46 protein-coding genes (2 of these 46 running past the window's edge) are annotated in these 57,671 nt (G+C 68.5%); 18 read left to right on the top strand and 28 right to left on the bottom strand.

Features of this window, described 5'->3' with window-relative positions; translation table 11 throughout:
• Positions 1–138, top strand: partial view of a hypothetical protein gene (locus LFM09_RS03805; RefSeq protein ID WP_414094830.1) — the 3' end only. 183 nt of this gene lie to the left of the window's left edge; only the last 138 of its 321 coding nucleotides appear in the window; its start codon lies beyond the left edge, outside the window; its stop codon occupies positions 136–138.
• 78 nt (positions 139–216) lie between these two features.
• Here the strand turns inward: LFM09_RS03805 and tuf are convergent, their stop codons facing one another.
• Together tuf and LFM09_RS03795 are read right to left on the bottom strand one after the other, a co-directional pair.
• Positions 217–1,401, bottom strand: a complete 1,185-nt coding sequence (gene tuf / locus LFM09_RS03800; protein ID WP_414094829.1) for an elongation factor Tu — start codon at positions 1,399–1,401, stop codon at positions 217–219.
• A gap of 206 nt (positions 1,402–1,607) precedes the next feature.
• Positions 1,608–2,477 carry a LysR family transcriptional regulator gene (locus LFM09_RS03795; RefSeq protein ID WP_414094828.1) on the bottom strand — a complete coding sequence of 290 codons (870 nt, stop codon included), beginning with the start codon at positions 2,475–2,477 and terminating at the stop codon, positions 1,608–1,610.
• Positions 2,478–2,547: 70 nt separating this feature from the next.
• Here LFM09_RS03795 and LFM09_RS03790 point away from each other — a divergent pair, with 70 nt between their 5' ends.
• The 6 genes from LFM09_RS03790 (at position 2,548) to LFM09_RS03765 (ending at position 6,489) form a co-directional block, all read left to right on the top strand.
• Positions 2,548–3,543: an FAD-binding oxidoreductase gene (locus tag LFM09_RS03790; protein ID WP_414094827.1), complete on the top strand. Its 996-nt coding sequence runs from the start codon at positions 2,548–2,550 to the stop codon at positions 3,541–3,543.
• Between the two features lie 5 nt (positions 3,544–3,548).
• Positions 3,549–4,169 carry a response regulator transcription factor gene (locus LFM09_RS03785; RefSeq protein WP_414094826.1) on the top strand — a complete coding sequence of 207 codons (621 nt, stop codon included), beginning with the start codon at positions 3,549–3,551 and terminating at the stop codon, positions 4,167–4,169.
• Between the two features lie 70 nt (positions 4,170–4,239).
• Positions 4,240–4,608 carry an ATP-binding protein gene (locus LFM09_RS03780; protein WP_414094825.1) on the top strand — a complete coding sequence of 123 codons (369 nt, stop codon included), beginning with the start codon at positions 4,240–4,242 and terminating at the stop codon, positions 4,606–4,608.
• A 16-nt stretch (positions 4,609–4,624) separates the two neighbouring features.
• Complete coding sequence (locus tag LFM09_RS03775; protein WP_414094824.1) at positions 4,625–5,641, top strand: PAS domain S-box protein; 1,017 nt, start codon at positions 4,625–4,627, stop codon at positions 5,639–5,641.
• Entirely contained in the window at positions 5,638–6,033 is a 396-nt protein-coding gene (locus LFM09_RS03770) for a response regulator transcription factor (protein WP_414094823.1), read from the top strand. Before LFM09_RS03775 ends, LFM09_RS03770 begins: the two co-directional genes overlap by 4 nt.
• 78 nt (positions 6,034–6,111) lie before the next feature.
• Positions 6,112–6,489: an STAS domain-containing protein gene (locus LFM09_RS03765; RefSeq protein WP_414094822.1), complete on the top strand. Its 378-nt coding sequence runs from the start codon at positions 6,112–6,114 to the stop codon at positions 6,487–6,489.
• Between the two features lie 6 nt (positions 6,490–6,495).
• Here the strand turns inward: LFM09_RS03765 and LFM09_RS03760 are convergent, their stop codons facing one another.
• From LFM09_RS03760 to LFM09_RS03725, 8 genes are all read right to left on the bottom strand, one after another.
• The gene (locus tag LFM09_RS03760) at positions 6,496–7,602 is read right to left on the bottom strand and encodes a glycosyltransferase (RefSeq protein ID WP_414094821.1); all 1,107 of its coding nucleotides are present in this window, start codon (positions 7,600–7,602) and stop codon (positions 6,496–6,498) included.
• 60 nt (positions 7,603–7,662) lie between these two features.
• Positions 7,663–8,742 (bottom strand): nucleotide disphospho-sugar-binding domain-containing protein, encoded by a 1,080-nt coding sequence (locus LFM09_RS03755; protein ID WP_414094820.1) that lies wholly within the window; start codon positions 8,740–8,742, stop codon positions 7,663–7,665.
• Between the two features lie 52 nt (positions 8,743–8,794).
• A complete protein-coding gene (locus tag LFM09_RS03750) occupies positions 8,795–9,313 on the bottom strand; it encodes a TetR family transcriptional regulator (RefSeq protein ID WP_414094819.1) in 519 nt (172 codons plus the stop codon).
• Positions 9,314–9,378: 65 nt separating this feature from the next.
• Positions 9,379–10,299 (bottom strand): hypothetical protein, encoded by a 921-nt coding sequence (locus LFM09_RS03745; protein ID WP_414094818.1) that lies wholly within the window; start codon positions 10,297–10,299, stop codon positions 9,379–9,381.
• Between the two features lie 29 nt (positions 10,300–10,328).
• The gene (locus LFM09_RS03740; protein ID WP_414094817.1) at positions 10,329–11,249 is read right to left on the bottom strand and encodes a hypothetical protein; all 921 of its coding nucleotides are present in this window, start codon (positions 11,247–11,249) and stop codon (positions 10,329–10,331) included.
• 142 nt (positions 11,250–11,391) lie between these two features.
• On the bottom strand, positions 11,392–14,139 hold the full coding sequence (locus LFM09_RS03735; protein WP_414094816.1) for an AAA family ATPase: 2,748 nt from the start codon (positions 14,137–14,139) through the stop codon (positions 11,392–11,394).
• A gap of 89 nt (positions 14,140–14,228) precedes the next feature.
• Positions 14,229–15,209, bottom strand: coding sequence for an LCP family protein (locus LFM09_RS03730; RefSeq protein ID WP_414094815.1), 981 nt, complete (start codon positions 15,207–15,209; stop codon positions 14,229–14,231).
• Complete coding sequence (locus tag LFM09_RS03725) at positions 15,206–15,712, bottom strand: SigE family RNA polymerase sigma factor (RefSeq protein WP_414094814.1); 507 nt, start codon at positions 15,710–15,712, stop codon at positions 15,206–15,208. The genes LFM09_RS03730 and LFM09_RS03725 overlap by 4 nt, the downstream gene beginning before the upstream one ends.
• A gap of 138 nt (positions 15,713–15,850) precedes the next feature.
• Here LFM09_RS03725 and LFM09_RS03720 point away from each other — a divergent pair, with 138 nt between their 5' ends.
• Positions 15,851–17,461 (top strand): RICIN domain-containing protein, encoded by a 1,611-nt coding sequence (locus tag LFM09_RS03720; protein WP_414094813.1) that lies wholly within the window; start codon positions 15,851–15,853, stop codon positions 17,459–17,461.
• Here LFM09_RS03720 and LFM09_RS03715 read toward each other — a convergent pair.
• Genes LFM09_RS03715 through LFM09_RS03705 form a run of 3 tightly spaced genes read right to left on the bottom strand, consistent with a single transcriptional unit; the run spans position 17,458 to position 19,838 of the window.
• A complete protein-coding gene (locus tag LFM09_RS03715) occupies positions 17,458–18,261 on the bottom strand; it encodes an SAM-dependent methyltransferase (RefSeq protein ID WP_414094812.1) in 804 nt (267 codons plus the stop codon). The genes LFM09_RS03720 and LFM09_RS03715 overlap by 4 nt on opposite strands.
• A 58-nt stretch (positions 18,262–18,319) precedes the next feature.
• Positions 18,320–19,366 (bottom strand): hypothetical protein, encoded by a 1,047-nt coding sequence (locus LFM09_RS03710; RefSeq protein ID WP_414094811.1) that lies wholly within the window; start codon positions 19,364–19,366, stop codon positions 18,320–18,322.
• Positions 19,356–19,838 (bottom strand): sigma-70 family RNA polymerase sigma factor, encoded by a 483-nt coding sequence (locus LFM09_RS03705; protein WP_414094810.1) that lies wholly within the window; start codon positions 19,836–19,838, stop codon positions 19,356–19,358. Before LFM09_RS03705 ends, LFM09_RS03710 begins: the two co-directional genes overlap by 11 nt.
• Before the next feature lie 445 nt (positions 19,839–20,283).
• On the opposite strand from LFM09_RS03705, the gene LFM09_RS03700 reads away from it, so the two are divergent.
• Positions 20,284–26,535, top strand: coding sequence for an SdrD B-like domain-containing protein (locus LFM09_RS03700; RefSeq protein ID WP_414094809.1), 6,252 nt, complete (start codon positions 20,284–20,286; stop codon positions 26,533–26,535).
• A 59-nt stretch (positions 26,536–26,594) separates the two neighbouring features.
• On the opposite strand, the gene LFM09_RS03695 is transcribed toward LFM09_RS03700, so the two are convergent.
• Positions 26,595–29,729: a TIR domain-containing protein gene (locus tag LFM09_RS03695; RefSeq protein WP_414094808.1), complete on the bottom strand. Its 3,135-nt coding sequence runs from the start codon at positions 29,727–29,729 to the stop codon at positions 26,595–26,597.
• On the bottom strand, positions 29,729–32,779 hold the full coding sequence (locus LFM09_RS03690) for a hypothetical protein (protein WP_414094807.1): 3,051 nt from the start codon (positions 32,777–32,779) through the stop codon (positions 29,729–29,731). Before LFM09_RS03690 ends, LFM09_RS03695 begins: the two co-directional genes overlap by 1 nt.
• Positions 32,780–32,873: 94 nt before the next feature.
• On the opposite strand from LFM09_RS03690, the gene LFM09_RS03685 reads away from it, so the two are divergent.
• A complete protein-coding gene (locus LFM09_RS03685; RefSeq protein WP_414094806.1) occupies positions 32,874–33,401 on the top strand; it encodes a DUF4262 domain-containing protein in 528 nt (175 codons plus the stop codon).
• A 224-nt stretch (positions 33,402–33,625) separates the two neighbouring features.
• Here LFM09_RS03685 and LFM09_RS03680 read toward each other — a convergent pair whose 3' ends face one another.
• On the bottom strand, positions 33,626–34,579 hold the full coding sequence (locus LFM09_RS03680) for a helix-turn-helix transcriptional regulator (RefSeq protein WP_414094805.1): 954 nt from the start codon (positions 34,577–34,579) through the stop codon (positions 33,626–33,628).
• A gap of 86 nt (positions 34,580–34,665) precedes the next feature.
• Between LFM09_RS03680 and LFM09_RS03675 the strand changes: the two genes are divergently transcribed.
• Positions 34,666–35,139, top strand: a complete 474-nt coding sequence (locus tag LFM09_RS03675) for a VOC family protein (RefSeq protein ID WP_414094804.1) — start codon at positions 34,666–34,668, stop codon at positions 35,137–35,139.
• On the opposite strand, the gene LFM09_RS03670 is transcribed toward LFM09_RS03675, so the two are convergent.
• The 4 genes from LFM09_RS03670 to LFM09_RS03655 are packed head-to-tail and all read right to left on the bottom strand — an operon-like array spanning position 35,123 to position 39,016.
• Positions 35,123–36,499 (bottom strand): NAD(P)/FAD-dependent oxidoreductase, encoded by a 1,377-nt coding sequence (locus LFM09_RS03670; protein WP_414094803.1) that lies wholly within the window; start codon positions 36,497–36,499, stop codon positions 35,123–35,125. The two genes, LFM09_RS03675 and LFM09_RS03670, sit on opposite strands and share 17 nt — an antisense overlap.
• A complete protein-coding gene (locus LFM09_RS03665; RefSeq protein WP_414094802.1) occupies positions 36,500–37,714 on the bottom strand; it encodes an MAB_1171c family putative transporter in 1,215 nt (404 codons plus the stop codon).
• Positions 37,701–38,258, bottom strand: a complete 558-nt coding sequence (locus tag LFM09_RS03660; protein ID WP_414094801.1) for a hypothetical protein — start codon at positions 38,256–38,258, stop codon at positions 37,701–37,703. Before LFM09_RS03660 ends, LFM09_RS03665 begins: the two co-directional genes overlap by 14 nt.
• Positions 38,259–38,305: 47 nt before the next feature.
• Entirely contained in the window at positions 38,306–39,016 is a 711-nt protein-coding gene (locus tag LFM09_RS03655) for a hypothetical protein (protein WP_414094800.1), read from the bottom strand.
• 214 nt (positions 39,017–39,230) lie between these two features.
• Here LFM09_RS03655 and LFM09_RS03650 point away from each other — a divergent pair, with 214 nt between their 5' ends.
• From LFM09_RS03650 to LFM09_RS03640, 3 genes are all read left to right on the top strand, one after another.
• Positions 39,231–40,160, top strand: a complete 930-nt coding sequence (locus tag LFM09_RS03650) for a diguanylate cyclase (RefSeq protein ID WP_414094799.1) — start codon at positions 39,231–39,233, stop codon at positions 40,158–40,160.
• A gap of 76 nt (positions 40,161–40,236) precedes the next feature.
• Positions 40,237–41,361, top strand: a complete 1,125-nt coding sequence (locus LFM09_RS03645; RefSeq protein WP_414094798.1) for a hypothetical protein — start codon at positions 40,237–40,239, stop codon at positions 41,359–41,361.
• A 9-nt stretch (positions 41,362–41,370) separates the two neighbouring features.
• A complete protein-coding gene (locus LFM09_RS03640; protein WP_414094797.1) occupies positions 41,371–43,302 on the top strand; it encodes a right-handed parallel beta-helix repeat-containing protein in 1,932 nt (643 codons plus the stop codon).
• Here LFM09_RS03640 and LFM09_RS03635 read toward each other — a convergent pair.
• The 4 genes from LFM09_RS03635 to LFM09_RS03620 are packed head-to-tail and all read right to left on the bottom strand — an operon-like array spanning position 43,293 to position 46,999.
• Positions 43,293–43,898 (bottom strand): DsbA family protein, encoded by a 606-nt coding sequence (locus LFM09_RS03635; RefSeq protein ID WP_414094796.1) that lies wholly within the window; start codon positions 43,896–43,898, stop codon positions 43,293–43,295. The two genes, LFM09_RS03640 and LFM09_RS03635, sit on opposite strands and share 10 nt — an antisense overlap.
• A gap of 43 nt (positions 43,899–43,941) precedes the next feature.
• A complete protein-coding gene (locus LFM09_RS03630; RefSeq protein WP_414094795.1) occupies positions 43,942–44,547 on the bottom strand; it encodes a TetR/AcrR family transcriptional regulator in 606 nt (201 codons plus the stop codon).
• The gene (locus LFM09_RS03625) at positions 44,544–45,659 is read right to left on the bottom strand and encodes a glycosyltransferase (protein ID WP_414094794.1); all 1,116 of its coding nucleotides are present in this window, start codon (positions 45,657–45,659) and stop codon (positions 44,544–44,546) included. The genes LFM09_RS03630 and LFM09_RS03625 overlap by 4 nt, the downstream gene beginning before the upstream one ends.
• 29 nt (positions 45,660–45,688) lie before the next feature.
• The gene (locus LFM09_RS03620; RefSeq protein ID WP_414094793.1) at positions 45,689–46,999 is read right to left on the bottom strand and encodes a DUF2252 domain-containing protein; all 1,311 of its coding nucleotides are present in this window, start codon (positions 46,997–46,999) and stop codon (positions 45,689–45,691) included.
• A gap of 172 nt (positions 47,000–47,171) precedes the next feature.
• On the opposite strand from LFM09_RS03620, the gene LFM09_RS03615 reads away from it, so the two are divergent.
• On the top strand, positions 47,172–48,551 hold the full coding sequence (locus LFM09_RS03615; protein WP_414094792.1) for an SdrD B-like domain-containing protein: 1,380 nt from the start codon (positions 47,172–47,174) through the stop codon (positions 48,549–48,551).
• Positions 48,552–48,874: 323 nt separating this feature from the next.
• Here the strand turns inward: LFM09_RS03615 and LFM09_RS03610 are convergent, their stop codons facing one another.
• Both LFM09_RS03610 and LFM09_RS03605 read right to left on the bottom strand, forming a co-directional pair.
• The gene (locus LFM09_RS03610) at positions 48,875–50,905 is read right to left on the bottom strand and encodes a glycosyltransferase family 39 protein (protein ID WP_414094791.1); all 2,031 of its coding nucleotides are present in this window, start codon (positions 50,903–50,905) and stop codon (positions 48,875–48,877) included.
• Positions 50,902–52,119 carry a glycosyltransferase gene (locus LFM09_RS03605; RefSeq protein WP_414094790.1) on the bottom strand — a complete coding sequence of 406 codons (1,218 nt, stop codon included), beginning with the start codon at positions 52,117–52,119 and terminating at the stop codon, positions 50,902–50,904. Before LFM09_RS03605 ends, LFM09_RS03610 begins: the two co-directional genes overlap by 4 nt.
• A gap of 159 nt (positions 52,120–52,278) precedes the next feature.
• Between LFM09_RS03605 and LFM09_RS03600 the strand changes: the two genes are divergently transcribed.
• The 3 genes from LFM09_RS03600 to LFM09_RS03590 all read left to right on the top strand — a co-directional run bounded on the left by LFM09_RS03600 (position 52,279) and on the right by LFM09_RS03590 (position 56,434).
• Positions 52,279–52,947 carry a response regulator transcription factor gene (locus LFM09_RS03600; protein ID WP_414094789.1) on the top strand — a complete coding sequence of 223 codons (669 nt, stop codon included), beginning with the start codon at positions 52,279–52,281 and terminating at the stop codon, positions 52,945–52,947.
• Positions 52,944–54,290 (top strand): ATP-binding protein, encoded by a 1,347-nt coding sequence (locus tag LFM09_RS03595; protein WP_414094788.1) that lies wholly within the window; start codon positions 52,944–52,946, stop codon positions 54,288–54,290. The genes LFM09_RS03600 and LFM09_RS03595 overlap by 4 nt, the downstream gene beginning before the upstream one ends.
• 62 nt (positions 54,291–54,352) lie before the next feature.
• Positions 54,353–56,434, top strand: coding sequence for a M6 family metalloprotease domain-containing protein (locus LFM09_RS03590; RefSeq protein ID WP_414094787.1), 2,082 nt, complete (start codon positions 54,353–54,355; stop codon positions 56,432–56,434).
• On the opposite strand, the gene LFM09_RS03585 is transcribed toward LFM09_RS03590, so the two are convergent.
• Both LFM09_RS03585 and LFM09_RS03580 read right to left on the bottom strand, forming a co-directional pair.
• A complete protein-coding gene (locus tag LFM09_RS03585) occupies positions 56,431–56,919 on the bottom strand; it encodes a hypothetical protein (RefSeq protein ID WP_414094786.1) in 489 nt (162 codons plus the stop codon). The two genes, LFM09_RS03590 and LFM09_RS03585, sit on opposite strands and share 4 nt — an antisense overlap.
• A 50-nt stretch (positions 56,920–56,969) precedes the next feature.
• Positions 56,970–57,671 carry the end of an LLM class flavin-dependent oxidoreductase gene (locus LFM09_RS03580; RefSeq protein WP_414094785.1) on the bottom strand. The gene runs 762 nt beyond the window's last position, so the window shows 702 of its 1,464 coding nt (coding positions 763–1,464); the start codon falls outside the window, past its right edge — the gene reads right to left on this strand; the stop codon is at positions 56,970–56,972.

Here is a 57,671-nt window from a genome sequence, read left to right as displayed (position 1 = left end):
CTCCACCTGGCCCTGATGTCCTTGCCCGCCAAGGCGGCCCGCGAGTTGCGTGCGCTCGTCAGGCCGCTCGACGAGCTGTTCCTGGCGCGCTCGATCCCCAGTCCGGGGCACGCCTACCTCCGCGGCCTCGTCGAATGAGAAAGCGCGGCGGGACAAGCGTCCCGCCGCGCTTCCATCAAGGCAGCGCGACCACCTTCTCGGGCCGTCGCCACCGCCCTAGGCGAGGATCTCGCCGACCGTGCCGGCGCCCACGGTCTTGCCGCCCTCGCGAATCGCGAAGCCGAGCCCGGTGTCCATCGCCACCGCCTTGCCCAGCTCCACCGTCACCTCGATCGTGTCGCCCGGCATAGCCCGGACCCCGTCCGGAAGCTCCACCACGCCGACGACGTCGCCGGTGCGGAAGTGGAACTGCGGGCGGTAGTTCGACGCGATACCGGTGTGCCTGCCGCCCTCGGCGTGCGACAGCAGGTACACGGACGCGCGGAACCGGGTGTGCGGCGCCACGCTGCCGGGCAGGGCCAGCACCTGGCCGCGCCTGACCTCGCCGCGGCGAACCCCGCGCAGCAGGACCGCGGCGTTGTCTCCCGCCTGGGCCTGTTGCATGGGCTTGCCGAACGTCTCGATGCCCGTGGCGACCGAGGTCACCGCGGCACCCAGACCGATCACCTCGACCGACGCGCCAACGCCGAGCACACCGCGCTCCACCGCACCCGTCACGACGGTGCCGCGACCGGTGATCGTCAGGACGTTCTCGATCGGCATCAAGAACGGGCCGGACAGATCACGTTCGGGCACCGGCACGTGCTGGTCCACCGCGTCGAGCAACGACACCACCGACTGCACCCACTCCGGGTCGCCCTGCAAAGCGCGCAGGCCGGAGACCCGGACCACCGGCGTGGCGTCGCCGTCGAAGCCGTACTGGGAGAGCAGGTCGCGGATCTCCAGCTCCACCAGGTCGAGCAGCTCCGGGTCGCTCACCGCGTCGGCCTTGTTCAGCGCCACCACGACAAAAGGCACGCCCACCCGGTGCGCCAGCACCACGTGCTCGCGCGTCTGCGGCATCGTGCCGTCCTCCGCGGACACCACCAGGATCGCACCGTCCAGCTGTGCCGCACCCGTGATCATGTTCTTCACGTAGTCGGCGTGGCCGGGCATGTCGACGTGCGCGTAGTGACGCGTGGGCGTCTCGTACTCGACGTGCGCGATGTTGATGGTGATGCCGCGGGCCAGCTCCTCCGGCGCGCGGTCGATGCGGTCGAACGCCGTGAAGGTGGTGCCCGAGGGGTCCATTTCGGACAGAACCTTGGTGATGGCCGCGGTCAGGGTGGTCTTGCCGTGGTCGACGTGACCCATGGTGCCGATGTTGAGGTGCGGCTTGGCGCGCACGAACTCCTGCTTCATTGCCCTAATTCCTCGAAAGAACAGCTGGAGGGTCAGAACCGATCGACTGCTACAACCCTCCTCCAGCGGTCCTGGAGGATGGACTGGAGAAGGGTCAGATTCGAGCGCCGGCCAGCTGTGCCGAGGCAACGGCGAGCGCGCCCGCAGGAACACCTGCGAACGTGTTGCACTCAGCCGTCAGGAACATGCCGATGATCGTGACAGAGTCAGAGATTCGCTGTCACGTGGTTTTCCGCCAGCCGGATCAACGCCCGTGCGGCCGGGCTGTGCGGACCCGAAGCACGCCACGCGAAGGCCAACCGGCTGGACGGAGATGGGTCGATCCGCACCGCGTGCAACCCCTCGGCCATCGACAACGCCAGGATCGCGGGCCCGAGCCCGCATTGCGCCAAGGTGATCACCATCGACGGCGCGGACGCCTCGAACGCGATCCGCGGCTGCCGCCCGCCACAGGCCGCGTCCAGCGCCCCGCGCAACCCGGTCCCCGGCGGCAGGCAGATCAACCCGCGCGACAGCAGCTCGTCCAATGACACGGATTCCCTGCCGTACCAAGGGTCTTCCGGAGCAACCGCGGCGACCAGAGGCTCGTCGGCCAGCACCCGCACCGACACCCCGTCCGGCTCGGACCCGGCGTACCCCACCAACGCGAAGTCCAGCTGACCGTCCAAAAGGGACGAGATCAACGCATCGGAGTTGGCTTCCACCAACGTGATTTCCACATCGGGATGCGAGGAGTGGAAGGACGACAGCAGCTCCGGCAGGTCCACGATCCCGCACGACACGACCATTCCGACGCGCACGACCCCGCGCACCAGCCCGGCCAGCTCTTCGACGGTCCGCCGCGCCGACTCCACCGAGGCCAGTGCTGCCCGCGCCAACGGCAGCACCGCCGCACCCACGTCGGTCAACGTCACGGTGCGCCCCGACCGGTCCAGGAGGTCGTGCCCGAGCTCGCGCTCCAGCCGCCGGATCTGCGCGCTGATCCCGGGCTGCGCGACGTGCACCCGCTCGGCGGCCCGCGTGAACGAAGCCTCCTCGACGACCGCGACGAAGTACTCAAGCTGGCGAAGCTCCATAACCAACGATTATAGAATCAAGCACAACCAGATCTTGGACATATAGAACCAGCTCAACCACGCTGAAGACATGCAGATCTTCCACCCCGGAGACCCCGGTTACGACGACGAACGCAGCGGCTTCCAGACCGGCAGGAAGCACGAACCGAGCGTGATCTTCGCCGTGGAGAACGCCCAGGACGTGCAAGAGGCCGTCACTTACGCGGAAACCCGCGACCTCGACCACGCCGTCCAAACCACCGGCCACGGCCTGACGACGGCGACCACCGGCGTCCTCATCTCCACCAAGCGCATGAACAAGGTCGAGATCGACCCGGCGACGAGGACCGCGAGAACAGAAGCAGGCGCGGTGTGGCAGCAGGTCATCGAGAAGGCCGCACGACACGGCCTCGCCCCGCTCAGCGGCGACGCGAGCGACGTCGGCGTCATCGGCTACACCCTCGGCGGCGGCTACAGCGTCCTCGCCCGCGAGTTCGGCTTCGCCCAGGACCGCGTCCGCGCCACCGACAAGATCGGGAACGTCATCACCGCGATGGAGTTCGAGCTCCTGCGCGTCGACGAGGTCCACGCGGGCGAGATGCACTTCGACGCCCAGCACGCCGAGGCGGTGTTCGACGCGTTCCACAAGTGGGACCTGCCCGACCACGTCACCACAACGATCACAACTCTCGGCGACGTCGTCAGGCTGACTTGCACGAGCACGAAACGGTTCGACATCGACCATCTCCGCGTAGCGCCACGTCTCAAAGACGAGTTCGCCCGCAAACCGTTCGCGGAAGCCGCCGGCGCCCCGCTGCCACCGCACACCTACAGCGGCGACAACGTGCTGCTGAGCGACCTCCCACTGGACGCCCTGCACCGCGCCCGGACCAAGGCCGAGAACGCCGGCGTGCCGATCTTCCTCAGCATCATGCCGCTGGGCGGGGTCCTCAACACCGAAGCCACCCACCTCCTCAAGCTGATCTCGCCGCAGCTGAACGTCGAGGAGCACTACGAAGAGGTCTTCGACGAGGTGCGGCCGTTCGTGCTCGGCAAGTCGCGGAACTTCAGGTACGCCGTAGGCTGAGTCATATGACCCGAGTGGTTCTCGTGGAGGACCACGACATGGTGGCCGAGGCGATCGGGCTGGCTCTGGAACGTGCCGGGATCGAGGTGATCGCCCGCTCGGTCACCGTGGCCGCGGCCCGCGCGGACACCCGCCGCGGCAAGCCCGACGTGGTACTCCTCGACCGCAGGCTGCCCGACGGTGACGGCACTGCGCTGATCCCGGAGTTCGTCGGCGACGGCGCCAAGGTGCTGGTGCTCACGGGTGAGGCGATGGCATCGGTCGCCGCGCGCGTTGCCGAGGCCGGTGCGGCCGGGCTGATCCTCAAGACGGCACGGCTGGACGAGCTCGTCGAAGCGGTTCGCAGGGTCGCGGCAGGCGAGGTGGTCTTCGAAGCCAAGCTGCTCGCCGGCGTGCTGGACCGGCTGACCGGCAGGGTCAAGGTCGCCGGCGCCACCCTCACCGCGCGGGAGCAGGAGACGTTGCTGCTGCTCGCGGACGGTGCGGGCACCGACCAGATCTCCACCAGCCTGGGCGTCGCCCGCAACACCGCGCGCAACCACGTGCAGCGCGTTCTGGACAAGCTCGGCGCGCGGTCGAAGCTGGAGGCGGTGTCCATCGCTCGCCGCGAGGGCCTGCTCGACTGATGCAGCTGCACTAGACGGCTTGGGTTACCTGCGTCTGCACGCCTCAACGCCGTTGGGTCACTGTTCTTCTGTGGCCACGAGTTCGCTCACCGAAGCGGTGTTCTCCCTCCCGGAGCACGATCGCGGCGGCGTGGCACTCGCCCGCTTCTTCGCCCGGCGCACCGCGCAGAACTGCGACTACCTCGGCAACCACGACGACGTCGTGCTGGTCGTCAACGAGCTCGCCACCAACGCCGTCTCCCACGGCAGCGGCCGCCCGCTCGTGCGCATCACCGGAGGCCAGGGCCGGGTGCTGGTCGAGGTCTCCGACGACAACGCCACCTGGGTCGAGCCGCGCGGCAGCGGCTGGGGGTTGCAGCTCGTCGCCCAGCTAGGCGCGAGCTGGGGCGTGACAGAACGCGGTGATCAGAAGGTCGTCTGGTGTGAGTTGACGGCGTAGCCCCCATGATGAGGCTGTGCAGCGCGAAGAGTCCGAGTTGTTCCGGCTGCTCGTGCAGGGCGTCCGGGACTACGGGATCTTCATGCTCGACCCCGGCGGTCACATCGTGAGCTGGAACGCCGGTGCCGAGCGGATCAAGGGTTACACCGCCGACGAGATCATCGGGCGGCACTTCTCCACGTTCTACCCGCCGGAGGACGTCCAGGCCGACAAGCCCGGCTGGGAGCTGCGGGTCGCGAGGGCCGAAGGCGCGCTGGAGGACGAGGGCTGGCGGGTGCGCAAGGACGGCACCCGGTTCTGGGCGAACGTGATCATCACCGCCCTCTACGACGACACCGGCGAGCTGCGCGGGTTCGGCAAGGTCACCAGGGACATGACCGAGCGGCGGCGCGCCGAGCAGCAGCTCACCGACCGGCGCCGGCTGCTCGCCCACCTCGTCGAGGCGCAGGAGCGGGAACGCCAGCGCATCGCGTGGGACGTCCACGACGACACGATCCAGGCCATGGTCGCCGTCGACATGCGACTGCAGCTGCTCGCCCGCAAGCTGCCGGAGGAGCACCGCGAGGTCGTCGAGCAGCTCGACGACGCGGTGCGCGACTCGATCAGGAGGCTGCGCAACCTGGTGTTCCGCGTCCGCCCGCCCGGGATCGACCGGCAGGGCCTGCGCGAGTCGCTGATCATCTACCTCACCGACACCGGCATGCACGGCGAGGTCAGCGGCTCGTTCGAACGCGAGCCCGGCGACGACGCGGCCATCACGATCTTCCGTGTCTGCCAGGAGGCGCTGACCAACGTCCGCAAGCACGCGCACGCTTCGTCGGTCGCACTTGATCTGTCCACAGTGGACAGGGGATTCCTGGTGCGGGTGACCGACGACGGTGTCGGCCTGCCCGACCTCGACCCCAACGCCGGTCACTTCGGCCTCATCGAGATGCGGGAACGCGCGGAGGGCGCGGGCGGGTGGTGCACCGTGAGCAGGGGCGGCAACGGGGGCACGGTGGTGGAGTTCTGGCTTCCGGACGTTCGGCCGTGACCGTCAGGATCCTGATCGCCGACGACGATCCGCTCATCAGGGACATCCTCCGGGACGTCCTCGACGACGAACCGGACCTGGAGGTCGTCGCGGTCGCCTCCGACGCCCGCGAGGCGGTCGAGCTGGCCGAACGCCACGCGCCCGCAGTGGTCGTGCTCGACGTCCGGATGCCGCACGGTGGCGGGTCACACGCTGCGACCGAGATCTTGCAGCGTGCGCCCGGCACGCGAATTCTCGCGTTCTCCGCGTACACCGATCCGGGCGCGGTGGATGAGATGCGTCGCGCCGGCGTGACGGACTACCTGGCCAAAGGCGTGCGCAACACCGAACTGGTCGCCGCGGTCAGGCGGCTGGGCGTCCAACAGGTTGTGGTGTGGAAGGAACCGCCGTAACGTCGATGGGGTAGGCCGGGTTCAGCAGTGTGCTCGGAGTCCGGGCAACGTGTGCTTCGGCCACCGGGGAGTGCTGGTGTGAACGAAGATCAGTTCAAGGAATCACCACTGCTCACGGTGCGTGCCGCAGATGTCGCCGGCGTGGTGGTCGTCGCGGTGGAAGGTGAGATCGACGTCGACACGGCCGATGTCGTGCTGGACGCGTTGCGTCTCGGCTTCGAGTCCGGTGGTGCCGCGGTGGTCGCCGATCTCACGGCGGTCAGCTTCTTCGGCTCGACCGGCATCTCCACGCTGATCACGGCCCACGAGCTCGCCGAGGGGCACGGCATCGTTCTCCACGTCGTGGCACCCCAGCGCGCCGTGAAGAGACCGTTGCAGGTCACGGGCGTCGCCGACGTGCTGTCGCTGCACGACTCGGTCGACCACGCCCTGTCCGCCCTGCAGCAGACCTCCTGAGACCTGTTAGCCGGCGAGTTCGACGAGCTTCGGCACGACGTCGTCCGGGTGCGGCATGTCCGCGATCTCGGCCGCGATGCCGGCGACGGCGGTGCGGACGCCGGAGTCCTGCAGGATCTTCAGGGCGGCCTCGTAGGTGGCGTCCGAGGTGAACTGCTCGCCCACGAGCTGCGCGCCGAGTCCGGCCGCGACCACGGTGTCGGCGTTGCGGAACTGGTCCGCGCCCTGCGGCAGCACGAGCTGCGGCACCCCGAGCGTCATCCCGCTGACCGTCGTGCCGCTGCCGCCGTGGTGCACGACGAGATCTGCGTGCGCGAGCAGATCCGCCTGAGGCACCCACGGCAGGACGTGCACGTTGGCCGGGACGTCGGCGATCAGCGAGGCCTCGACCAGCGGCCCGGTGGCGACCAGGACCTCGGCGTCCAACCGGGACAGACCGGCGATCGCGGTCTTGATCAGTTCGATTCCGGCGAACGCCGTGCCGAACGTCAGGTACACGAGCGGCCTGCGGTGTTCACTCACCCAACCGGGCAATTCCGCCGGTTCGGCGAACGGCACCGGGCGCAGTGGAATGCGCTCGACGTCCTTCAAATACGCCAGGTCCTGCAAAGACGGCGGGAAGATGTCCAGATAAGGTGATCCGAGACCGTAATGCTGCCCATTCGGCACACTGATGCCGAGTTCGTCCAGATATCCGAGCAGCAGTTCGACCATTGGTGGCGGCACCATCGACTCGTCGACCTTGCCGAAGCCGTGGCAGACGACCGGAATGCCGGCCTGCATCGCCGCGATGCCGGCACCGGGGTTGATGATCTCGAAGACGACCAGGTCAGGCTTGTTCCGCTCCAGCACCGGCGCAAGATCCTCGGCGTACTTGCGGGGCAGCAGCGAACCAAAGGCGTCGACGGCGGTCTGCCGCAACATCTCGCGCTTGAACTCCGGCGTGCCGTGCAGGTCGTTGGCGAGTTTGAATGCGTCACCGATGCTCATGCCCGCGTCGACGACTCCGAAACCCAGATTTCGCACCGGTTCCTGCAAACCCGGGTCGACGGCGTAGGTGATGTCGTGTCCCTGCTCGCGGGCGGCGATCGCGAGCGGGAGTAACGGATACATGTGTCCGTGCGAGCCTAAGCTCGAGAAGAGAATGCGCACCGAACCACGATAGGTGCTCTTTTATTTCAGCGGTGCTACTTTCTCCCACCGCTGCACGACCTCCGCGGGCGTCGGCATGGTGGCCATCTCGTCGCGCACCTCGCCTGCCGCGCGCTGCAGCTTCGAGTCCTCGATCAGTCGCGTGAGCAGCTCCGGCGTGACGTCTCGCGGACCCGCCGCGAGCCCGGCTCCGCGCGCCGTGACCAGGTTGGCGTGCACGGTCCGATCGCCGGGTCCCGGCTCGACCAGCTGCGGCACCCCGGCCGCCAGCGCGCCGAGCAACGTCCCCGCGCCGCCGTGGTGCACGATCCCGTCGCAGAACGGCAGCACGCGCGGGATCGGCACCCACCCGACCGTCCTGACGTTGTCCGGCAGGCCTTCCGCGCGTTCCGGCCGCACCAGCACGAACTCGGCGTCGACGTGGGGCGCTGCCTTGACCACGGCCGCCATCATCCGGCCCGCACCGGGACCGGGGGCCGTGCTGCGGCTGACCAGGATGCGCGGCTTGCCGCTGGGTTCGGCGAGCCACCGCGGCACCTCACCGTCACCGCTGTAGGAGACGAACCGCATCAGCCGGCCGCCCAGGAACTCCGCGAGGCTCGGCGGCGCGGTGCGCAGAATCGTGAGGGGAGGAGGCACGTGGGCCTTCATCCGCGCGCCGACCGCGGCCGTCAGGTCCAGCCCGTCGAACAGCGACACGTCGTGGATGATCGACGGCACCCTCAGCGCGGATCCCGCGGCCGCCAGCGGTTCGTGCACCACGACGTCCGGCTTCCACTTCGCGGCAAGCGCTTGCAGCGGTGCGGTCATCGCGTCGCCGACCGTGCCGAACAACCTCGACACGAAGTCCAGCCTCCCGCTGCCCCGCAACTCCCGCCTGGCCACCAGCGGATGCCTGAGCATGATCCGCAACGCGATCGGTCCGAACCGGACGTTCGCCGGCACCACGTCCTCGACGTGCAGCCCGGAGTCACGCACCCGCAGCGCCTCGCCGCCGGTCGCCACCACGACGTCGTGCCCCGCCTCGCGCAACGCCAACGCGAGCGGCATCAACGGGAACACGTGCCCCAGCAACGGCGCAGCAACCACAAGAACGCGCATACCCCCAGGCTAACCGCGCTTTTCCAGGTGTGGCGGGGATTCCCAGGAGCCTCTAAGGCTCGACCAGCCGCCGCACCGCGTCCTCGACGGTCCGCCGCCGCACCACGTGATCCGAACAGCTGGCCGCGTTCGACCACATCGACGCGATGGCCAGCACGAGCACCAGCACCTGCTCGGCGGTGAAGCGGTTCGACACGAGTCCCTGCGCCTGCGCCGCCCGGATCGCCTCGATCTCCGCGGCCCGGCTGACCCGCCCCGGCCGTTCCAGCCGGCACCAGGTGGCGAGCCGGGCGAACTCCGGGTGCTCGTGCTGCCGTTCGTACAGCCGGGCGGCGTATCCTGGCAGGTCAAGAGCGTCGAACTGCACGAACGCCGCGTCCACCACCTCGGACTGCACGGCGTCGAAGAGCTCTTCCTTGCCGCCGTAGTAGGTGTAGGCGAGGCCTGCTGAACACCCGGCGATCCGCGCGATGCGTTCCATCCGCGCGCCGGCGATCCCGTAGGCCGCGAACTCGACGAACGCGGCGTCCAGCAACCGGCGGCGGGTCTGTTCCCGATCGCGGGTGGCCATGTCGATCAGGTTATGGCGAAGGGCCGCACTCCTTGAAGAGTGCGGCCCTAGAACCGGTACAGGACTTACTTGGCCATGTCGAACCAGTTGAAGCCCTCGACCATCTGACGCGTGGTGTCACTGATGTAGCGCGGGCCGGAGAGCTCCCAGCGCTGCACGTAGCGGTACGTGCCCGGCTGCAGCGACTCGTCCTCGCGGGTGTTCTCGTCGTCCTTGACCGGGACGTACTCGTAGATGTTCTTCCGGACCAGGTACACGTCGAGGGACTCGTACTGCGACTGCGTGTGGAGGTAGTCGCCCTGGCCGCTGTCCAGCGCACGTCCGGGGTCGGCGAGCTTCAGCTGGACCGTGGTGTTGTTGAACGTGCCGGACGCGGCGACGACCGTGACGATGTGGCCGCCGCTGCGCTGCAGCGAACCGGCCTGCGGGCCGTCCTTGTAGCGGCCGTACACCAGCTGCAGCGGGCCCTTGTCCAGCCGCTTCGCGAGCTCACCGGCGAAGTCGATCTGTTCGTTGGTGCTGACGACACCGCGGCTGGTGGTCCAGCCCGCGTCGCGGGCGGGCTTGGTGGCGATGTCCCACGCGGTGCGCAGGTTGGTGAGGCTGGTGCCGCCGTCGTACTTCGCGTCGACACCGATCCGCCAGATCGAGTTGGTGATGACGTTGTAGTCGCTCTGGGCCATCGGGTTGAGGTTGCCGACCTTGGTGGTCAGCCAGCCGACCGGGGCGTTCTTCTCGTGACCCCAGTAGTGCAGGACGTTGTACAACGACGCGGGGCCGCAGTAGGCGTTGCCGTTGTTCTCCAGACCGGCGCGGAACTGGTCCACATCGCTCACGCCGCACTTGCGGACGTTGAACACCGGGCCGACCAGGTCGGAGGCGCCGACGCACGGGGCCGGCTGACCGGCGATCGGGTTCGCGAGGGCGGTTGCGGGGGTGAGGACGGCCGTGAGGACGGCGGCGGTGAGCAGAGCATTGCGGATCATTTCGGCTTCTCCTTTCTTGTTCACTCAGCTCACTTGGCCATGTCGAACCAGTTGAAGCCCTCGACCATCTGACGGGTCGTGTCGCTGACGTAGCGCGGGCCGGTGAGCTCCCAGCGCGTCACCCACTTGTAGGTGCCCGGCTCCATCGACTCGTCCTCGGCCGTGTTCTCGTCGTCCTTGGCGGGCGAGTACTGCTGGAACGCGCGCCTGGTCAGCGTGACGTCGAGCGCCTCGTAGTCGGACTGCGTCTGCAGGTAGTCAGGGGTCTTGTTGTGGTCCCACGCGCGGCCCGGGTCGGCCAGCTTCAGCTGGATGGTGTTGCCGCCGAACGAGCCGGTGGCGGACACGACCGTGACGATGTGGCCACCGCTGCGCTGCAACGCGTAGGCGCCGGGAGCGTCCTTGTAGCGGCCGTACACGAGCTGCAGGGGTCCCTCGTTCAGCTTGCGGGCGAGCTCACCGGCGAAGTCCGGGTTCTCGAGCGTGCTGACGACACCCCGGGAGGTCTGCCAGCCGGCGTCACGGGCGGGCTTCGTGGCGTTGTCCCACGCGGTGCGCAGGTTCGTCAGGTTGGTGGCGCCGTTGTACTTGGCGTCGAAGCCGATCTTGGCGATCGCGGCGGTGTTGAGGTCGTAGTCGCTCTGGTCCTGCGGGTCGATGTCACCGACCCGCGTAGGCCCCCACCCGATCGGGGCGCCCTTCACGTGCGCCCAGTAGTGCAGGACGTTGTAGAGCGAGGTCGGGCCGCAGTAGGCGTTGCCGTTGTTGTCCAGGTTGACGCGGAACTGGTCCACATCGCTCACGCCGCACTTGCGGACGTTGAAGTCCGGACCGGTGAGGTCGGAGGCGTTCACGCACGGGGCCGGACCACCCGAGATCGGGTCCGCGTTGGCCGCGGGGGCGACGATGGCGGTGAGAGCGGCGGCGGCGAGCAGAGCGTTGCGGATCATTTCGGTTCCCCTTCGAGATCTTGTGTTCCCCTGTGGTGACACAAGATTCGCCGGGGTGAACCCCCAAAGGCATGAGGGACGACCCCTCAACCTCTGCAGCCGAAAGTTGGGTGTATCAGGACCACCCCCACGTGCGTCTGTATTAGGCGAGCACGCGCGCCAGATCGCGTCTACCTGCGATTCCGAGCTTCGTGTAGATCCGGCCGAGGTGATTCTCGACCGTCTTGGGCGTCACGAACAGCTCCTGCGCGATCTCCCTGTTCGCCCGGCCCGCCGCCGCGAGATCGGCGACCCGGCGTTCGGACGCCGTCAGAGCCTCCGCACCGATCGTGATCTGCCTGCGCGGCCGGTCGCCCAAAGCTTCCAACGCCTCGACCGCGCGCGTCCGCAGCACCGCCGAGCCGCACTCCCCGGCGAGGTCGATGGCCCGGTGCAACGGCTCCCGCGCGTCGGTCCGGCGTCGCGCGACTCGCAGCGTCTCGCCCAGGTCCACGAGCGAGCGGGCGAGCTCCAACCGGGACGGTGAGCCTTCGAGGACCGAGACGGACTCGGTCAGCAGCTCCAGCCGTGACTCGGGACAGGCGTGCGCGAGCAGCCGCAGCGCCGCGCCGACCTCGGTCGCCGCGCCCCACTTCCGCGCCACGCCCAGCTGTTGATTTGCCAGTTCGGCAGCGGGTTCGCCGAGCTGCAGCAACGCCCGCACGGCCACCCCGCGCCACGGGATCGTCGGCGGATCCACCTGCACGGCCGCCATCGCGTCGCGCTGCCGGTACGCCTCCTCCAACGCCCGTGAGGCGTCGCCGCGGGCCAGCGCGATCAGGCCGCGCACCTCGTGCAGCCAGATCGTCGGCATCATCGGGGGAGCGCCGTTGAGGTCGAACGCGTCCATCGCCGCCTGGGCCGCGTCGACGTCACCGCGTTCCAGCGCCGCGTAGGCCGCGAAGTGCGTCGAGGTCGCCCGGAGGCCGATCACCTGCGACACCGGGTCCTCCTGCGCGATGGCCGCCAGCGCGCCCTCCGCCTCGGCCTCGACGACCTGCATGTTGCCGCAGCGCCAGTTCAGGAACTGCGAGGCGTTGGTGACCATCGCGAACTCGACGGGCGAGCCGTGCGCCCGCACCTTCAGCCGGGCCCGCTCGATCTCGCGCCGCGCCGTGTCGACGCCGTCCGCGGCCATCAGCGCGAGCAACGCCACCAGCCACGCCACCATCGCGTCCGTGCTGCCGGTCGCGTCGTCGAGGTACGCGCCGTTCGCCAGCGCACGCGTCGCCGTCGCCGCCACCTCGTCGTGCGGCCACACCTCGTAACGCCCCATCTGCGCGAGGAGGCCGAGCAACGTGCGTTCGTCCGGCGTGCCGCCCGCGAGGTTCGCGTAGCCGCTGAGGTGTGCCGACGAGGTCTGCCGCTGGTCCGGCAGGAACGACCGGAACACCGCCAGCCGCGCCTCCAGGTGCAGCCGCGACTCGCCGTCCGGCCGCTTGGCGATGGCCTCCGTCAGCTCGTCGATCGCCGCCGCCGGTCCCTCGATCGCGGCCGTCGCAGATGCTGCCGCCGCAACGAGTTCCGCATCCGGCAACCCTTCCGCCGCGGCCTTCAGGTGCCGGTGCGCGTTGATCGCGTCGCCGGTCCGCAGCAGTGCCCGCCCGAGTTCGGCTCTCAGCGCCGCGTCTCCCGGCCGTTCTTCCACGGCTCGCGCGAGATGTGCGGCGGCGGTCTGCGGGTCGCCCGCGGCCATCAGCGCGGCTGCGGCCTTCCTGAGCACGTCGGCCGCGTTCGGGAGCGTCCCTTTAGGAGCGTGCACGAGGTGAGCCGCCACCCTGTCGGCCGGCGCGTGCGTCTCCCACAACTTCGTCGCAGCGCGCGCGTGCAGCGAGGCGCGCGCGATCGGCCCGAGGCCGTTCAACACCGCTTCGCGCACAACGGGATGCACGTACTCCAGGTACTCCCCGGTGACGATCACGTTCGCCGCGGCCAACGCCTCGACCGCGGCGGGCAGGTCCTTGACCTCGGCCAGAGACGCCGCCTGCCACGGATCGGCCTGCGACCCGAGCACCGCGACCGCGCCGGCGAGCGCCACGGCCTCCGCGGGCAGCCGGCCGAGCGCGGCCCGGAACACGGTGCTGGGCCCGAGCCCGCCGATCCGCTGGGCCGTGGCTTCGTCGTCGAGTGGCAACCCGAGCGCACGAAGCTCGTCGACCAACAGTCCCGTGAGGAACGGGTTGCCGTCGCTCGCCGCGTGCAGTGCGGTGATCACGTCTGGATGCCCGCCGACCATCGCACGCAGGGCCTCCGTCGTGAGCGGACGGGGCAGCAGCCGGTCCGCCGACACGCTGAGCTGCGCGAGCGGCCCGGCGTTGTCCGCGGGCGGCCGGGTCGCGACGACCAGCGCGATCGGCAGGTCCGAGATCCGCCGCGACAGGTAGACGAGGAACTGCAACGACGACAGGTCCGCCCAGTGCGCGTCGTCGACCGTGATCAGCAGCGGGCGGGTGGCGGAGAGATCCACCGCCACCCACCACAGCGAGTGCAACGTGCGAGCCAGCTCGGCCTCGCTCGGGTCGTGCGCGGCGTCGTCCAACGCCTTCAGTGCCGCCCCGGACGGCCCGGCCAGGATCTTCTCGCGGATCTCGCCGGAGTACCGCGACACCGACCGCTCGACCATCTGCCGGACGACGCCCCACGCCATCGCGCTCTCCAGCGCGTCGCCCACTGCTTGCAAACGCCCGAAGCCGCGCTCTTTGGCCAGCTCACGGCACTCGTGCACGAGCCTGGTCTTGCCGATCCCGGCACGGCCCTCGATGACGACGACGCGACCCTCACCACGGGTGGCTGCGTCGAGAGCTTCACGGATGTGCGCGATCTCGTCGTCTCGTTCAAGTGGTTCGCGCACGAATTGATCGTAGCGGCCGTTCGGCGGGCTACATGCTGGTCATCGGCTGCGCAAAGGGGCGACTTGATGCTCCATTAGCGTGAACTGGATCAGTAGGAGCACTGATCTGCGGGCGCACCCGGAGACCCCGGCGGGAACGGCGCGGGCCCACCGTCGAAGAACGCGGTGATCCGCGCCTTCACCTTCTCCGGGTCCCAGTTCCCGTTGGGACGCGTCTCGGGCCCCATGGCCTGGGGATGGGGGAGGGTTGCGGTCCGCAGCTCCACACCGTTGCGGAACCGTTCGGCGAACCCCACCACGTCCCAGGTCGGGTCCGGGTGCACCGACTCCGCCGCCTTCTCGAGGAACGGGCCGACGTTGTCGTGGTCGAGCTTCGCGAAGAGCCCCGTGATGAACGATCTGCCGCCGGAGACCACCGGTGTCGAGTCCATGAGGCTCCACTGCTGCTGGTGGTCGAGGTACCTGCCCACGTCCGCACCGGAGATCGTGTGCTCACCCGGCCCGAACGCCATCTCGTAGCCGTCCGGCACCCCGCCGGGGATCGGCTTGATGCACACGTCGACACCGCCGACGACCTCCGCGAGGTCGCCGAGCGACGCCGTGGTGATCGCCGCGTAGTGGTCGGGAAGGATGCCGGTCACCTCGTGGACGCGCTGGAGCAGGTCCTCCGGGCGGTCCATGTGCGGCTCGAGGATCTCGCTGTCGCGCTTGCGCGGGTCGACCCTCCTGGCGAGGTCGAACCTCGGCAGGTTGACCGCGGCGAGCGCACCGTCGAGGCCGGCCCGCACGAGCACGACGTCCTTCACCAGGCCGCTGTCGTCGGTGCGCGTGACCAGCACCGTTTCCGGTCGTTGGTGCTCGGCCGGGGTCGCGGTCGAACTGCTGTCGAGGGTCGTCGGGAGGATCACGGCCGTCGCGGCGGCCGCGACGGTCAGGCCGACGACGCCGAAGATGGTGCCGGTCGAACTCCGGCGCTTCTTTTGCAGCTCGGCCAGCACGACGCGGGAGTCCACCGCCTCGGCCGCCTCGGCCGCGATGGCCTGCCGGATCAGCTTTTCCTGGTCGGTCACGACTGCACCCCCGTTGCATGCGCGAGTTCGTTGGCGCGCAAGGTTTGGAGCGCGCGAGAGAGTTGACTTCGCACGGTGGATTCCGTGCAGCCGAGGACTTCGGCGATCTGCGCGTCGGTGCAGTCCTCGTAGTAGCGCAGCACGAGCGCGGCCCGTTGCTTGCGCGGCAGCACGGCGATCCGCGCGCGCATGGCGTCCCGTTCGGCGTGTGCGTCGGTCTGGTCGGCGACGGACGGCGCGTGCTGGGCGAGGTCGGCGTGCGCCAGCGAGATGGTCTTGGCGGCTTTGAGTCTTCGCCACGACAGGTAGTCGTTCGTCACCATGCGCTTGAGGTAGAGATATGGCGCTTCCATCGCGCCGATGCGGTCCCACCGGTGCTGCGCGCGCAGCAGCACGTCTTGCACGATGTCCTGCGCGAGATACTTGTCGCAGGTCACCGCCGTGGCATACGCCAGCAGCCGATCGATCCGATCGGCCACGAACTGCTCGAAGCCGTCCCCCACGACGTCTCCTTCTGGTTGGTTGAGCAGGTAACCCTCCAAGCCCCCCGTTTTGCTGCATGGGACCGCAAATGTCTCGGTTCGGACGGATTTGGGCATGAAGCCTTTTCACGTTCACGTCCGTGGGTGAGCCTTCACGCCATGCGCATCATCCCTGCACTCGCGCTGTTGTCGCTGCTGCTCGTGCCGGCCCAAGCCGAGGCGGCGCCCAACGGCTCCTACTACCTGCAAAGCGCCGTGACCGGCCAGAACGCGGCCGTGTCCGGCTCCACCGTGGTCCAGCACCGCCCCAAGGGCAACGAGGACCGCCAGCAGTTCACCTGGAACGGCAGCACGCTCTCCGAGGGCGGCCAGTGCCTCGGCAGATCAGGCGACGCGGCTGTGATGCTCGCCTGCACGAGCGCCGACGCCCAGTGGGTCGCCACGCTCGACGACCAGGACCGCTACCGGCTGAAGGACCCGGGCTCGGCGCGCTACCTGATCGCGTCCGGCACCGACCAGGTCCGCGTCGGCACCGGCAACGACACGTGGTTCCTCACGCCGGTCAACCCGGTTCGCGTCCAGACCCCCGCCGACCCGCGCCTGGACGAGGTCACGTTCCTGACCTCCCACAACGCCTACGCGAACGGCGTGGACGGCGGCTTCACGTTCGGCAACATCGCCCCGAACCAGTCCCGCGGCATCGTGCAGCAGCTCAACGACGGCGTCCGCGGCTTCATGCTCGACATCCACCAGACGTCCGACGGCGCGATCCTCTGCCACAACAGCTGCACGTTCGTCAGCCGCCCGGTCGCCCTGAGCGTGGACATCCAGCGGATCGTCGACTTCCTGAAGTCACGCCCGACCGAGATCGTCACCGTGTTCCTGGAGGACTACGTCTCCGCCGACGTGTTGCGTGCGTCGTTGGCCTCGGTCAACGGCCTCAACGACGTGCTCTACCGCGCCGAGGGCGTGCGGGAGAACGGCTGGCCGACGTTGTCGCAGATGAGGGCCAACGGCAAGCGTTTGCTCATCTTCACCGACCACAGCCCGGACGGCCGCGAGAACTCCGGCGTGCTCTACCAGCGCGACTGGACCGTCGAGAACTACTGGTCGATGGGCGCGGGATCCGGCACCTCGGACTGGTCCTGCTACTCGCGCTGGAGCAAGCCCCTCACCGCCACGGAAGCCAACTTCCGCCCGTTGTTCGTGATGAACCACTTCCGCGACGTCCCGATGGAGGGCACGGTCGCGACCGACAACTCCAAGGCCGTCAACCGCGCTCAGCGCTTCTGCGAGCCCGCGGCCCGCAAGACCCCGAACTACCTGGCCGTCGACTTCTACCACCTGAACACGCCGTCACTGCCGAACGAACGCCACCCGTCCGGCTCCGGATCCGTTGAGCTCAAAGCAGCTTCAACGCTGTGCCTGGACAACAACTCCGGCGGCACCGCCAACGGCAATCCGGTGCAGATCTGGACGTGCAACAACTCCTACGCGCAGAAGTGGCGCGTCGTGGCGGACGGCACCATCGCGACCGCCGGCAAGTGCCTCGACGTGAACGGCAGCGGCACCACCAACGGCACGATCGTCCAACTGTGGGAGTGCAACGGCACCGGCGCACAGCAGTGGCGCGTGCGGTCGGACGGTTCCGTGCAGAACCCGCAGTCCGGGCTGTGCCTGGACAACCCCGGTGGGGCGACCACTCCGGGCACGCGCCTGAACATCTGGACCTGCAACGGTTCCGCCGCCCAAGCTTGGAAGTTCCGTTAGGGCTTGCGAGCGACTCCGACGTAGACGTCCTCCGGGCCACCTTCTCCGGCCGGGCCGAGTTCCGGGTGCCACGACGGCGCCGGCACGACGCCCGGCTGGAGGATCTCCAAGCCCGCGAACATCGGCTCGAACGCGGATCGCGAACGGAAGTACATCGGGTCGCGGCTGTGCTTCATGGCCTCGACGACCGCGCCCATCTCGGCGGGCTTGAAGTCCGCGGTCAGGTGCGACAGCGCGATCAGGCTGCCGGGCGGCATGGCGTCGCGGTAGCGGGCGACGACCTCGGCCGGGCCCTTCTCGTCCGACACGAAGTGCAGCACGGCGACCATGAGCAGGCCGACCGGCTTGGAGAAGTCGATCAGGTCCTTCACCACCGGGTCGGCGAGGACGTCGTCGGGCTGGCACATGTCCGCCTGCACGATGCCGGCGTTGTCGTTGCCCTCCAGGATGAGCTGGCTGTGCGAGACCGCGACCTCGTCGTAGTCCACGTACACGACGCGTGCGTCCGGGTTTTCCGCTTGCACGATCTCGTGCACGTTGCCGACCGTCGGGATGCCCGAGCCGAGGTCGAGGAACTGGTCGATGCCCTGCTCCATCATCAACAGGACCGCACGGCGCATGAACGAGCGGTTCGACGACGCGATCGCACGGCCGTCGCGCAGGACCTGCAGCACCTTCTCGCCGACCATGCGGTCCGACGCGAAGTTGTGGCCACCTCCCAACAGGAAGTCGTAGACGCGCGCCGCGCTGGGCACGTCCGTGTTGATCCCTGCGGGCACCCACGAAAAAGGCTCGGCCATGTCGCAGAACCTACCTGGATGCGCGCACGCGTGTATCGGCCCGGATCGGGTGAAAACGTCAACCACGGCGTGCGGAACGGGCGGAGATCTGCTCCACCAGCACGGATGCGCCGGCCGCGCGGGCTTCCTGGTCCAGCCACCGCAGTTGGTCCTGGGCCCGCGCCGACCGCAGGACGCGTGCCTCCACCACCGCTTCCACGCCGCGTTCGGAGGCGGCGGCCAGGTCGCCGAGCGCGAGATGGTTGCGGGCCAAGGCGATCAGCGCGAGCACGCGGGCGCGGAGGCGGTGCCCGTCGTATGCGTCGACCTTCGTGGTGAGTGCGGCGACGGCCAAAGAAGGATCACTCAGTTCTCGACGGTCGGCCCACGAGTTGTGCTCCGCCACGGATCCGAGCTGGAACGCCTTCAGTGCGTCGTCAGGTGCGTTGTGGTGCAGGAACATCCGGCCCGCGCGGGTCAGCACCGAGGCGATCAGCGCCTCGTTCTCCGCCTGCCGGGCCAGCGTCAGCGCGCGCGAGAAGTGGGGCAGCGCGGCGCCGGGCTGTCCGCTGTCGAACGCGGTCCAGCCCGCCAGCTCGTGCACCTCGGCGACAGCGGTCCACAGTGCGGTATCACCGACCACGATGTACGGCTCGACCCGAGCGAGGTGCGTCAACACCGCACTGTGGCAGGCGATTCCGCCGTAGCGCCGGTCCAGCGTCCGCAACGCGGCGGTGCGCGCCCGGACGTCGGCGGGCTCGATTCGGCCTGAAGGGACCGACGCGGGCAGCCAGTCGAAGGTCGGCGCGCCCACCATGACCCGGGCCGCGTGCTCCAGGAACCGTTGGCGTTCCTCGGAGTTGTCGCGAATCAGCTCCACGGCCTCGGGGAACCCGTCGAGCACGGCCAGCCCGCACCACCCCTTGGCCTCCGCGTGCTCGCCGAGCGCGAGCAACACCCGCGCCAGCCGCAGGGCGGCGTCACCGAGGCGCAGGTCGGCGACGACCCGGAAGCGCACGGCGGCCTCACGCAGGTTCCCGGTGCGTTCCAGCGCGTCGCCCTCCCAGTAGAGCTGTTCGGTCGCCTCGTCCAACTCGTGCTGGGCCAGCAGCTCGTCACTCGTCATCGGAACCTCCGAGAATCCGCCGCAGCTCATCGCGGCCACGAGAGAGATGCGTCCGCACGGTCGACTCGCCGACCAGCAGCACCGAGGCGATCTCGGTGACCGAGTAGCCGAGCAGGTGGTGCAACGCCACCGCCTCGCGATGCCTGGGGGAGAGCTGCCGCAGTGCGGAATGCACCGCTTCCACGTCGTGCACCTGTTGCGTGAACTCGGGCACCGAGGCCAGCGGTGTCTCGAACTGCTGCTTCTGCTGCCACCGGCGCATGAGCCGTATCGCGACCTTCAGCACCCACGCCTCGGGCTTGTCGTACGAGCTGATGTCGTCCCAGCGGTGCTGTGCGATCAGCAACGCATCCTGTGCCACGTCCTCGACCACGCGGGTGTCGCCGGTCAGCGCCGTGAGCGTTCTCGTCACCACCGGCAGGCACGTGCGGAAGAACTCGGCGAAGCCCTGATCCGGCTCCGGTGTGCTCAACGGCCTTCCCCTTCAGCGTCCGCTCGTGCCCTTCACCGCCCGAAGGCGACCTTCACCGGTTACAGGCGTTGAAACGAGGAAAGGCTGAGCCCAATGCACAGATTCACCCGTTCAGCCTCATGGGCCGTGCAGTCAAACCGTGACCTCCACACACACGAATGACCCGGTAGAGCGAACCTCCCATGTGGACAGTCGCGGACGGCGACCGCCGCCTCTAAACCGGGATTCACGAAGGTGCGCGAGATTCACTCGGAACGGGAACAGTGCGCTGCGGAACGCAGCGTAAAACCGCTTTCAAGCGGACATTTTCGCGACGAAAGTTCACCAGGACGTGCGACAGACGGCCGGGATTAAGTGGCCGCCGGCAAGCGGACCTGCGTAAACGGTGGCACTTTCCAGATTCCCGCAGTGTGCCCCGTCCCTGTTGCTCACAAGGAGCGAATCCGTGAAACGACCGCTTGCCGCCGCGCTCGCCGCGCTGATGGCCGCCTCGTTCGCCGTGGTGATACCGACAGCGAACGCCGGTCCAGGTGACGGCACGCTGACCGTGAAGGTCGTCCGCGACGTCAACGGCAACGGCACGTACGAAGCCGCCGTGGAGCTGGGCGTGCAGGGTGCCTCGGTCCTCGTGACGGATCCCGCGGGCAAGACCGCGACCGGCACGACGGACGCGGGCGGCAACGTGACCGTCGGCCTCGGTCCGGTCAGCGGTGGCAAGTACCGCGTGCAGGTCAGCCCGCCGGCGGGCAGCTCGCTGGTGCCGGCCCCCGCGGGCACTGGCCTGGAGAGCAACACGATGTTCGTGGACGTGGCGGGCAAGAACGCCAGCGTCACCACGGCGTTGTGGAACCCGGCCGACTACTGCCAGGACAACCCGAAGCTGGTGACCGCGTGCCAGCGTGACATCACGACGTTCCAGGACAGCCCGTCGAGTCGCGACCTCGTGTCGTTCCCGTGGACCGCGCGCGGCACCCAGGCGGCCGACAACCTCGCGAACCAGGGCCAGATCGGCACGGTGTTCGGACTCGCGTACCGCAAGCAGGACAAGCGGATCTTCTCCGCCGCGTTCGCCAAGCGGCTCGCGAAGTACGGCCCCGAGGGCTCCGGCGCGATCTACGTGACCCCGGCGGGTGGCGGCGCGACGTCGTTGTTCACCAAGGTGGCGAACGCCGGCGCGACCGCGCACGCGATGAACAACAACTTCGACGGGCCGTTCTTCGCCGTGCCCGGCAAGCAGTCGCTCGGTGACATCGACATCTCCGACGACGGCACCGAGCTCTACGTCGTCAACATGAACGACAAGAAGCTCTACGTCTACGACGCCACGCAGCCGACCGCGGCCGCGGAGAAGGGCTCCTACGCCATCCCGGCGAGCGGCTGCACGAACGCGGGCGACTGGCGGCCGGGCGCGCTCGGCGTCAAGGACGGCACGGTCTGGGTCGGCGGCGTCTGCTCCGGTGAGGTCAGCAAGCAGCTCAACGACGTCAAGGCGGTCGTGTTCCCGTTCAAGGCGGGCGCGTTCGGCGCGGCGGCGGTCACCAAGGTGCTGAACTTCCCGCGTGGTGACGCGTTCAAGGGCGTCGACGAGCCGACGAACCTGTGGCACCCGTGGACCGACACGTGGGCCCCGAACTCGAAGCCGAACGAGCAGGCGGGCTTCGACCCCGGTTCGCGCAACATCACCTGGGCACAGCCGTTGCTGACCGACATCGGTGTGGAGAACAACGGCGACCTCGTGCTCGCCTTCCGCGACCGGTTCGGTGACCAGGTCGGCCAGCAGACGCCCGCTCCGGACGGCAGTGCCCAGGGCACCACGTGGAACGCAGTCATCGCGGGTGACCTGAACCGGGTCTGCAAGTCCGGCAACACCTTCAACTGGGAGGGCTCGGGCGGCTGCAAGAACAACCGCCCCGACGAGCCGCTCGGCGGTGGCGAACCTGACAACGTCATCGAGTACTACCCCGGTGAGTACTACGACTCGTACAACGAGAACAACGGCACCGGCAACGGCAACGTCCGGCACGCGGAGACCTCGCTCGGCGCGGTCGCGATCGTGCCCGGCGAGGACCGCATGCCCGCCAACGTGATGGACCCGATCCGGGTGCGTTCCGGTGGTACCGGCTGGTTCGACCGCGCCAACGGTCAGATGCAGACCCGCAACCGCGTGAACTCGTACCAGATCACCAGCGCCGACACCGAGGGCTGGGGCAAGGCGAACGGTCTCGCCGACCTGGAAGCCTTGTGCGACCTCGCACCGGTCCAGCTAGGCAACCGCGTTTGGTACGACACCGATGGCGACGGCACGCAGGACGGTGACGAGCCGGCGATCGCGGGCGTGAAGGTCACCGCGACGCCGTGTGCCGGTGGTGCTGCGCTGCCGGTGAAGACGACGAATGCCAAGGGCGAGTACTACTTCGGCGCTGCTGACGGCCTGAAGCCGGAGACCTGCTACAACCTGGCGTTCGACCTGAGCGGGGTGAACGCGGCGACGTTGCCGGGTGCTCCGAACAAGGCCGACCTGAAGTGGACCACCAAGGAGGCGGGCCCTGACCGGGTCATCGACTCCAATGTGGACGCTGAAGGCAAGACGCAGGTGACCACCGGCAAGGCGGGCACCGCCGATCACACGATCGACGCGGGCATCATCGCCAAGGTCACCAACTCCCTCGGTGACTTCGTCTGGGTCGACACCAACCGCAACGGCCTGCAGGACGACGGCGAGCCGGGCGTCCAGGGCGTGACGGTCGTGGTGAAGAAGGCCGACGGCACGCAGGTCGGTGACCCGAAGCAGACCGACGCGCAGGGCAAGTACCTGTTCGACAAGCTCGACGACGGCACCTACAAGGTGTGCTTCGACCTGTCGACGTTGCCCGCCCAGTACGCCGGATACGTGCTCGTCGGCAAGGACGCCGGTGACGACACGAAGGACTCCGACGCGGGTGCGGACGGCTGCACGCCGGAAACCACGCTCGGACCGCAGAAGCGTCAGGACCTGACGCTCGACGCGGGTATCGCGCCGCCGAACAACGTGCTCGGCGACTTCGTGTGGGCGGACAAGAACCGCAACGGTCTGCAGGACGGCGACGAGCCGGGCGTTCCCGGTGTGACCGTGTCGGTGAAGGACGGCACGGGTGCGCCGGTGGGTCAGCCGAAGCAGACGGACCCGCAGGGCAAGTACCTGTTCAACCAGCTGCCCAACGGCACGTACCAGGTGTGCTTCGACCTCTCGACCGCTCCGGCCGAGTACGCGGGCTACCTGCTGACGCGCCCGAACGCCGGTGACGACGGTAAGGACTCCGACGCCGATCTGACGTCGAAGTGCACGCACACCACGACGTTGGGTCCGGACAAGCGCGAGGACCTGACGCTGGACGCGGGCATCCGGCCGCCGAACAAGCTCGGCGACTACGTGTGGGTCGACACCAACAAGAACGGTCAGCAGGACGACGGCGAACCGCCGGTGCCCGGTGTGACCGTGAAGGTCGGTGACCTCACGACGGTCACGAACGAGCAGGGCAAGTACGTCTTCGACAAGCTCCCGGACGGCGAGTACACGGTCTGCTTCGACAAGACGAACCTGCCCGCGGGTGTCGCGGACTACATCCCGACGACGCCGAACGCCGGTTCCGACGACGCTCGTGACTCCGACGCGGCCGCCGACACGTGGTGTGCTCCGCCGACGAAGCTCGACGTCGACCGGCCGGAGGACCTGACGATCGACCTGGGTCTCATTCCGCCGGTCAACCGCCTCGGTGACTACGTGTGGATCGACGTCAACAAGGACGGTCTGCAGGACGCCACCGATGTTCCGGTCGAGGGCGTGACGGTGAAGCTCAACACCGGCGCGACCACGAAGACCGGTGCCGACGGCAAGTACCTGTTCGACAACCTGCAGGACGGGACCTACAAGGTCTGCTTCGATCTGGCGAACCTGCCTGCGGCGGTGAAGGACTACAAGGTCACCACGCAGAACGCCGGTGGCGACGACGCCGCCGACTCGGACGCGGGTGCGGACGGGTGCACGGCGGAAACCACGCTGGGCACTGGAAAGCGCGTCGACCTGACGCTCGACATGGGTCTGGTCTCGCCGCCGAACAAGCTCGGTGACCACGTCTGGGTCGACGCGAACCGCGACGGCGTCCAGCAGGACACCGAGACTCCGGTTCCGGGCGTGACGGTCAAGGTGGGCGACAAGACCACGACGACCAACGAGCAGGGCAAGTACTCGTTCGACGACCTGCCGGACGGCACCTACAAGGTGTGCTTCGACATCGCGAACATGCCGGCGCCGTACCAGTCCTATTTGGTCACTCGACCCGATGCGGGCGGGGACGACACGAAGGACTCCGACGCGGGTGCCGACGGTTGTACGCCGGAGACGTCGCTCGGCAGCGCCAAGCGTGAGGACCTGACGCTCGACCTGGGCATCAGGCCGCCGAACAAGCTCGGTGACACGGTTTGGCGTGATGACAACAAGAACGGTGTCCAGGATCCGAACGAGCCTGGCGTTCCTGGTGTCACCGTGAAGGTCGGCGACAAGACGACCACGACCAACGAGCAGGGCAAGTACGAGTTCCCGAACCTGCCGGACGGCAAGTACACGGTGTGCTTCGGCCCGATGCCCGACGCGGTGAAGGACTACGTGCCGACGACGCCGAACGCCGGTGGCGACGACACGAAGGACTCGGACGCCGACGTGGCCACGGGCTGTGCGCCCGAGGTCGAGCTCAACGTCGACAAGCCGGAGGATCCGACCATCGACCTGGGTCTGATCTCGCCGGTGAACCGCCTTGGCGACTACGTGTGGATCGACGTCAACAAGGACGGGTTGCAGGACGGGTCGGACGTCCCGGTCGAGGGCGTGACGGTGAAGCTGAACACCGGCGCCACCACCACGACCAACGCCGAGGGCAAGTACCTGTTCGACAACCTGACCGACGGCACCTACACGGTGTGCTTCGACATCGCGAACCTTCCGGCCGCGGTGAAGGACTACAAGGTCACGTCGCTGAACACCGGTGGCAACGACGCCGTCGACTCCGACGCCGACCCGGCCACGGGTTGTGTGGCGGCAACGACGTTGGGCGTTGGGAAGCGCGTCGACCTGACCCTGGACATGGGTCTGGTCTCGCCGCCGAACAAGCTCGGCGACACGGTCTGGCGTGACGACAACAAGAACGGCGTTCAGGACCAGGGCGAGCCCGGTGTCCCGGACGTGCCGGTCAAGTTGTCCGACGGCAAGACCACGACCACGGGTCCGGACGGCAAGTACGTCTTCAACGACCTGCCCGACGGCAAGTACACGGTGTGCTTCGGTCCGATGCCGGATGCGGTGAAGGACTTCGTGTTCACGACGCCGAACACCGGTGACGACGCTGCCGACTCGGACGCCGACCCGGCTTCCGGCTGCACCCCCGAGGTGGAGCTGGGTGTCGGCAAGCGCGAGAACCTGACCGTGGACGCCGGTGTTCACGCGCCGGCCAACGGTGTCGGTGACTTCGTGTGGATCGACGCCAACAAGAACGGTCTGCAGGACGAAGGCGAGAAGCCTGTCGCCGACGTTCCGGTGAAGCTCTTCGACGCTCAGGGCAAGGAGCTGGGCTCGAAGAAGACCGGTCCGGACGGGAAGTACTACTTCACCGACGGCCTGCCGGACGGCAGCTACAAGGTGTGCTTCGACATCAAGAACCTGCCTGCTGCGGTGGCGGACTACACGCTCACCAAGCAGAACGCCGGTGAAGATGCCAAGGACTCCGATGCCGACCCGACGACCGGCTGCACGTTGCCGGTGACCGTGGGCGTGGGCAAGCGCCGCGACTACACGATGGACGCGGGCTTGGTCGCACCGCCGAACCGCATCGGTGACCTGGTGTGGTCCGACACCAACCGGAACGGTGTGCAGGATCCGGGCGAGCCCGGTGTGCCTGGCGTGCCGGTGAAGCTGGTGGACTCCGACGGCAAGCCGGTCGGTGAACCGGTGAAGACCGATCCTCAGGGCAAGTACGAGTTCCCGAACATCCCGGACGGCACCTACAAGGTGTGCTTCGAGATGGGTGCTCTGCCCGGTGCCTACGCCGGATACCTCGCCACGAAGCCGAACGTCGGCTCCGACGACGCCAAGGACTCGGATGTTGATCCGGCTTCGGGGTGCACGCCGCCGGTGACGGTCGGCGTGGGCAAGCGCGACAACCCGACCCTGGACCTGGGTCTGGTGTCGCCGACCAACCGCGTTGGTGACTTCGTCTGGTACGACAACAACTCCAACGGGGTGCAGGACGCCGGCGAACCCGGTGTGCCGGATCTCCCGGTGTTCCTGCAGGACGGCACTGGAAAGCCCGTGGGTCAGACCAAGACCGACAAGGACGGCAAGTACCTGTTCACCGATCTGGTCGACGGTGAGTACAAGGTCTGCTTCAACGCCGATCCGCAGACGGGCCTGGTCGCCGGTCGCAAGCTGACCAAGGCGCACGTCGGTGACGACGGCAAGGACTCCGACGCCGACCCGGCGACCGGATGCACCCACGTCGTCAAGCTCGGCAAGGACAAGCGGGTGGACCTGACGCTCGATGCGGGTCTGCTGCCCAAGCCTGCGCTCGCCGCGACGGGCGCCGGGCTGTTGGGCTGGCTCGCCGCCGGTCTGGCACTGCTGCTCGGCGGTGCGTTCCTGCTCCTGATGGGACGCCGCCGCAGGGCCTGATCTAGATCATGAAGGGCTCTTTCGTCCACTTCAGGTGGACGAAAGAGCCCTTCATCGAGCTACGGAAGGAGATGCCGGAAAGCGGCAACCAGCAGCATGCGTTGCTGGTCGACGTCGAGGCCTTCGTCGACCTCCTCGTCGGGCAGGAACTCCTTGTTGTTGTACGGCCCGCGCGGGCCGAACGACTCGACCCGGATGGCGAGGTCCACCACGTCGGAGCTCAGCTCCACAGTGGACTGGTCGTCCGCGATCGGGTCGGTCTGCTGGAACAGCTCGTAGGAGAACCGCATCCCGATCGCGCCGTCGAACGTCGACTGTTCGGTGGGCAGCTGCAACGCCTTGAACACCGTCCGGTACAGCGCGGCGCCGGTCAGGTGCAGCGGGGTCATGACGACGTGCGTGACGCCGAGGTCGTGGCTGCGCACCGAGATCGCGACGGTCGGGCCGTCCGGTGCGGGCGGCATCGGCTGCGGGAACACGGGAAGCTCGGACTTGCGGTCCGCGCGCCAGGTCGTCACCAGGCGGTCGGCCGCGTCCACCAGGTCGATGTGCTTGCGCGGTGCGAGCAGGGGCGGCAGCGGTTCCTCGTCGAGCCGCACGATGAACAGGAACGCGCGGCGGCGGCTGATCTCCAGGTTGAACGCCGCGGTCCACTCCGTGGTGACCCAGTCGCGTTGCGGGGTGTTCGCCGACCACAGCAGCACGTAGTAGTCGGAGGTGGCCAGGGCTTCGTCGATGGCGCTGACGACGTTGGTGCCGGGCGCTATCTCGTTCTCGTCGAGATAGGCGTTGACGTTGCGTTCCTCCAGCTCGGCACGCAGCTGCTCGGCGTGCGGACGGTCCTTGCCCGCGAACGACAGGAACACCTTGGGGCGGGTTTCGAGCGGCACGCGTTCTCCGTTCTTCCTGAGTCTTCTGCGGAGCGGGCCCGCTTTGGTCTGAACACCCGCATCGCCGTGGAGCGACCAGCACGCCCAGTCGGCCGGATGCCGGTCGGCGACCTCTCTCAGCGCGTGCTGCAGGGCGCGGTCGCGGGGAAGTTTGGCGAGGTGGCGGTCGAACGCGTCGAGCACGAGCGCGGCGACCTCCTGCTCGGCCATCCAGCGGGCGGCGACGACCGCCGACGCACCCGCGGTGATCGCCGCGCGGACGAAGCCGACCTTCTCGTCACGGCCTCTGGGCTGGGCCATGCCGGACTCGCACGAGCCGAGCACGAGCGTGCCGCACGCGCTGAAGTCCATGTTCCCCAACGCTTCCGCAGAGACCCGCTCGGAGCCGAAGCGCAGCCACGACCGTTCGGGGTCTGCGCGGTTGTGGGTGCCGTGAGCGACGATCCGGATGCGTTGGTACTGGTGCGATTTGAGAGTGCGTTCGAGGTCCGCTGCTTCGGTGAACCTGTCGCCTTCGGTTCTCGGTGCCCGAAGTGCCGGGTCCGGGGTGAAGATCGCGGTGTCGTCGCCTCGCTGTCGCCGCGAACGTCTTTTGAGCTGTGGCAGTGCGGAGAGGCACGGCAGGTTGGACAGCGCGTGGGTCTGGCCGAGGTGGAGGTGGGTGCCAGGCACGGGAAGCCCGGCGAGTGGGATGTCCGCGAGCAGGTCGCCCGCCACGACCACGATCCTGGTGGCTTTGGGTGGGAGCGCCTTGATGACGTCTTCCAGTCCGATCAGCTCGGTCAGTTCGACGAGCAGCTTGCCGAGGATCGCCGGGTTGTACCTGGGTTTCCACGCCTTGAGCCGCCCGACGGCCTCGGTGAGCTCGCTGATGTGCACGTCGGTGGCGAGGTGCGCCACCCGGCGGCCGATGATCACGTGGTGCAGCTGGTCCGGGGTGGCGTGCATCATCCACACGACCTGGTCGCGTTCGAGGTGCCGGACTGTGTTGCTGAGCCAGCGTTTTGCCTTTGGCAAATCGGTGAACCGCGGCAGGTTCCGGCGTTCGTCGAGGATCGTGCCGCCACGGGCTGTTTCGAGTGCGACCACCAGTCCTGGCAACGCTTTCCTGCCGTCTTTCTGGATTCTGCGGACCGCGGCCAGCACCCGGCCGTCGTGCTCGTCCCGTGCGGCGCGCAGCATCCGGAGCTTCGTGCCCGGGGTGTCCTGCTGGTCGGCGATCTGCTCTTCCGCGCGGTGGGAGTCGTCCCAGTGCTGTACGGCCTTGTCCTCGTCGCCGGCGTCGGCGTAGGTGTCGCCGAGTTTGCGCAATGCCAACGCGTTTAGCTCGGCGTGGGCGGAACGGTTGACGGCTTCCTGGAAGTGGTGGATTGCGTCGTCGAGCTTTCCCTTGGCGTAGGCGAGTTCTGCGGCAGTCAGGTGCCACAGGGCGCTGCTTCCCTCGCCCAGCAGACCTTGCGCCCTGAGCAGTTCGTCGTCCGCGATGAGGCGGCGGACGTGGTGGAGGCGGCGTTCCGGGTCGAGAGTTTGGGTGGCGTCGGGCAGCTTCGAGAGCACCTCGGGGCCGGCGGCGGCCACCAGCAACGGGAAGAGCCTGCGGGCCGCGCCTGGTTGCCTCGTCATGACCAGCAGGACGGTCAGCTCGTAGAGGACGGCGAACCTCAGCGCCGGTTCGATCTCGAAGCTCGTGACGCAGCGGGTCATCAACGCCAGCGCGTGCTCGTAGCGGAGTTCACGTCTGAGCCTCGTCGAGTGCTGGAGGAACTCGGCCGGGGTTCTCGGCTTGAGGTCGTCGAGCTTGGACACGTGGGCGTTGCGACGCACGTCGAGCAGCAGCCGGTCGTTGCCGATGTGCTCCAGGTACTCGGTGCGGCCGGCACGGTGGAAGTGGCGTTCGGCGGCGTCCAGTTCGCTTTCCGCGGTGGGGAAGTCGTTGCGGGCCGCCGCTGCCAGCGCGGCTGTTCTCGCGAGCATGGCCTGCTGCAGTTCGGTGAGCTCCAGTTTCCTGAGGTCCCTGACGTCTCTGGAGGCCTGGGCGTGATCCGTTGCGGCGCTGTAGATCTGGGCGCGGAGGACCTTCAGCGCGGTGTCCGGCTTCCTGGCGAGGTACTCGTTGCAGCGCTGGGCGGCTTTGGCCAGTGCGCCCATGTTGAGCAGACTGGCGCAGTGGTCGTGCCCGACGATCAGGCTGATCTTCGCGGCCTGCTGGTAGGCGAGGTCGACGCCGTGCACGTCGCCGCGGCGTGCGGCGGCCTGTGCGTTCAGGATCGCGTTCGCGAGGGGCGTGCCCGGCTCGAGTCGCATCAGTCCCCGCAGCCGTTCGCGTCGTCGTTCTCCGGGCAGATCAGCACGATCCGCGCGGCCGGGCTCCTGGGACTCGCGGGGCTGGTCGTGTTCGTCGTCGACGGCTGCAGCGTGATCACGATGTGGAGGCCGGTGGACGTGCCGGTCCTGGGTCCCGTGTCGACGCGCAACCACTCGGCGTTGCGGTGCACCTGGACATCGGCGGGGACGGTTTGCGAGTTCTCCTTGGTGACTTCGCGAACCGTGACGGTGATGTCCTGCTGCAGTGCGTCGGCGGCGAGCGGACCGTCCTTTGTGGGCAGTGTCGCAGCGAAGCTCTCGTTGACGTAGAAGACGGTGTTGGGGGAGTTGAGGAGCTCGCCCATCTCCTGCTTCTGGGTGTTGACGCGGTGCAGTGGCGACCTGTCGACGTGGATCGCCTTGCCGTCGGTGATGCGCATGGTGGCGGCCGGGTCGCCGTTGAGGGCTTCGAGGACCCTGGTGGACCACTGGTGTCCTGACGGGGCGAGGAAGATGTCCTGCTTGCCGATCATGGCGCCGACGTCGCCGAACCGGACGGCGTTGAGGAGTCCGTCGGTCTCGCCGGGTTTGGCCAGGACGTCGGCGATGTCGCGCAGCATGGCCGCGCCTTCGGTCGCGCCGTTGTGGCCCAGCAGGGGATCGCCGGTGGGGACGGTGATCCTGTTCTCGTCCAGGTAGAGCGGTGCCCGGTGCCCGTCCGGGGTGTGGACCTCGTATTTCGAGCCGGTCGGCTGGGTGTCGCTGAATGCCGCTGTGGGTGGGCCGTCTGTGTGCTTGGTCAGCGTCATGAACTCGCCGGAGGGCGGGCCGCGCGGACCGAGGTTGCCGAGCACGTGGGTCGTGACGCCCTGCTCGTTCGGCACGCCGGCGCGGACCGTGAAGCCTTCTGCCGGGCCGTCCGCGGTGACGGTGAGCCACGGGTCGTCCTTGCCTCCGACACGGTGCTTCAGCTGGCCGTTGACGTTCTGGCTGTAGAAGACGTCGTCGAGGTTCTTGCCGCGCTGGATCGACTGCAGCGCTTTGGTCATCCGGTGGACCGCTCCCTTGGCCCAGCTGAGCGAGGTTCTCGATCCGATCTTCTCCGCGACGAGGGTGCCGAAGTGGTTGCCCTGGTAGTCGATCCGGTAGTCGATCCTCTGGTTCTCCGCTTTGAGGGAGGTGGCGAGCTGGCGCACCTGGGTCGTCGGTTGCATGACCTTCAGCTCGCCCAACGGGATTACGTCGCGGCCGGTGGCGGTGGTGCGGACCTCGGCGGTTCCGTTGGTGTTGCTGAGGGCGCGTTCGGTGCGGTCGACGATCTTGCGCTCGCGTTGCGGGGTCAGCTCGACCGTGACGTCGGTGATCTTGTCGCTGGTCGAGCTCGTGTCCTTCGGGCCGGCTCTTTTGAGTGGTGTGGGCAGGTCGGGGTTGAAGCCCGTGCCGACGCGGGCGATCCCGTCGCCGAGCGAGACGCCGCCGCGGACGCGGTTGAAGCCGCAGTTCTTGAAGGCGCTGGACGGTTTGGTGAGCACCGACTCCCGCTCCGCCGACGGAGGCTCGACCGGGCGGATGTCGCTGCGTTCCTTGAGGTCGTCGCGGCTCTGGAACCAGCTCGCGAACTTCAGGTCGTTGCGCGGTTCGACCTCGGGCAGTTTCTTCTTCTTGCTGTTCAACCATTCCAGCGCGCCACTCCAGCGCATGATCTGGTCGAGCCTCGCGTACTGGGCCTCGTAGTCGGCGACCGCCCGGTAGTGCTCGTCCCACCACTGCAGGCCGCGGCCGAACCCGTAGGACGGCTCCACCTCACCGGTTTCGCCGTCCGACCGGGAGAACAGCCGCGTGGACTGGGCGCCCATCAGGGCCTTGTCGTCGGTGAAGGAGAAGGCCTTGTCGTTCTGCCCGAACCAGAGCCTTCCGCTTTCGGCGCTCGGCGTGGTGGCGCAGTGGCCTGGTGGGGTTTCCGCCTTGCTGTCCGGCACGAACCCGCTGATCGTGGGCACGCCGTCGCCGACGCCGTCGACCCACTGCTTCGCGATCAGGTCGGTGTAGAAGAGGGTCATGCCGACTTCGGTGCCGGCGATGCCGCCCTCGTAGCGAGCCTCGTTGTAGAGCGGGTGGCCCTGCAGGACGTTCAGCATCGACCACAGATCGGTGCGGTCGGTGGGCAGGCCTGCCGCTTCCAGCTCGTCCGGGGTCACCCACTCGAACACGCCCGCCTGGATCAGCATCGGATCGATCTCTCCGGCGAGGAGCTCGTCGACGGTCAGCGGGTCGACGTTCTTCAGCACCGCTCTGACGTCTTGCTCGGTCGGCGTCTCGTCCGGCGGGTCGAGCGAGAACGCCGGCTGTTCGTCCTTGCTGTAGGCGCGTTGCAGCACCGAGACGTCTTCCGCGGTGATGTCCGGGCCTGGCCAGTTCCAGCCGCCCGCCCAGACCTCGTCGTCGCGAATCTCCAGTGTGGACAGGTGTTTCGCCGTGGCGAGGAATTTGTCGAGCTCGTCCTGGGTGGTGATTTTGCTGCTCATGTAACCGTTCTGAGCGCGGAAGTCGTTGGCGCCCTTCGCGTCTTCGTCGGTGATGTCGACCGTCTGGCCGTTGACCTCGTACCGGTGGATCTGCACTCGTTCTGGGTCGTTGCCCGTGTCGGTGCGGTGCTGGTCCAGCAGGAGGCCGGCGGTTGTTCTGTCGTCTTCTGGAACGAGAAGGTGCAGCGTGTCGCCGTTCGGGAGCGCCCGGCCCGGCCCGGTCGACTGCCGGGCGAGGTCCGCGAACCCCTTGTCCCTGATGGGAAACGCGTCGTAGAGGGCATCGCGCAACCGTGCGGTGTCCATCCCGAGGTGCGAGGCGAGCCCGATGCGCGCCCAGTCCCTGATCTGGTCGGCCCGCTCGACGGCGTCCTCGCTCAGCGCGTTCGCCGCAGCCGCGAAGCTGATGGTCGTGCCTGGCTGTCCTTGTGCGTCAGCCTCATCAGGCAGAAGCACAACCACGATGCCCGCAGCCGCAACAAGCACGACGGCGGCCAACGCGATGAGAAGCGTTCGTTGGCGCATGGACGTTCCTCCGTGCGTCGCAGATTAACGATCCAGACGGCCGCCAGATCGTTTGTCAACTTTCTGTCCACGAACTGCCCAAACGATCTTGTCGGTGCCCGCCGCCACACTGGAACCCACCACCCGAACCGAGGAGGATCCCGTGTGCTGGGACTGCGACCACCCCGCAAGCCGCATGGACGAACACCTGGCGGTCTTGCAGCGCTGCATCGACGCCCGAGGCTGGGCAGTGCAGGCGATCGAACGAGACCGAGCCCACCCGCCCTGGGCCTACACCGTCGGCCTGACCCTGCGCGGCCTGCCCGAGCTCGTGGTGACCGGCATGCCCCTGCTGGAAGCCGGCCGCCTGCTGGACGACACGGCCGAACACCTGGCCCACACCTGCGTACCTTCGCCCGGTCAACGCTTCTGCCTGCCCGGCGGACCGTTGCTGGAGGTGGTGAAGGTGGAACGGCCGTGGGCCCACCTGCTGGTGTCCGCGCGGTTGTTCGGTGAGGGCATTCAGGCTCTGCAGCTCGTGCACGCCGATGATGCGGGGCGCTGGCCTTGGGAGCGCGACTTCGACGGGGTGCGGGGTGGGCAGCCCGTGTTGGGGGTGAGAGCGAGCCCGCCGAGCGGCTGAGGCTCGGTGGGCTGGCTGGTGTTCGCTGGTTCGTGGGCGGCTGGTGGCGGGACCTCGGCATGCTGAGGTGAACGCTCGGCAGGACGCCTCGCGGCACTGGTCCGCAGAGCACACGTGGACGGCACCGCAGTGCGCCCCGATCGACTGGCATGCCGGCTACGGCTGGCGCCCGTTGTGCCGCCGTCTGGCTGTGAATTCGCGCAGCAACGTTTCGGGCTACGCCACTAGCCGACTGACCGCGTGATCCGTTCCCCGAGCCCGCGCAGGTGCTCCACCAACGCCGGCGGCTCGTGCACGGTGAACTCGCACCCGAGCAAGGTGAGCCGGAACGCCAGGTACTCGATGGTGTCCTCGGTGCTGTGCCAGGAACACGACCCGGCGTCGACGGCCTCCAGGTCCCCGGCGAAGTCCGCCAGCCGAGCCCGCGCCACCTCCACCGGCAGCTGCAACGTGGCCCGAGCCCGGTAGGTGGGCGCCGAGTCGTACATCTTCTGCTTCACGTACTCCGCCGCATCCCCGCCCGGCGGTACCCGAGGCGCGAACCGGGCACCTGTGGCGAGCGCGTCCGAGATCCGGTCCAGCCGGAAGATCCGCCAGTCGTTCCGCTCAAGATCGAACGCGAGGAGGTACCAGCGCCGGCCCAGCGCGACCAACTGAACAGGCTCGACGTGCCGCCGCGAGACCGCGGCCTCGTTCGTCACGTAGGCGAACCGCACCCGCTCGCACCCGACAGCCGCCCCGGCGATCACGGTGAGCTGAACCGGGTCGACCAGCGTGGCGAACGAGTCGGCGGAAGACGACGTCGCCCCGGTCAGCGACGACACCCGCCGAGCCAGCCGAGGCGGCAACACCTGCTGCAGCTTCGCCAACGCCCGCAAGGAGGCCTCGGCGATGCCCGCGACCGGCTGCCGGGCCGCGGTGCGCAAGCCGACCGCGATGGCCACGGCCTCCTCGTCGTCGAGCAGCAGTGGCGGCATCGCCTTGCCCGCGACCAGCCGGTACCCGCCGAGCACGCCCATCGTGGCCTCGACGGGATACCCGAGGTCGCGCAGCCTGTCGATGTCACGGCGCACCGTTCGTGGCGTCACTTCGAGCCGGGCCGCCAGTTCGCTGCCGGGCCACTCACGCGGGGTCTGCAGCAAGGACAGCAAGCGCAACAACCGGGCCGCATCGCTCATGCTGAAAACCTAGTCCAGAACTAGGACCGAAATCGTCCTATATGCGAAATACGGTGGTCCCAACGAACCGAACGAGGGGAACCGGGATGAACGTCGTGCCCGAGGGCTACCACACCGTCACACCGTGGCTGATCACCAACGGCCACACAGCCGAGCTGATCGACTTCATCATCGAGGTCTTCGACGCCACCGAGATCGGCCGCGTCGGCGAACCGCCGGAGATCGGGCACGCCGAGGTACGCATCGGCGACTCGGTGGTCATGCTCTTCGACAAGCCGAACTGGCCGAAGACCCCGGGCTTCCTCCGCCTCTACGTCGCGGACGACGCCGAGATCCACCGCAGGGCCACCGCACGCGGCGCCAAGACCATCACCGAGCCCACCGAGCTCTTCTGGGGCGACCGGGTCAGCCGGTTCGAGGACCCGTTCGGCAACCTGTGGTGGATCCACCAGCGCGTGGCCGAGCCGACCGACGAGGAGCTGAACGCCAGGATGGAAGACCCGGCGTTCGCCAAGGCCATGGACTACGTGACGAGCACGGACTTCACGCCGGCCCGGTGACCCGCTCGCGCTCGGCAGCGGTCAGCGTGGGCTCCGGCGACACCTCGCGCCGGGGTCCGCGCATGGTCGCCCACACCACCTTGGGGCTGACCAGGTTCGCCATCGGCGCGGACAGCGTGAACGCGTCCAGGAACGCCCGAGTCACCGCGGCCTCCGTGGTCGCCGTGCGCACCAAACGGTCCACATAGCGCTGCAGCACCCGCCCGGTCAGCGGCAACGGCTTCCCGACCGCGTCCGGATAGAGGATGTCCTGGTTGGTGGCCATCGCCCAGGCACCGTCCACGACCTTGCCGATGCTGCGCTGAATCCGCCCAACGGGCAGCCCGGCCGCAAGTCCCGCGTCCAACGCCACCGCGCTCTGCGCCGCGATCGACATCCCGTGCCCGTAAACAGGGTTGTAGGTGGCGACCGAGTCACCCAGCGCCAGCAACCCAGCAGGCCACGACTTCATGCGCTCGAAGAACATCCGCCGGTTCGCGGTGCTGTGCGACCCGTACACGGGCGTCAACGGCTCGGCCGAAGCGATCAGCTCACCCACGACGGGATTGCGCACCGACCGGGCAAAGGCGACGAACTCGGACTCGTCGGTGGAAGGCTCCCCACCGCGAGTACCGGACAGCGTCACCAGCCACCGACCGTCCTCGATGGGCAGCAGGGTCGCCGTGCACCCTGGATGCGGATCCCGCGGATTGGCCTGCACGTTGACGATCGGGAAATCCGAAGCAGCAGACTCGGGGGCACGGAAGATCCGCGTGGCATAAGCAAGTCCGGAATCGACGCTCTCGGAGTGCACCGAGGGCAGCCCGAAGTCGGCCAACCACGAAGGCAACCGAGAGCCCCGCCCGGTCGCGTCGATGACGAGATCGCCCTCCAGCGAGATCTGCTCGCGCGAGATCCGGTCCTCGACCAGAACCCCGGTGACAGCGGCACGATCACCGAGCAACGACACCGGCTCGGTCCCGGTCAGCACCGAGATCTTGTTGTCCCGCAACGCTTGTGAACGAACGACCCAGTCCAGCAGTCCACGACTGCACGAGACGATGAACTGCATCTCGGGGAACCGCGGCACCCAACCCTGAGCGCTCAGCGACACCAGGTCGTTCGGCACCCCGATCCGATGCGCGCCCGCTGCCACCAGGGCGTCCATCGTCCCCGGCAGCAACGACTCGATCGCCCGTGCGCCACCGGACATCAGCAGGTGCGCGTGCCGCGCCTGCGGCACGCCGGAACGCGGCTCGGGCCCGTCCGGCAGCTTGTCCCGCTCCACCACGGTGACCTCGTCGAAGTGTCTGACGAGGACGGACGCCGCGAGCATGCCCGCGAGCCCTCCGCCGAGAACAACGGCGTGTGTGGGTGCCATCTACTCTTTTCCCCCTGCTGCTTGCACGCGCACGGTGTCGGCGATGGCGGCGTCGACGATCGGCGAGTGCTGGAACGCGCGCGAGATCCGCACCCACCTGTCGTGCTCGGTGGCGAGGTCGGTGCCGTCGACGATCTCCGAGATGGGCCGGCGCTTGGCCGGCTGGCGTCGGCCGGACGAACCGGCGGCCCGCAGCTGAGCGGCCTCCACGACGGCGGCGACCTCGTCCTTGGACAGCGAAGCCTGGTGCGCGAGAGAAGTCGCGGTCTCACCGACGGACAGGTCGAAGTACGGCGTGAGCGCCCAGCGCCAGTCGTTGAGCTCGATGATCTGCCGGCGGACCCGGTGGTGCGGGTTGAGGAACTTGCCCGGCGCCACCAGCACGATGCCGGGGTTCACGTGCACCAGTGCGCGGTGCAGCGGCCGCAACGCGAAGTACGTCCGCCAGCGCCGCAGCCACAACGAGGGCGACGGGCGGCGCGGGCCGAAGACCGGCAGCGCCATCGCGATCACCAGCGGGAAGATCGACAGGGACGCCATCAGCGGTGCGGTCAGGCTCAGCACGTCGAAGCTGCGCTCACCGAACCAGTCCATCAGCAGCACGAAGAGCTTGATGACGGCGAACGCCACGGGGAACAGTCCGGCGGCGCAGTACCAGCGCAGGCCGCGGGCGAGCCACGGCCGCGCGGAGATCGCCTCGTCCCGCGCGCCCTGCCAGCAGTGGTAGGCCTGACCACCACAGCCGATGCCGGTCGCCACGAGGTAGATGAACAGGAAGACCGCCACCGTGGGCTGGGTGGCGTAGAACGTGTCGAAGTCGACCTGGCGCTCTTCCTCGACCTCGGACTTGAAGAACAGCACGATCATCGCCGCGACGATCGAGCCGTAGCTCACGAGGATGAGCCGAACCCGTTGCCACGCCTGGGCTGCCGGGTAGCGCCAGTACAGCACCAACGCGAAGGCGGCACCGGCGAAGCACACCACGAGGGCGTAGACGAGCAGCGCGGCGAAGTTCGGCACGCCGCTGACCCAGTTGATCCACGTGATGTTCGCGGGCGCGGCGAAGAGAACCGCGAACGCCGAGAAGAACACGGTCGAGATCAACGCCACGACCCGCGGGCTGCCCCAGCTCGACCGCAGCGCACGGATCTTGTACGCGAGGAGGAGCAGGCCGACGATGCCGCACGAGAGGTAGATCAGGTTAAAGATCGCCACGACGCACCCAGCGAGATCTTCCTTCGAGAGACTCGGCGACCCGCCGCACGTGCGGCGCCGCCTCCGTGGCGGCAGTGTCGGCCCACACGCGGTGTTCCGTCAAACGCTCCAGCAGGTGGTCGGCGAGGTTCTCGGCCTCGCGCTCCTCGTCCTCGGTCAGCGTCGTCCGGCCGGCGATGATCTGCGCCATCCGCGGCAGCAGGTGCGGCGCCAGCTTGCGCATGCCCTCGCTGCGGCTCAGCGCCACGGGCTGGTGCTCCAGCAACACGTGCGCGAACTCGTGCAGCAGCACGTGCAGGCGGTGGTACCAGGACGGGGAGTCCGCGCAGATGACGAGATACGTGCCGTTCTCGAGCAACGCGGTCGCACCGCTCAGGCAGACCGCGTTCGTGATGGCGGCGAAGCGGACGTCGACGGGACGCCCCAGCCGTTCGCTCATCAGCTCGCAGACCTGGCGGCTCGCGTCCCGATGCGTGGCGTCGGGCGGCAGGTCGAGGTCACGGGCGACCTCGTCGACCAGCTTGCGCAGTTTCCTGCGGTTCACCCGTCGCCTCCTCTCGGTGTCTTCTGCCGCGGTCCAGACAGCGATCTTCACGCCATCTGGTCCGGAGGTGTTCGGCGGCCCTTCATCGGGAACGTCCAGCCCTCACCGACCTCCAGCGCCTGCCGGAACCCTTCTACCGCAGCAGCCCTGGCCTGCGGGGAGAGTTGGCCCGTACGTTCGGCCAGACGGGTGACGAACTCGACCACGCCGAGCTCGCGCAGGGCCAGGAAGTCGGTCAGCTCCGAGTCGACCCGTGCCGCGAGGTCGTCGTCGAAGAAGTACGCGGGGTCGGCGCCGAAGTGGTCGGCCAGCCCGAGGATGTGCTTGAGCCGCGGGTTGTCGCTGGTGTTGCTCAGCAGTTCGCGGATGTAGCTGGCGGAGATGCTGCCGAACTGCCCGGACGAGCTGATCGCGGCGGCGACCTCCTCCGGCGACCACGGCCCGCGGTCCGGCGGGTGCACGGCCTCGAAGAGCGTGCTCAGCGCGTTGTCCCGCCACCCGGCCTGCTCACCGGGGTGCAGCTCGGCGCGGCCACCCAGGAACACGGCGGGGTGCACGCCTAAAGCGCCGGCGAGGTCGACGATGGCCTGGCAGGTCGGGTTGTCCTTGACGCCGAGCCGCAGCTGCGAGATGTAGCCGTGCCCGATGTCGCCACCCCGTGCCTTGACCGCGGCGGCAAGCGCTACGTTGGTCACCTTGCCTCGGCCGTTGGGCGGGTTGTTGCACAACTCGTTGAGCACCTCGGCGAACGGCCTCACGCCACACCTCCGCTGGAGCGACCCCTGGCCAGCGATCATTCCACTGTTGTGGAACCCGCGGATCATATGGCATCACAGGGGTTGAATCCACCAGACCGTAGTCCTATGATCACACTCCGCCGCTTGCACTGCTGTGTCGAGTTTGATCCGAACGACGTCACTTCAGTTGAAAGGGGCAGCTCGGGCCAGTCAGAGCTGAAGTCTGGGGGGACTCATGACGACTGCGCGGATGGGGCTTCAGGTGAACCATGATGCTCTTCGCCTGCACGACGAGAGCGCTCCCTCACGCTGTGGTTCGTGCGCGCAACCGGTCGGCGCGTGGGCCACGGACCGCCTGACCGGCCTGCTGGGCCGCTGGGGCTGGGACGACCAGGCACCCGCGGTGTACCGCCGCGCCCAGCGCCGGTGGGAACAGGTCGCGCTGCTCATGATCGACCTCGACCGCTTCAAGAAGATCAACGACGAATACGGTCACCCCGCCGGCGACGTCGTGCTGACCGACGTGTCCAAAGTGCTCGTGACCCACACACGCTCGTCCGACCTCGTCTGCCGGTACGGCGGCGATGAGTTCCTCGTGCTGCTGCCCCGAACCACAGCAGGAGAAGCGGCCGTCGTAGCCGAACGCATGCTGCGCGGCATCCGGTCGTTGCAAACCGAGGTCACCACGAACGACGGCTACGGCCTCACCCTCTACGACCAGACCGCGTCCATCGGCGTCGCCTCCCACGTCCCGGGCACCGAGAACACGCTGATCGACCTGGTCCGCGACACCGACGCGGCCCTGCAACGGGCGAAGCGCAACGGCCGCGCCCGCGTCCGGGTGCACGACCCGAGCGCCTTCGCGGCGGAGCGGAAGACCGACACCTCGGCGCTGCACCACCTGATCACGTTGCAGGACCTCATGAGCCACGAGCAGCTGCCGCACGTCCTGGTCGCGTTGTCCGAGGGTGCCAAGGCGCTCGAAGAGCTGGTCTCCACGTTGGGCCCGAAGGTGCACCGGACCTTGGAACGGTTGCAGGAGAACGGGTTCGTGCTTCGGCGTGCAGCCCGCTACGAGCTCACCGCTGCTGCTCGCGAGTGGATCACGGACGTGCTGCCCGCGGTCGCGGCCTGGACGAACCGCCACCACGGCCTGGTCCACTAGTCACCCGATCGCTCTGTATCAGGAGCGACCCCGCCTTCCTCACACTGATGTTGCGGCATCACAGGGGGAGGCGACCGTGAGCGTGCGGATCGTGCTGGACGGGCCGAGCCCGGACATGGGCAGACGGATGCGCCGAGCCGTGGCCGTCGCAGCCGCGGTGCCGTTGATCCTCGTCGGCGTGGTGGGCCTGATCGGACTCGTCTACCTGGTCGCGATGCAGGTGACCGACTCCGTCGACTCCTCGGACCGGACCAAGGTCGCCCTCTACACGGCTTGGTGCGTGGTCGCCGCGTTCGCGGGACTCTTGATCGGACTCCAGCTGCTGCGCGGACGGCGCCAGCTCGTGTTGTTCTTGCGGCGCTTCGGTTACGCCGACGCGACGCGAGCGCTGAGCTTTGCCGCCACGAACGCGATCGGTGGCTCGTGGCGGCTGGTGACGCTCGACGACGACATGGTGAAGGGCGTCGGCGGGTCGGCCGCGCCGCGCAAGGCTTCGGGTGCGGGCACATTCGTGCTGCTTGCCGCGGTCGGTGTGTTCGTGTGGTGGTTCTACCAGTTCGGTGCGGACATCGTGATCAACGACTTCGTCAGCAGCGCAACGGTTTCGGGCGGTAGCGGCGGTGACGGCCTGGACGGCATCGGCAAGGCGCTCGGGGCCGCGTTCGCCCTCGGGATCATCATCTTCATCCTGATGTGGTTGCTGATCGCACTGGTCGGAGTTTCCGTGCCACTGCTGCTCTTCAGCTACTTCAAGGCGCGCCGGGCCGAACGGGCGCTGACCGCGCGCATCCGGTCGCAGCGCGAGGTCCCCACCAGGGTGGCCAAGATGGCCAAGAACAGCAGCAAGATCCTGTCGCCGCGCCTCACCGTCGTCACCGTGGCGCACGACTCGTGGCAGCAGGCCGTGATCGCCTTCGCGCACGCTTCCGGTGTGGTGATCATCGATGTGTCGATCCCGTCCGAGAACTTGAGCTGGGAGATCAACACCCTGCTGCCGACCCTGGGGCACAGGTGCGTGCTGGTCGGCCGGTTGGACGTGCTGACCAGGACGTTGCCCGACGGGCGGACGGTGGTGGACGGTCAGCTCGCGCGTGACATCGGCGGCCACGAGATCCTCGCTTACCGGCCGGATCCGCGAGGGCTGCGGCGGTTTGCCAAAGCGTTGCGCGGAACCATCGAATCCCGGGTCCGGTCCAGGTAGCTTCGCGCAGTGCGAAGTGACGTGCTCCTGGTCGGCGACGGCGGTTTCGCAGACCTCCCGGCGGCCCTGAGGTCGGCCCGGCCCGGCGACGTGATCGAGCTGGCACCCGGCCACCACGACGGCGAAGTGGTCGTCGACAAGCCGGTCGAGCTGCGGCCGCAACAGGGACCCGGCACCGTCACTCTCTCCTCCAGTACGGGGAACACGCTGATGCTGCTGGCCGACGCGACCGTGCGTGAGCTGGTCATCATCGGCAACGCGTGGGGTGCGGCGGCCGTCGAGGTCACCGGACCGATCGCGCCGAAGCTCGTCGAGTGCGAGGTGCGCGCGCCTTCGCACATCGGGATCCGTGTGCGCGCGAATGCCAAGCCCGAGGTGCTGGACTGCCGGATCGGGCCCGCGCTGCACGGGTTGCGCGTCGAGTCGGCGGGCGGGGAGTACTGGGGCTGCGTGTTCACCGACACCGGGCTGGACTCGATCACAGCTGCGGTCGGTTCCGACTTCACGGTTGCCGACTGCCGGTTCACCAGGCAGGGCGGGCACGCGGTCGTCGCCCAGCGCGGTGCCGTGATCATGTTGCACAAGAACGACTTCGAGGGCGGTCCGGTCGCGGCGATCAAGGTGAGTGGTGGCCGGGCCGAGGTCTGGGAGTCCACTGTGCACGGAGGTGCGGGGCCGGCGTTCGAGATCGAGCACGGTGTGCTGCGCGCGGACCGCACCAGGGTTGAAAGCGTTGGGGGCGAAGGGGTTCTCATCAGCGGCGGCCAGGTGCTGTTCGCGGCGACCAGGTTCACCGGGACGCACGGACCCGCGGTGTGGATGATGGCGGGCCGGGCTCGGTTCGACGAGTGCGAGGCGATCGACTCCGACCGCGACGGGTTCCTCGTGGTCGGCGGGCAGGCGGAGTTCGTCCGGTGCGTCGCGCACAACAACGCCGGGCAGGGATTCTCGTTGCTGCAGCGGGTTTCGCTCACCGACTGCAGTTCGTTCGGCAACGGCAGTCCGGACGAGGTGGGGCAGACCGGCCTGTTTCCCCGCACCAGCACGGGCGCGGGGGTGCGCAGGGTCGGCCCGAACGGCTACAGAACGATCAGCGAAGCCGTGGAGGCAGCCGAAGCCGGCGACGTCATCGAGATCGAACCGGGTGAGTACCGCGAGGGGGTCGGGTCCAACAAGGCACTGGACCTCAGGGCGGTGGGGGAGCCGGTCCGGGTGATCTGCGAGAACGACTTCGTGCTCAGCCTCGGCGGTGACGTGACCGCCGCCGGCATCGCCTTCACCGGCGCGGTCTGGCTGACCAACGGCATCACCGCGGTGTTCGAGAACTGCGAGTTCGGCGGTCCCACGGTGTCCAGCGGGCGCGGTGGTGCCGTCACGTTCCAGAACTGCCACCTGCGCGCCGAGCTGACCGTGGCCGGCAAGCTCACCATGAGCGGCTGCACCATGAGCGAGTCCACCGGGCTGCGGGTGATGCACGAGGAGTGCGTCGCAGACATAAGCGACTGCACGTTCGACGGCATCACGGACTCGGCGTTCTTCCTCTCCGACGGCCGCACGACGATCACGGACGTGACGGTGCGCGGTGCCACGAGCGGACTCCACCTCTACAACGGCACGCTCACCGCCACCGGCCTCACGATCACGGACACCGTCAGGCACGGCATCGAGATCTACGGCGGCATGGGCGACTTCAGCGGTGCCGTGATCACCGGCTCCGGGCGCGAGGGCGTGCTGCTCCAGGGCGGCGTGACGACGTTCGAGCAGTGTCAGGCCGTGGGCGGCGCGGAGGCGGGCTTCCAGATCGTCTTCGGCACCACCACGCTCACGCGGTGCGTCGCCAAGGACAACCAGCGCGAAGGCTTCCGCCAGAACGACAAGGCGAACGCGACGATCGTGGACTGCGACTCCACCGGCAACGGCAGCCCGGACACCTACCTCTGACTCAGGACGGTCAGCCGTTCCTCGATCTGCTCGGCGGTGGAGTGGCCGCGGGCGAGCGCGTACGCCTCGTTGCCGCGCACGGCGATCAACGTCGGGAACCCGTTCACGCCCAGCCGGGCCGCACGCGCGAAGTCCGCGTCCGCCTCGCCGGTCTTGAACGCCGACACGACGGCATCGGAGTCGAGGCCGCAGGCGTTGGCGATCGTCCGGTAGGTCTTGACGTCCGACAGGCTCAGACCGTCGTGGAAGAACGCCTCCTGCATCGCGACCGCCAGGTCGACCGCGCGGTCCGGCGCGGCCTGGCGCAGCGCCATCAGCCCGCGGGCGGCGGCCTCGGAGTCCATGACGAACGACCCCTCGTCGAGCAGGTCGTCGAAGGCCTGGCCGAACCGGGCACCGGTCCGTTCGGTGATCTGGGCGTTCGCGCCCCTGATGAAGCCGAACTCACGGATCGGCACCCGGCGCTGGCCGGTGAACAGGCCGCCCGAGATCACCTCGACCGGCAGTTCGGGGTGGCGCGCGGTGACGGCCCGCAGCGTTCCGGAGAACGCGTGCGACCAGCCGCAATAGGCGTCGAAGACGTAGACGAGCTGCACAACCTGTTCCAATCGATCCGGGGCGCCAGATATTTCCGCCGGGTCAGTGGCTGAAGATCGTGACGGCCTGCTGGGCCAGCCACCGCTCGGCGTCGTCCCAGGACCAGCCGCACTCCTTGACCAGGGTCCGCCAGGCGCCGAAGCCGAAGCAGAACCACAGCACGTCCGTCGCCTTCTCGACGTCCATTGTGATCAGTCTCTTGTCGACGAGGTGCTCCGCGACGTCCCTGAGCGCCTGCCGGTAGGCGGTCGTGCTCTGCTCCCACAGCGCCGCGCCGTCCTCGTGCACCGGGAACGCCGCGAACAGCGCGTCGACGACCTGCTGCTCACCCTCGTTGCCCAGCCGGGTTCCCTTCGCCAGCAACGTGAGCGCCGTCGCCAGCCCGTCGGTCTTCCGGATGGCCTCCGTGGTCGTTCTGGAGTCGCTGCGCGCGATCGACTCGTTGACGACCTTGTGCAGGATCTCCGACTTGCTGCCCGCGCTGGAGTACACGGTCTGCGGCGCGACCCCGGCCCGCTTGGCGATGTCCGCGACCGTCACGCGCGCATACCCGTTGGCGGAGAACAACTCCGCGGCCGCGCGCAGGATGTCCCGCCGGGTGTCGGCGGCGTCCTGCGCGCGGCGCGGTGAGTGGTACGGCCTCGTCATCGACCAGCTTCCAGCACGGCAGCCACCTCGTTCGCGTCCGGCATCTCCGCGATCTCCTTGGCGATCGTGGTGACGTTGTCCTGAATGCTCGCATCCTCCAACACGGTCTTGACCGCCGCCACCAACGCTTCGGGCGTCTGGCTCTCCGGCCCGAGCGCGACGCCGGCCCTCGCCGCGGCCACCCGCTCGGCCTGGAAGAACTGGTCAGCGCCCTGCGGCAGCACCACCAGCGGCACACCCTTCTGCAACGCCGCCGAAGTCGTGCCCGCGCCGCCGTGGGTCACGACGACGTCCACGCCGTCGAGCAGGTCTTCCATCGGGGTGAAGCCGACGAACGTGACTCCGTCCACCCCGAAGTCCTCGGGCTTGGCCGCGAGTCCCAGCGTCACCACGACGTCGACGTCCAGAGTGGAGAGTTCCCGCAGCAACGGGCCGAGCTTCTGCGGGTCGCTGAACCACGTGCCGAACGTCACCAGCACCCGTGGCTCGTTCGTCGCCGGCAGCTTGGTTTCGGCCGCCTCGGGCTCCCGGAACGCCTCAGGTCGCAACGGCAACCAGCCCTGCGGCTGCTGCCAGCCGTCCGCCCGCATCGACGCGGGCCAGGTGTCCAGCAACCAGCGGCGCTCCGACCACGGCAGGTCCCGCGCCTCGTGGCGGGTGCGGGCCATGGCGTCCATGGCCTCGGTGAACACCGGCGGCAACGGCGGCCCGAACGCCAGCGTCGCGACCGGCGCACCCGCCTTCGCGGCCACCAACGGCCCCACGTAGTCGCACAGCTCGGCCACCACGAGGTCCGGCGCGAAGTCTGCGGTCGCCGCGAACGCCTCGTCCGCGGTCAGGTCGATGCGGGTGCCGGCGAAGAACTCCGCCACCGAGTCGGGCGTCGGAGCGTGCGCCGGATCGGCTCCCGTCCGGCGCGCGACCTCGGCGAACAGCACGTCCGGCAACGGCCCGGCCGGCAGGTGCTTGAGCTCCTGAGCTGCGAGAACCGGCGCCATCCCGGCCGCGGTCAGCACGGCTACCTCGTGCCCGCGCTCCTGGAACGCGCGGGCAAGCGGGAACAACGGCAGCAGGTGGCCGTGCTGAGGAACACTTGAGAAGAGAATGCGCATATTGATCAGAGTACGCCTCTAACGAATAGTCACGCCGTCGAGTCGACCCCCTTGATCCGGCCTTCGCGGAAGGCGTCGACGAACAGCCGGTGGTCTTCGCGGGTCTGGCGTGCGTAGTCGAGCGCGAACGTGACGATCGAGTCCGCGAACTCCGAGTCGCGGTCCCCGATGGCCGCCGCGATCGCCTCCTCGCACTGGAACGCCACCAAAGTCTGCGCGGAGTCCTCGTCGGCGACGCAGTGCATCTTCGCCGTGGCCCGCCCGAGATAGCCGAGCACGGGCAGCATGTCCGCCGGCTCGGTCAGGTCGGACCAGTCCAGGTCCGCCTCGTACGGCGACAGCTCGGCGACCACGTACCCGACCCCGTTGATCTGCGTGTGCCCGAGCCACGGATCGGCGTGCGCCTGCAAAGCCCGCTGCGAGACCGCGGTCCGGTGCCCGTGATCGGTGAAGTACTCCCGGATCCGCGAGTCGGACACGATCCGGCTGGGCGCGGCCACGTTGGCCTGCTTCATCGACAGCACGACGTCGTTCTCCAACGCCTGCGACCGCCCCTCGACCAGGATGTTGTAGGCGTGCAGGCCGGCCGACCCGATGCCGAACCCGGAACGCCCCACGATGTCCTTCACGGCGTAGGTGATGCTCGAGAGCCGCTTCCCGGTGGGAATCGTGTCCAAATAGGACGCGAAAGCCTCCTCGACGGCAGCGCGCACCGAAGAGGACAGCTCGTGCGTGCCCTCACGGTCGCGGCGGAACCTGCGGTCGTAGTCCACGACGACGGTCTTCTCGTTCAGCAACCCGATCCGCGTTTCCAGCCGGGCCCGTTGCAGGACGCGGTGCAGAGCGCCCTCGGTGCTGTCCAGGCGCAGGCTGAAGAGCTCGTCACCGGGACGCAGGGCGAACGACCGGACCTGCTCGACGTAGGCCGAGACGTAGGTGCGGACCAGGTCGGTGATCACGCTGTCCGGCAATGCCTTGCGCCAGCCCAGCAGGGCCATCGACGCGGCGAACCGGCGGAGGTCCCAGGTGAACGAGCCGAGGTAGGCCTCGTCGAAGTCGTTGACGTCGAAGACCAGCGTGCCCTCGGAGTCCATGTACGTGCCGAAGTTCTGCGCGTGCAGGTCGCCCTGGATCCAGATCCGGCCGGTGCGCTCGTCGGCCCACTCGTCAGGAAGCTCAGCCATGTCGGCGTAGAACAGGCAGGCGCTGCCTCGGTAGAACGCGAACGGTTCGGCCGCCATCTTGCGGAACTTGTGCCGGAACGCGGCCGGGTCGGCCGCCATCAGTCCGGCGAAGGCGTCCTCGAGCACGCTCACAATGCGGTCGCCGCGATCGGTCATGAGACCCCTCCCTCTCGGACCTGAGGACGTGCATCCCAGCACGAGGATGCGCTCACCGCCTGGTGCGCGTGCAAATTTCGCCGCGAGTTCCGCGTGGTTGACCGCAGAACGCAACAAACCGGGCACGAGGCGCATTGGAGGGTCGGGGGAAGACTGATCATGGGGGATCACCTTGTACAGAAGACCGATCGGCCTCGCGCTGGCCGCTGCCCTGGTGCTCGCGATGACGGGCACCGCACACGCGCAGGAGGGCCCGTCCCTCCGCACCACTCTCGAGTTCGACAAGTCGCATTACGCCCTGCACGACACGATGCGGATGAAGTTCACCATCAGGAACGTCGGCGGGCAGGCCGCCAACCGCGTTCTCCTCGCGTACCCGCCCTACCCGGTGACCTATGACAGGTGGGACTGGGCTCCGCTCACCGCGTTCACCGGTGCGGGTGTCCGGGTGGAGCCGGGCGAGACCCGCGTCGTCGAGATCTCCGGTGGGGTGGCCGACCGGGTGGAGCAGGACGCCACGGGGCTGACGTTCAGCGGCTACCTCGCCTACGAAGGCCGGCAGAACAACAACGACGACAGCTTCTCCGCCTCTGCCACGATCACGCCGACCAGGGGTGACATCAGCGGCGTCGTCTACACCGACCACAACCGCAACGGCCGGCAGGACGCGGGTGAGGCGGCAGCAGGCACCGAGGTTCGGGTCTGGGGCGCCCGCAGGCAGTTCGCGACGCGCATCACGGACGCGGACGGGCGCTTCCTGTTCGAGGACGCACCGGGCGGCAGGTGGACGGTCAGCTACAGCGTCCCCGGCGGCTGGGTGGTGCCGTTCGACCAGTCGGTGCGCAGTGTTCTCGTCACGCCCGACGGGGTCGACCTCTCCGTGCGCGCCGCACGGCCGGTCTCCGAGACGCTCAAGGCCGGGCTGAAGTTCGACAAGGACACCTACCAGCCCGGCGAGCAGGCGAGGATCACGGTCACGTTGGCCAACAACGACGATCGCCCGATCCGCGGCGTCCAGGCAGCGTGCCGCGTGTTCGGCAAGGACCACGTCGACGTGGGCCCCGAGTGGGGCAAGCTGGCGCCGCCCAACGGCGTGAACCTCTGGACCGGCGCGGTCGCGACCTACACCGTCGTCGAGCAGGTTCCGCAGGAGGCGGTCACGAGCGGTGAACTGGTAGCGGACTGCCGCTTCGGCCCGCACGCGCAGCACAGCGACGGTCTGGCGGAAGCGACCGCCAGGGCGAGCGTGCCCGGCGGGTTCGGTCAGGTCAACGGCGCGCTCTACCACGACGCGAACAGGAACTACAAGATCGACGCAGGCGAGGGGATCGCGAACACCAGGCTCGTCCTGCGCGACTTCTACACCGGCGCGGACGTGGCCGAGACGGTGACGGACGCGAACGGCACCGTGCAGATGCCGAGGATGCCCGCCGGCCGGTACCTGGCGTCGGTGGACGGTCCGTGGCGGTACGCCAGCCCGGTCGAACGGGAGATCGCGGTCACCGCGGACCGCGAGACGTGGCGGGTCATCTCACTGCTGCCGCAGGCCTAGGGGTGCGACCCGGAACGTTGGCGAGGTGATCCACGCTCAGCAGGGCGCCTCGCGGTACCGCCCCCACGCCCACAGCCAACCAGGATGAGGACGTGGGGGCGGCACCACGATGCACCCGTCTGACCGCGAATTCCCCCGGCAACGTTCCGGGCCACACCACTAGCCGAGCAGGAATCGAGAAGCCCTGCCAGCCGGCCCGCAACTAGCGTCGACGGCATGTGCTTCATGTTCGGCGCCAGCAAAGAACAGGTACACCGTGCGCTGGAGCTCACCGGCACCGAGGAGGTGCCGGTGAGCGTTCCAGCGCAACAACAACCGGATGATCAGGCGTGGCACTCCAACAGCGTCTGCGCGGTTCCGCCGCCGTAGGCGCTCGGGTCCACCGCGGTGCAGTGCTGCTGGATCCACTCCTGGCGGCCGTGATCGGTGCGGCCGCCAGGACCGCCGCCCATGCGGTCGCCGCCACTGAGCACGAACTTGAGCTTGCCCTCGTCGACCCACGCATGCAGCTGGTCGACCGAGGGTGCGTTGTCCGAGCCGGAGAACCCGCCCATGGCGATCACCACCTCGTCGGAGCCCATGATGTACGGCGAGGCGGCCTGGGCCGAGCTCGCGATCGCGAGGGTGATCTCCGCGCCGTCACCGTTCTCCTTGGCGTAGTTGAGGATCCGCTTCTGCTCATCGGTGAGCTCAGCCCTGGGCCCACCGCCACCGGGGCCGGGCATCATCCCCACCTGCGGCTGACCGGTTCGGCCCGGCTGCTGACGCTGTTGCGCACCGTCCTGAGGTGTCTGGCCCTGAGGCATCTGGCCCTGAGGAGGCGGGCCGCTGAAGTTGCGGCCAGGGCCCATCTGCACCGGCCCGGCAGCCGGCATCACGCCGTTCCCGGTCGCCCGCGCCGCGGTGGCCGTCGACCACACGGCAGGCGTCAGCAGCACCGCGACCAGCGCGGCCACCAGCCCTGCCCGGCGCAGCCCTGCCAGCAGCCCGACGATAGCCACCGCGCCGACTCCGATCACGACCCACCGGGTCCACCCGTTCCAGGACGCGTCGCGCGAGACCACGACGAACGCCCACGCCGCCGTGATCGCGATCCCCACCGGCAGCAGGAACCGCACGAAACTCCGTGCCCGCCAGAACATCGCGAGCCCCGCAGCGCTGACGGCGGCCACGGCCGGAGCCAGCATCGTCGTGTAGTACGGGTGGAAGATCCCCTGGGCGAAGCTGAACACCGCGGCCGTGACCAGCAACCAGCCGCCCCACATGAACCAGCCCGCGCGTTCGGCCGGGTTGCCGGGAACCCCGCGGCGCCAGCGCAACAACCCCGCGACCGACACCGCGGCCAGGACCAGCAAGCACAACGGCAACAGCCACGAGATCTGCCCGCCGGTCGCGGCGTCGAACATGCGCGTGGCCCCTGGCTGACCGCCGAACATCGCGCTGCCACCGGTCTGCACGCCGTTGGGCGTGTAGATCATCAGCTCGGGCTGGCCACCACCGCCGGGGCCCCGGTTGCCGCTGCCGCCGAACACCCGGCCGAGGCCGTTGTAACCGATGATCAGGTCCCACGCGCCGCCGTCGGTGCTCCCGCCGATGTACGGCTTGGCACCGGGCCACCACGCGTGCAGCGCCACCCACCAGAACGACGACGCGACCAGCACCGCACCCGCCGCCAGCAGGTCGAGCACCCGCCGCTTGACCGGCGCGGACGTCCCGACCAGGTAGGCCAGCGCGAACGCCGGCACCACGATCCACGCCTGCAGCATCTTGGTGAGGAACCCGCACCCGATGAAGAACGCGCACCACAGCAACCACTTCGTCCGCGGGCGGCTTTCCGAGGACTTCACCGACCGTGTGAAGGCATAGGCGGCGGCAACGAGCAGCAACACCAGCAGGGTGTCCGGGTTGTTGTCCCGGTTGATCGCGACGGTGATCGGCGTCAGCGCGAAGATCAACGCCGCGAGCAGCGCGACCTTCTCGCCGGCCCACAGCCGAACGGTGCGGTGCAACAGGAACACCGCCGCGACGCCCTCGATCACCTGCGGCAGCAACACCGCCCAGCCGTGGAAACCGAAGATCCACACGGCGATCGCCTGCGGCCACAACGCCATCGGCGGCTTGTCGACCGTCACCACGCCGGCGGGGTCGAACGAGCCGAACAGGAAGTTGGTGAACGACGTCGACATGGACTTCGCGGCGGCCGAGTAGTACGAGTTGCCGACCTGTCCCGCACCGATCGCCCACACGTACAACGCGCCGGCCACCACGCAGATCGCGGCGAGAGCCCAGATGTGCCAACGGGAGGAACGCGTTGAACTGCCCTCGGGGGCGGCCACTTCGAGAGTGGCGGTCATGCCTGGTCCTTTCGGTCGTCCCGGCGGAACACCCAGCTCCGCAACAGGAAGAAGCGCCCCACCGTGCCGAGCGCCGACGAGCCGAGCAGCACGGCCAGTTCGAGCAGGCGGGGCGGATTGGGTGAAGCAGCGTGCAGCACGAGCAACGCGCCTGACGTGAACGCGTAGTAGAGGCCGAACACCACGAAACCCTGCAGATGTGTCTTGCCTCGGGTGGTGTTGCGAGCCGTGAAGGTGAAGCGGCGGTTGGCCTCCGTGTTGAAGAGGGTGGTGATGATCAACGCCACGAGGTTCGCCACCAGCACCGGCCACCACAGCCGGAAAACGCCGTACAGAGCCAGGTTCGCCAGCGTGGAGATCACGCCGATGGCCGCGAACGACAGCATCTGCCAGGAGAGCCCGCCCTCGCTGCGGCTCAGCACGGCGTCCGGGTGGATGGCGCGGGGCTGGGGTCTGCGCGGCAGCCCGGTCACGAGCGCTGTGCCGTTCGCCTTGGCTCGTGCCACGCGGATCAACCCCTTGATGTCGTCGATGGCTGTGCCGACGACGTCGACCCGGCTGTCCACGTCCTCGACCCAGTCGACCGGAACCTCGTGCACCCGCAAACCGTTGTGCTCGGCCAGAAGCAGCAGCTCGGTGTCGAAGAACCACGCCTCGTCACGAGCCTGCCCCAGCAACGGCCGGACGACCTCGGTGCGGGCGGCCTTGAAGCCGCACTGGGCGTCGCTGAACCGGGCACCGTGGGTGAGCCGGATCAACGCGTTGTAGCCGCGCGACACGAGTTCGCGCCGCGGGCCTCTGACCGTGCGCGAACCCGGTGCCAGCCGTGAGCCGATCGCGAGGTCCGAGTGGCCGTTGACCAGCGGCGCGACCAACGGCAGCAGGCCGTCCAGCCCGGTGGACAGGTCGACGTCCATGTAGACGACGACGGTCGCCTCGCTGGCGCCCCAGGACTCCCTCAACGCCAGTCCGCGGCCTTTGCGGTCGAGGTGGTGCACGCGCACCCGCTCGTACTTCTCGGCCAGTGCGCCGGCGACCTCCAGCGTGCCGTCGGTGCTGGCGTTGTCCACGACGACGATCGACCAGTCGAACGGGAACTGCTCGCCCAGGAACCGGTGCAGCACCTCGATGCAGCCGGGCAGGGCGCGTTCCTCGTTGTAGACGGGGATCATGATGTCCACCGTCGCCGTCTCCTGCGCGGTGCTCACCGCCATGTGCTCCCTCTCCGTTCCACAGTGGACACAGGTGTGACCGCTCTGCAACCGAGAGTGCTGACGTGGTCGTGAGAACAGCCTTGGCTTCTGCTGAGAGATTCGTGAGAGGTGGCCGGGTCACACAGCGGGCTCACAGACTTCGGCCCTACCGTCGCTGTCATGCGACTGCTGGTGGTGGACGACGACCCGGACGTGCGGGACAGTCTGCGGCGCAGCCTGGAGTTCGAGGGTTACCAGGTCACGACCGCCGCGGACGGTGCGGAGGCGTTGCGCCTGCTCGCCGGGGTGGACCTGGCGATCCTCGACCTGATGATGCCCAACGTCGACGGGTCGGAGGCCTGCCGCCGGTTGCGCGCGGCCGGAGAACGCTTTCCGGTGCTGATGCTGACGGCCCGCGACGCGTTGGGGGACAAGGTCACCGGCCTCGACGCCGGTGCCGATGACTACCTGGTCAAGCCGTTCGCGCTGGAGGAGCTGCTGGCGCGCGTCCGTGCGTTGCTCAAGCAGAACCGCCGGCGCGTGACGCCGTCGTCGTTGCGGTTCGCCGACCTGGACATGGACCTGCACGCCCGTGAAGTGCTGCGCGGGGCCGAGCGGCTCGACCTGACGCCGACCGAGTTCGACCTGCTCGCGGTGTTCCTGGCCGCGCCGGACAAGGTGCTGACCAAGCAGCACCTCAAGCACACCGTGTGGGGCCACGACCAGGGCACGAACAACCTCGACGTGTACATCGGCTACCTGCGCCGCAAGACCGAGGCGGGCGGCCGTTCCCGCCTGCTGCACACCATCCGCGGCGTCGGTTTCATCCTGCGCGAGTCGGCCCCGTGAGAGGCCCGGTGCTGCTGCGCGGCAAGCTCGCGTTGATCACCGCCTGCGTGGTCGCGGTGTCGATCGCCGGCATCAGCGTCGTCATCTGGGTCGCCACCTCGCACAACCTGCGCGCACAGCTCGACAGGTCGATGCAGGCCAGTCTGCCGCCGCCCGTTCTGCGCCCGCCGCAGCCGGGGATGCGGCGCGAGTTCAAGCTGCGGTGCGGCGAGGCTCCTCCCAGCGGCGGGGTGCAGCAGCTCCAAGGCATCCAGCTGCTCGAACCCGACGGCAGCACGTGCGCTCCCGGCGACGTCGACCCGGTCGTCTACGTCCCCGGCGACGCCTCGGTGAGCACCACGACGTTGCGCGACGGCGTGACCGCGTCGGGCACGCCGGTCCGGGTTCTGCTGGTACCGCTGGACAACGGCGAGGTCCTGATCCTCAGCCGCAGCCTCGCCGAGGTCGACGACACGCTGACCGCGCTGGCCGGGATCCTGGTGAGCGTGTCGGTTCTCGGCGCGCTGCTGGGCGCCGCCGGTGGCCTGTGGCTGACCCGTCGCGCCCTCGCCCCGATGGAACGCCTCACCGAGACCGCCGAACACATCGCCCGCACCGAGGACCTCACCACCCCGGTCACGGTCTCCGGCCAGGACGAGGTGGGCCGTCTGGGCCGCGCCTTCACGTCGATGACCGCCGCACTGGCTGAGTCCCGGCGCCGCCAGCGAGACCTCGTCAACGACGCGGCACACGAGCTCCGCACTCCGTTGACCAGCCTGCGCACCAACATCGACCTGCTGGCGCTGAGCGAACGCACCGGGCGCCCGTTGCCCCAGCGCCGCGAGGTGATCGACCGTTTGCAGGCCCAGAGCGAGGAGTTCAGCGACCTCGTCACCGAACTGGTGGTGCTGGCGCGCGACGATCGCGAGCTGGCGCGCGAGCCCGTCGACATGGCGGGTGTCGTCGACCGCGCCGTCCGCCGGGCGCAGAGCCGGGCCCACGACCACGTCTTCGACGTCGACAGCCGCGAGTGGTCCGTGCTCGGCGACGCGGGAGCGTTGGAGCGCAGCGTGCTGAACCTGCTGGACAACGCCGTGAAGTTCGGCCCGGCGGGCTCCACCATCACGGTGAGGTCCAGGCCCGGCAAGCTGACCGTGAGCGACGTCGGTCCCGGAGTGCCCTGGGGTGAGCGGGAAGCAGCCTTCGAACGGTTCTGGCGCGCTCCCGCCGCCCGTGGCCTGCCCGGATCCGGTCTGGGACTGGCGATCGTGGCCGACATCGTCGCGGTGCACGGCGGTTCGGTGCGCTTCATCCCGGTCGCGCACGGTGCGTCCGTTCGCATCGAGCTGCCCGATATCCGTTAACTGGCAACGGATCTCTGCGTTCGACGGTGTTGGCGCCGGTGGCTCTGCGCCACGGTGATGGGATGAAGCGCACACACCGGCGCCCTGCCCTGCTGGTCACCGCGTTGTTCTCGATCGCGATGGTCACCGCCGGCAACTCGGCCGCAGCCCCTGACGAACCGTTGCACCACTGGCAGATGGACCACTGGCCGCAGACACAGCCGTGGCAGCAGTCCAGAGACTCCGCCCGCGTGGCGGCGCTCGCCGGCTTCCCCGGCCCGATCGACCCGCAGAACTGGGTCAACCCCGACCACATGACGTGGGAACGCGACTACAAGAAGGTCCCCGGCACCAACTGGGCCGACCCGACGCGCAAGGGTTCGGTGCGCAACTTCAAGGGCGCGCTGGTTCTGTTGGACTACCCGAACCAGCCGTTCGTCGTCACGCAGCCTGCGAACTCCACGGTGTTCGGCAACCCGAGCGCGGAGGCCAGTGGTGTCCCGCGTACCCAGGTCGCCAAGTTCTACGAGGACTTCCTCAACCGGCCCAACGCTCTCAACCGCGGCCACACCCTGCACGAGTACTGGATGGAGGACTCCGGCGGGCGCTACGGCGTCGACCTGAAGGCGTTCGGCCCGTACGCGATGCCGGGCAAGGACCACGAGTACGCGATGGAGTTCCAGTCCGGCGCCTGCCCGGCCGGTGACTCGTGCAACCGCAACATCCGCACCGACGGCCGCGCAGCCTGGGTGGCCGACGTCGGCTCGCAGGTGCCCGCTGGGTTCGACTTCGTCTTCTACCTTTCCGCCGGCCAGGACGAGTCCGGCACCTGGCAGGAGTTCGGGATGATGAAGTTCCGGACGAAGGAGGACGTGACCGACGCGTTCGGCCCACCGGACCCGGCGCTGCCGAACTGGTCGCGCACCCGTTACGTGGACTGGACTTCGTGGGCCGCGGGTTCGAGCCTCTGGCCCAACGCCGGCGGTGGTTCGTCGACGCAGGCGGAAAGCTCCGGCCAGGGCGTGTACGCGCACGAGCTGAGCCACATCCTCGGCATCGGCGACAACTACAACAACCCCTACGGCAACCCGCCGCGCCGCGACTACAACGGCATCTGGGACATGATGTCGCGCGGCTCGTTCAACGGCCCCGGCGGCCCGCACTCGCGCTGGGTCATCCCGTCGACCGCGGGTGCGTCGATGGGCTCGCAGCACATGCTGCGCAACAAGATCAAGCTCGGCATCGTGGACGAGCGCAACGTGCTGCGCCTGTCTCGCGACGCTCTGGCCCAGTCCGGGATGGTGATCGCGAAGGTCACCGCCCGCGCCGTCCAGCCAGGGACTTCCGGGCTGACGGGCGTCAACATCGCAATGGGCAGTGACCTCTCGCCGTCGTGCAACGTCAACACCAACCCGTTCTGCGACGGTGGCGGCTACAACAACTACACGGTCGAGGTCGTGGACCGGATGGGCTCGGACTCGTTCACGCCGGACGCGGGTGTGTTGCTGGCCAAGACGAAGAACGCGGACAGCGCGCCGTTCGTGTGGGCGGTCGACGCCAACCCGCAGGACATCGGCATGACCGACTACGTCCTGCCGGACGGCACCAGGGTGCCCATCACGATCGGCGACTACCGGCAGCTTTCGGACGCGTTGTTCCACGCCGGCACCGGTTCCGGCAGCGAGTACGAGTACGTCGACACGGCCAACCGCCTGCACTTCTACGTGCTGGACGTGCAACGCGACTCGCGCGGTGTGCTGTCCTACACGGTGGCCATCCGCTCTCTGGCCGGTGCGGGTCCGCAGCAGCGTGGCGTGCAGGTGTTGCCTGCTAACGCCTCCGCGGGCTCGGACGGCGTGGCGACGTGCCGCTTCCCGCTGGTCAACACCGGTCGCAATGCACCTCCTGGAGGCCAGCACCCGGAACCCGTCGCCGCGTACACCGACGGTGACGTGTACCGGGTTTCTGCTCAGGCGGAGGCCGGTTGGTCCGTCTCGGTGCCGAATGCCCTTGCCACGGCCAAGTTCGGCGGCCGGGTCGAGGTTCCGGTGCACGCGCTGCGGAACAGCGGCCCGCTCACGTCGAAGGTGACGCTGACGGCCGTGTCCGAGGGGAACCAGGGCAGGTCGGCGACCGCCACCTGCACCGTGACGGCTTCCCGCTAGATCGACTCGTCCAGGTGCGCGTCCCACACGGCGGCAGCTTCCGCGTGGGACGCGACACCCTGGAAGAACCCCTCGCCCATGGCGTTGAACTCCGGATCACCGCACTCGACACCCATGAACTTGGGCTTGTGCACGGCGAAACCGGCAGGGTTGCCGGCGTGCCGGTAGGGCAGCGCCAGCGACATGGTCTGCCGGTACGGTCCGTACTGCACCGCCTCGATGATCAGCGCGTCGGTCTTGCCCTGGTCGAGGTGGATGTACCCGTCGATGATGAGCACGGCGCCGATCCAGCTGGGATCGCCGTCCTGCAAGGCGTCCTGGCCCGCGCGGGCGCCTTCGGCGAAGTCGTCGTGCATCAACCGGTCCATGCCGCGCTCGCCGTCGGCGTGCTCGTAGGCGAGCATCGGGATCAGCGTCTCTCCCTCGGAGACGCACCAGATTCCGTGGGCGGCGAAGAACCCGGCCAGCCGGGCTGTCTCGATCATGGCGGACAGCCTGGCACCTCAGGCTCTTCCACGTGCCAGGATTGGATCAACTAGTGGCGATAGGGGATGCGCGCCATGGGTTCCACGAGCTCTCGCTCCTCATAGGACAGATGCGACAGCAACGTGTCCGTGAGCACGTCCACAGCGTCCTGGAGGTCGATGATCCTCTTCGGATCACTGACCACACCCACCAGCGCGGCGTCGACCCGTTCCAGAACGTCGTGAATGACCCGGTGCTCCTCGCTCAGCCGGTCCAGCACCGGCCCAAGCCGTTCGTCACCTCGACGCAGCTGCGGATAGAGCGACCGATCCTCCAGCGTGTGGTGGACGGTGATCAGCCGGCAGTAGCTCTCGCAGTACGCGCCCATCGTCCAGTTGTTCTGTCGCATGGTCATCGTGTTGATCTCCGACCGCGCGGCGCCGACGCCGAGAGTGCCGTCCGCGACCTGCTTCACCAGCGCGCGCACCTGGTTCAGCTCCTGCCGCAGGTGGTTGTGCACGTCGATCAGCTGCTGGCCGAGCGCCCGACCGGATGCCGTGTAGACGGCGTCCGCTTCAGGCGCCGGGCCTTTTGGGCGCTGCGACTCGTCCCACAGTCGTTCGTCTGACAGACGAATGCCGTTGTCCGGTGTGGGAGTCACACCGAGACGATCAGCCTTCTGCGGTGCCTGCCCGTTGCGTTCGTTGTGCACCAACGAGCGCACGGCCGGTGCGATCTCTTCTGCGTACCTGCGCAGTTCGTCGTCGGTCTC

The organism is Lentzea alba (assembly GCF_047445655.1).
Taxonomy (GTDB): Bacteria; Actinomycetota; Actinomycetes; order Mycobacteriales; family Pseudonocardiaceae; genus Lentzea; species Lentzea alba_A.
This window is presented reverse-complemented; position numbering and strand designations above follow the sequence as displayed.

What these genes read in the sequence shown, in the direction of transcription:
- tuf (WP_414094829.1), bottom strand. Translation starts at nt 1,401, where the DNA reads ATGAAGCAGGAGTTCGTGCGCGCCAAGCCGCACCTCAACATCGGCACC.
- LFM09_RS03720 (WP_414094813.1), top strand. Translation starts at nt 15,851, where the DNA reads ATGCGCATCATCCCTGCACTCGCGCTGTTGTCGCTGCTGCTCGTGCCG.
- LFM09_RS03760 (WP_414094821.1), bottom strand. Translation starts at nt 7,602, where the DNA reads ATGTATCCGTTACTCCCGCTCGCGATCGCCGCCCGCGAGCAGGGACAC.
- LFM09_RS03695 (WP_414094808.1), bottom strand. Translation starts at nt 29,729, where the DNA reads ATGCGACTCGAGCCGGGCACGCCCCTCGCGAACGCGATCCTGAACGCA.
- LFM09_RS03650 (WP_414094799.1), top strand. Translation starts at nt 39,231, where the DNA reads ATGACGACTGCGCGGATGGGGCTTCAGGTGAACCATGATGCTCTTCGC.
- LFM09_RS03715 (WP_414094812.1), bottom strand. Translation starts at nt 18,261, where the DNA reads ATGGCCGAGCCTTTTTCGTGGGTGCCCGCAGGGATCAACACGGACGTG.
- LFM09_RS03785 (WP_414094826.1), top strand. Translation starts at nt 3,549, where the DNA reads ATGACCCGAGTGGTTCTCGTGGAGGACCACGACATGGTGGCCGAGGCG.
- LFM09_RS03680 (WP_414094805.1), bottom strand. Translation starts at nt 34,579, where the DNA reads ATGAGCGATGCGGCCCGGTTGTTGCGCTTGCTGTCCTTGCTGCAGACC.
- LFM09_RS03630 (WP_414094795.1), bottom strand. Translation starts at nt 44,547, where the DNA reads ATGACGAGGCCGTACCACTCACCGCGCCGCGCGCAGGACGCCGCCGAC.
- LFM09_RS03750 (WP_414094819.1), bottom strand. Translation starts at nt 9,313, where the DNA reads ATGGCCACCCGCGATCGGGAACAGACCCGCCGCCGGTTGCTGGACGCC.
- LFM09_RS03670 (WP_414094803.1), bottom strand. Translation starts at nt 36,499, where the DNA reads ATGGCACCCACACACGCCGTTGTTCTCGGCGGAGGGCTCGCGGGCATG.
- LFM09_RS03690 (WP_414094807.1), bottom strand. Translation starts at nt 32,779, where the DNA reads ATGCGCCAACGAACGCTTCTCATCGCGTTGGCCGCCGTCGTGCTTGTT.
- LFM09_RS03755 (WP_414094820.1), bottom strand. Translation starts at nt 8,742, where the DNA reads ATGCGCGTTCTTGTGGTTGCTGCGCCGTTGCTGGGGCACGTGTTCCCG.
- LFM09_RS03745 (WP_414094818.1), bottom strand. Translation starts at nt 10,299, where the DNA reads ATGATCCGCAATGCTCTGCTCACCGCCGCCGTCCTCACGGCCGTCCTC.
- LFM09_RS03590 (WP_414094787.1), top strand. Translation starts at nt 54,353, where the DNA reads ATGAAGCGCACACACCGGCGCCCTGCCCTGCTGGTCACCGCGTTGTTC.
- LFM09_RS03740 (WP_414094817.1), bottom strand. Translation starts at nt 11,249, where the DNA reads ATGATCCGCAACGCTCTGCTCGCCGCCGCCGCTCTCACCGCCATCGTC.
- LFM09_RS03790 (WP_414094827.1), top strand. Translation starts at nt 2,548, where the DNA reads ATGCAGATCTTCCACCCCGGAGACCCCGGTTACGACGACGAACGCAGC.
- LFM09_RS03610 (WP_414094791.1), bottom strand. Translation starts at nt 50,905, where the DNA reads ATGACCGCCACTCTCGAAGTGGCCGCCCCCGAGGGCAGTTCAACGCGT.
- LFM09_RS03620 (WP_414094793.1), bottom strand. Translation starts at nt 46,999, where the DNA reads ATGACCGATCGCGGCGACCGCATTGTGAGCGTGCTCGAGGACGCCTTC.
- LFM09_RS03675 (WP_414094804.1), top strand. Translation starts at nt 34,666, where the DNA reads ATGAACGTCGTGCCCGAGGGCTACCACACCGTCACACCGTGGCTGATC.
- LFM09_RS03710 (WP_414094811.1), bottom strand. Translation starts at nt 19,366, where the DNA reads ATGACGAGTGACGAGCTGCTGGCCCAGCACGAGTTGGACGAGGCGACC.
- LFM09_RS03605 (WP_414094790.1), bottom strand. Translation starts at nt 52,119, where the DNA reads ATGGCGGTGAGCACCGCGCAGGAGACGGCGACGGTGGACATCATGATC.
- LFM09_RS03600 (WP_414094789.1), top strand. Translation starts at nt 52,279, where the DNA reads ATGCGACTGCTGGTGGTGGACGACGACCCGGACGTGCGGGACAGTCTG.
- LFM09_RS03625 (WP_414094794.1), bottom strand. Translation starts at nt 45,659, where the DNA reads ATGCGCATTCTCTTCTCAAGTGTTCCTCAGCACGGCCACCTGCTGCCG.
- LFM09_RS03795 (WP_414094828.1), bottom strand. Translation starts at nt 2,477, where the DNA reads ATGGAGCTTCGCCAGCTTGAGTACTTCGTCGCGGTCGTCGAGGAGGCT.
- LFM09_RS03585 (WP_414094786.1), bottom strand. Translation starts at nt 56,919, where the DNA reads ATGATCGAGACAGCCCGGCTGGCCGGGTTCTTCGCCGCCCACGGAATC.